The sequence below is a fragment of the Rhizobium sp. WW22 genome (assembly GCF_047041135.1).
Classification (GTDB): Bacteria; Pseudomonadota; Alphaproteobacteria; order Rhizobiales; family Rhizobiaceae; genus Rhizobium.
Genome location: NZ_CP178198.1, coordinates 222,175 through 279,546, shown reverse-complemented (window position 1 = coordinate 279,546; position 57,372 = coordinate 222,175). Strand labels below are relative to the sequence as shown.

The following is a 57,372-nucleotide window of genomic DNA, read 5'->3' as shown; positions in this document are numbered from 1 at the left end:
TGCTGCTCGGTGTTGTAGAGCCAGTTCTCACCGGAGAAGGATGCTGATTGGGCAACGGATTGCAGCTGGCTCTTGAGCTGCTGAATATCGGCGTTGATCGCATTCTTGTTTGTGCCCGATTCCTTGGCCGAAACCAGTTTGGACTGGATCTGGGTCAGCAGGCTGACGACCGTATCCATGGCGGTGGATGCGGTATCGACCTTCGAGGCGCCGAGACCAAGCGCGTCCGTGATCGTGGAAAGGCTGCTTCGGTCCGAGCGCATGGTGGTCGCCATCGACCAATAGGTGGGATCGTCGCTCGCCGTTTGAATGCGGTAACCGGACGAGACCTGCTGCTGCACGACATCGAGATCTTTGTTGATACCGCGCAGCACGGTCAGCGCCGCCGACGTGGAAGGATTCGTCGTCACATTGCTCATCTGAAAATCCGTAATTCCATTGGAACTGGCAAGCCGGACCGATCCGGCAGCAACGATTGGCCTCATGCCCACCAGCGGGAAACATCCCAGCACGGCCCGTCGCTGAAGCGCGGCCCGGCAACCGCTTGGTAGGAGAACGAACGCCGGACCTGCGCATAAACTGCAAATCAATTAGCGGCAACGTTAACAAAAGCTTATACGCGGCGACAAGAGGGAAATGCCACCGCGCGATCGCAACGCAAGCTCCGGTCAAGGCTCACTTGAAGAGAGCGAGAACGTTTTGTGCGCTCGAATTGGCAATCTGCAACGATTGGATTGCCAGTTGTTGCTGGGTCTGCAACGCGGAGAGCTTGCTCGACTCCTCTTCCATGTTCGCATCGACGAGCTTGCCGACACCGGAATCAATGGTGTCGTGCAGGGTGGAAACGAAGCTCGTCTGCAGGTCGATGCGCGTCGAAAGCGAACCGAGTTGCGAGGCCGTGCTCGTCATAGCATCGAGAGCGCCCTGAATGAGATTCATGGCCTTGCCGATGTCCCCGCCCGTCATGTTGGTGATATCGAGACTGAAGACGGAATAGGATGTACCGCTGATATTCTGCTGAGTGCCCAGAATACCGGAACTGGTATCGATCGTACCGCCGCTTGCGCCGAACAGCACGTTGCCTTGCGAACCGGTGTCGAAGGCGTAACTGGTGCTGTTGACGGAAACCGTGCCGTTATTATTGCGCACGAAGGAGGAAACGACGGAAGCCGAGGCGCCATTCGCCGCATACATCCAGTTTTGCCCGGAGAAGGATGCGGACTGTGCAATGCTTTCCAGCTGCTGCTGGAGCTGAGTAACCTCCTCCTGGATATCAGCCTTCGAAACACTGCTTTCGGTTGCCGCGACCAGTTTGTCCTTGATCTGTTGAACAACTGTGATGGCGTTGTCCATTGCGGCATATGCCGTATCGACCTTGGCCGCACCCAGGCCCAATGCATCGGACACGGCGGAAAGCGCACCATTGTCGGAACGCATGGTTGTCGCGATTGACCAATAAGCGGCATTGTCGGCTGCCTTCGCAACCTTGTAGCCCGAGGAAACGCGGCTCTGCGTATCCTGCAGATTCGTGTTGATGCCGCGCAGAGTCTGGAGAGCGGACATCGCCGCGTCGTTGGTGAGGATGCTGGTCATCGAAAAGTGCCCCTTATGGCTGACTTTGGAAGGGACATTCCGGTCTGCGGCCGGGAACGGCAATCAGCCTCATGCTTGTTAACCGGCTCTTAGGAGAGGTTAACCAACCGTTGCGTTAGCTGCAACTGACAGCAATAGAGTTAATAAAAGGTTAATGCCGCCCGCAAAAGTTAACGGAAGTAGCTATTCCGCCGATGACCATCCGGCAGTGCTTGCTTTGCCATTCCTTGAACAGGAAAGGAGCTGATCCGCCCGGCAGGCGCCGACAGCCATTTCCATCCGTATGGCCGTCTGAAGGAGCATAGGAAGCCACACGTCAGCCTCGCGCCATCTTCGGCGTCGTAGATAGGCCAGCTCGGTGCCGGGCAAAGAGGCCGGCATTTTATCGGTAGCGCTCCGATGACGGTGGCGATACCGGCGGCCGCATGCGAGGTTCAGATGTTCAGTTTGCAAGAGACCGGAGGGGCGGCGGTCGATCGCCACGAGCGAACAAGTCTCGACCCCGACGACTGGCAGGCCCTGCGCAAGCAAGGCCACCAGATGCTCGACGACATGTTCGATCATCTCCAGACACTCGCAACGAAGCCAGTCTGGCAGCGCGCTCCCTCTCCCGCTCGCGCCAAATTCAATGGACCACTGCCCATAGAAGGCAGCGATCTGGCTGACGTCCACGCCATTTTTCGGGACCACATCCTCCCCTATGGCAGCGGCAACATTCACCCGGGCTTCATGGGCTGGGTCCAGGGCGGTGGCACCGTTACCGGCATGCTCGCCGAAATGCTCGCCGGCGGGCTGAATGCCAATCTCGGCGGACGCGACCATATGCCGATCGAGGTCGAGCGCCAGATCGTCCGCTGGACGCGCGAGATCTTCTCGTTTCCGGAAACGGCAGGCGGTATATTCCTGACCGGTGCGTCGCAGGCCAATTTCGTCGCGGTGCAGATCGCCAGATGCCGCAAGCTCGGCCGCGATGTTCGTGCAACCGGTCTGTCCGACGAATCCCGGCTCGTCGCCTATGCCTCGAGCGAAGTACATGGCTGCGTTCCCCGGGCCTTCGAAATGTCCGGCATCGGCAGCAATCAGCTCCGGCGCATTGCCGTCAACGAACTCGGCCAGATCGATATCGATGCGGTGGAACAAGCAATCCTCCGCGACCAACAGGAAGGCTTCACGCCGTTCCTCCTCATCGGCAGTGCTGGAACGGTCAACACCGGCGCGGTCGATGACCTCGTGGCCCTGCGCGGCATCGCCGACGCCCATGATCTTCATTTTCATGTCGACGGCGCACTCGGCGCTCTTGGCGTTCTCAGCCAGGAGCTCGCGCCTTTGTTTGCGGGGATCGAAGCCTGCGATTCGCTCGCTTTCGATTTTCACAAGTGGGGTCAGGTACCCTATGATGCCGGCTTCCTCTTGGTGCGGGATAGCGAGTGGCAACGGCAAACCTTTGCTTCGGATGCCGCCTATCTGAGCCGCGCAGCGACCGGACTTGCCGGTGGGGACTGGTGGCCCTGCGACTACGGTCCGGATCTTTCCCGTGGCTTCAGGGCGCTGAAAACCTGGTTCACGCTGAAAACCTATGGCGTTAAAGCCTTGGGGCAGACAATGAACGCCAATTGCCTGCTGGCACGCGAGCTTGCACGGCGGATCGAACAGGAACCTACCCTGAAACTACTCGCGCCCGTCGCCCTCAACATCGTCTGCTTCGCCTATGTTGGTGCCGACGGATCGATGCCGGCATCGGTCAATTCCCACATTGTCGAGCGTCTCCACGCCGAAGGCCGCGTCGCCCCGTCCCTGACCCATCTGGACGGTCAGCCCGCAATTCGCGCGGCGATCGTAAACCACCGTACCCGACAGACTGACATCGACGCGCTCGTTCGGAGCGTTTTGACAATCGGCTCCCAACAGGATCTTCCGCAATGCTGATGACCAAAGCCCCCATCGCCCATCCGGCACTATTGAACATACCGGTTGGCGCCCGAATTCTCGGCATGCGGAGAATAGTCTCCCTCGTCTACGCCGGTCACGACGTGACCCCGCTCTGGAACGAACTCATGCAGCGCGTAACGGCGGATCCGACCGCCGCCGCTGCATTTCTGGACATGGCCATCATCCTGCAGACGCTCGGCCGCAGTAATGAGGCTCGCCAGATTTTAAAGAATGCCGTGCAGATGCGCCGCGACTATTGCGTCGTCCATGGCAACGGGACTGGTCCGCGGATACTCGCTTTCGTGACCGAAGGCGATTTCATGGCCAATACGCCTATCGATTTTCTGCTGGCCGGCAGCGACTGCGTGCTGTGGCTGCATTACGTTGACCTGCAAACCTTGGCGCTCGTCGATCTGCCGGAGCACGACATCGCTTTCATGGCGATCGGGGAATCGACCGAAAACGCCCCTCTTCTCGCCCATATGCAGACATTGCTTGCCAAATTCGACGGTCCGGTGATGAACCGCAATCCGGGACTGATCGCGAGACTGACGCGCGACGGCGTCAGCGCCATGCTGGCGAATGAGCTCACCATTCTTTCGCCCTTTACTTACCGCGTATCGCACGCCGATCTTATGGCCGTCGCCATGGGCGTGAAACGACTGGACGATTGCGCTCCGGGCCTTGACTACCCTTTGGTCGTGCGCCCGATCAGCACGCATGCCGGCAACGGCATGGAACGCATCACCGACTCCGTCGAGCTTGTCACCTTTCTGAAGGCTCAGCCCGCTCCGGAACTTTACGTCGCACCCTTCATCGATTTTCGCGGTTCCGACGGCTTCTATAACAAGCAGCGCATCGTGTTCATCAACGGCAAGGCGTTCGCGAGCCACATGGCGCTCTCGGACCATTGGATCGTGCATTATCTAAGTGCCGGCATGGAGCAGAGCGCGGCAAAACGTGCCGCCGAACAGGCATGGATGGAAAATTTCGATCAGGATTTCGCCCTGCGCCACAAGGAAAGCTTCCTCGCCCTTTGCCGTCATATCCCGCTCGATTATTTCGGCATCGATTGCGCCGAACTTCCCGACGGACGCCTGCTGGTGTTCGAGCTCGATGTCGCCATGGTGGTCCACGACATGGATGATCCGAGCGTCTATCCCTACAAGCAGGCGGCCATGCAGAAACTGTTCGATGGCTTCGTCAATGCCGCTAGGCAAAAGGCTGCCGTGGCCCTCGGAAAGGCGTCCTAAGCCGGTCGGCGCCGATGCGCCGAGCCAAAAACGAAAACCGCGCCTTCCGGAGAAGGCGCGGCGAAGGCTTGTCTGCTACCATCGACCAACGCGCTGCGTTGGTTCTTCCTATTAACGGAAGAGCGACAGGATCGACTGGCTCGAAGAGTTGGCGATCGACAGAGACTGGACGGCCAGCTGCTGCTGCGTCTGCAGAGCGGACAGCTTGCTCGATTCCTGTTCCATGTTGGCGTCAACCAGCTTGCCGACGCCCGACTGGATCGAGTCGGAGAGCGAGGAAGCGAAGCTCGACTGCAGATCGATGCGAGCGGAGACAGAGCCCAGCTTGGAGCCGAGGCTGGTCATGGAGTTCATAGCGGTCTGAACCATGTTCAGGGCGCTGGAGATCTGGCCGCCCGTCATGTTGGTGATGTCGAGGCTGAAGACCGAAGCGCCAACCGACGCATCCGACGTACCGAGGATGCCCGAAGTCGTGTCGATCGTGCCACCGCTCGAGCCGAACAGAACGTTGCCGGTTGCGCTGGCGTCGAAGGCGTAGGAGGTCGTGCTGATCGAAACGGTGCCGTTGGTGCCGCGGATAAAGGACGAGACGACCGAAGCGGAGCCGCCGCTCGAAGCCATGACCCAGTTTTCGCCGTTGAACGAAGCCGACTGGGCAACGCTCTGCAGCTGCTGCTGCAGCTGGCCGATTTCTTCCTGGATGGACTTCTTGTCGACCGAAGCTTCCATGGCGGTGGCAAGCTTGTTCTTGATCTGGCCGACGATGTCGATGGCGCTGGTGACGGCGGTGGTTGCAGTGTCAACCTTTGCGGCGCCGAGGCCGAGAGCGTCGGAAACCGCGCCGATGGCACCGTTGTCGGACTTCATGCTGGTGGCGATCGACCAGTAAGCGGCGTTGTCGGAAGCCTTGGAGATACGCAGGCCCGAAGAAACGGCGCTCTGCGTCTGCTGCAGGTTGGAGCCGATGCTGCGCAGCGTCTGGAGAGCGGCCATTGCGGCGTTGTTGGTAAGAATGCTCGTCATGATATTTGCCCCTTTGGCAGTGGTTAAATAAGGGACATTCCGGACCTAAACCGGTAACGGCATTCAGCATCATGCCTGTTAACCAAAATCGTTAAGGTTAACTCGCCGCTTCGATGGTCCTAAGAAACAGCAATATAGTTAAGAAAAGCTGAACTGGCTTGAGGCAGAAAATATAAAAAAAACCGCACCTTAGGTAGGTGCGGTTAACTTGTTGTTTAGGATTTTCGACCAACGCGCTGCGTTGGTTCTTCCTATTAACGGAAGAGCGACAAGATCGACTGGTTCGAGGAGTTGGCGATCGACAGAGACTGGATAGCGAGCTGCTGCTGCGTCTGCAGAGCGGACAGCTTGCTCGATTCCTGTTCCATGTTGGCATCAACCAGCTTGCCCACACCCGACTGGATCGAGTCGGAAAGCGAGGAAGCGAAGCTCGTCTGCAGATCGATACGGCTGGAGACGGAGCCCAGCTTGGAGCCGAGGCTGGTCATGGAGTTCAGAGCAGTCTGAACCATGTTGAGGGCACTGGAGATCTGGCCGGTCGTCATGCTGGAGATGTCGAGGCTGAAGACCGAAGCGCCAACCGACGCATCCGACGTACCGAGGATGCCCGAAGTCGTGTCGATCGTGCCACCGCTCGAGCCGAACAGAACGTTGCCGGTTGCGCTGGCGTCGAAGGCGTAGGAGGTCGTGCTGACCGAAACGGTGCCGTTGGTGCCGCGGATGAAGGACGAGACGACCGAAGCGGAGCCGCCGCTCGAAGCCATGACCCAGTTTTCGCCGTTGAACGAAGCCGACTGGGCAACGCTCTGCAGCTGCTGCTGCAGCTGGCCGATTTCTTCCTGAACAGCCTTCTTGTCAACCGAACCTTCCATGGCGGTGGCAAGCTTGCTCTTGATCTGGCCGACGATATCGATGGCGCTGCCGACGGCCGTCGAAGCGGTGTCAACCTTTGCGGCGCCGAGGCCGAGAGCGTCGGAAACCGCGCCGATGGCACCGTTGTCGGACTTCATGCTGGTGGCGATCGACCAGTAAGCGGCGTTGTCGGAAGCCTTGGAGATACGCAGGCCCGAAGAAACAGCAGCCTGAGTGTCCTGCAGATTGCTGCTGATGCCGCGCAGCGTCTGGAGAGCGGCCATTGCGGAATTGTTGGTAATAATGCTGGTCATAGGAGTGTCCCCTGGAAACTGGATACAAAAGGAGGACATACCGGACTGGAGATACCGGCGATGACGGAGCAGCTTCATGCCCCTCGATCCGTTTTCCTAGAGGACCAAACCCGTCATGTCGCAAGGAAAGTCGCATCCATTGCTTGCCAATTTCTTAAATTCGATCCGCCGGTAAGCAGCTCTCCGGAACGTAGCTAAAAATGCGTAAAGGCATTTTCGGCCGCTGCTTCGGTTTCAGGCAAGCTACGTGCGCGAAGATCGGGCGGAATCCATGATTCCGGCACTCGGCTGTTGGCGAGTGCCAGTTCAACATTCCGCTTGGAGTTCTCGCTCGTGACTACGAAAAATGCCTTTTCGACAGCGTCCGGTTTCTATCAGAAGGGACAGTATACGCGCGCGCTCGAGACACTGAACGAGCTGCTTAATGTCGACAGATCGCCCAAAACCTATGCGTTGCTGGCAAAAACACTGCTCAAACTTGGGTTCAGATCGGATGCGGCGAGCGCCTATGAGCTGGCGGGCCGGCAAAAGCCGCAGCGCGACGACTATCTTCGCGAGGCGCTGCTGCTTCATAGCGAATGCGGCAATGACGATCAGGCTCTCGCGGTCGGCAACCTGATCCTTCCAATGGCGTTCAAGGACCCGGATCTTGCCTTTATTCTCGCCCGCATTTTCCTGAGCCGAGAGCAGAAAGAACTCCTGAGCGGCTTCAAGACGGTACTGGTCGAGGGACCGAAGGCCGAGCATCGGCTCATGGCATCGAAACTCCTCACCGACGATCTCTACGACGAAAGTAACCGGCACCTGGTTGCGACGCTATTCAAGAAACATCCCGACAGCAGCATCGCTCGCATACTTCATCTGATCTTCGCCCGAGAAATATCCGATCTCGCGGTTGTCGACAGGTACATGCCGCCGATCACAGCGGCACTGGCAGAGGGCAATCTCGCTTACGTGATCCCGGACAACCCCTTCTTCCACCTGCATTGGTGTGGCGATGAAGCAATTAACAAGCATGCTATCCACGACACAAAACCCCTGCCCGCCGGCCTTGCTGAGGCTCGTCGCAAATTGCCACACACGTGGAGCAACAAGATCCGCGTCGGCTATCTCTCGTCCGATTTCTGGCCTGGCCACGCGACGATGAAGCTGATGCAGCGGACCCTGGAGCTGCACGACAGGGATAGGTTCGAGATCACCCTCTTCGACCATTCCGATCTCGCTTCCCAGAAGGAACAAGGGTTCGATGATCAGAAATGGGGGACGATGGTCGACGTTCGCGGTCTGTCCGACCAGGGCGCGGCAGAGGAGATCCGAACTCGAAATATCGACATTCTTGTCGATCTCAAGGGGCACACCAAAGCAAGCCGCGCAGCTATCCTCAACCATATGGCAGCTCCGATCCATGTTTCCTGGCTCGGTTTTCCCGGCTCCGTCGTCAACATCGACCTCGACTACATCATCGGCGATCATTATGTGCTTCCGGATCATTCAAAGCCACATTTCCACGAGAAATTCTGCCGCCTACCCGAATGCTACCAGCCGAACGATCCGCTCAACCGTCCGAAGCCGCGACCGACGACCCGCGCGCAGCACAAGCTTCCCGAAGACGCCTTCGTCTTCGCCTCCTTCAACGGCAATCGCAAGATCACCTCACAGATGGTCGACGTGTGGTGCAACATTCTGAAGCGCAGCAAGAACAGTGTGCTTTGGCTGCTCTGCAACGGTCCCCGCGCAGAGGCCAATCTCTGGGCACGTCTGGAAGCGCGTGGCATCAGCCGCAAGCGGGTCATCTTCACCACTCGCATTCGCTACGAGGATCACATCGACCGCCAGCAGCTGGCCGATCTCGGCCTCGACACCTTCCCCGTCAACGGCCATACGACCACATCGGAGCAGCTGTGGGGCGGTCTGCCGGTCCTCACGGTGAAGGGCACCAACTTCGCCTCACGCGTCAGCGAAAGCCTGCTGAATGCGATCGGCCTGCCCGAATTGGTGGCCGGAGACATCCAGACCTACGAGGACATGGCCGTGCAGCTCGCCGAGCAGCCGGAGCGTATCGCTGAGTTCAAGCAAATTCTGGCCGCCAATCGCTCCATCAAGCCGCTCTTCGATGCTGAACGCTTCACGCACCATCTGGAGACGGCTTTCGAAATGATGGCGACCCGGGCCAAGCAGGGACTGGCACCCGATCACATCGACGTGCCGGCGCTGCCGGAGCGCTCGGAACCTTTCATGGAAGATGACCGGAACTCGGCTGCGATCGCGGCCGAGTAAGCTTCAGCGATCATCGGGGCTGCGGCTCTGATGATCGCCTTGTGCTTTTCATATCAGTGGAAAGAGCGGACCAGGCTGCCAACCAAGAGGTTCCAGCCGTCGATCAGCACGAAGAAGAGAATCTTGAACGGCAGAGAGATCGAGGTGGGTGGCAGCATCATCATGCCCATCGCCATGACGATGGTCGACACGATCAGGTCGATGACGAGAAACGGCAGTACCACCAGGAAGCCGATTTCGAAGCCGCGGCGGATCTCCGAGATCATGAAGGCCGGGATCAGAACGCGGTAATCGATCTTGTTGTCGACGACCGTCGACTGGCCGCGTTCCTTCGCCAGATCGACGAAAAGCTTCAGGTCCTTGTCGCGCGTATTGTTCGACATGAAGGTGCGGAAAGGCTCGGCAATGCGCTGCACCGCGTCGGCTTCCGAAACCTGGTTGGCAAGTAGCGGCTGCACGCCATCCTTCCAGGCCTGATCGAAGGTCGGCGACATGACATAAAACGTCATGAACAGTGAAAGACTCAGCAGGATCATGTTCGACGGCGTCGTTGCGAGGCCCATGCCGGTGCGCAGGATCGAAAAGGCGATGATGAAGCGCGGAAAGCTCGTCACCATGATCAGGATACCCGGCGCGATCGACAGGATCGTCAGCAGCCCGAAGGTACGGATGATCCAGGCAGCAACCGAGCCGTTGACCGGCGCGTTCAGAAGATCGGTGGGAAGCTGCTGCGACAATTGCTGCGCCCCCGCCAGTTCAGGCGACAAGGCAGCAATCACGAATATAAATAGAGCAAGTGCTGGCCGACTCATTCGATCACGAAAGTTCTGAACATAACTTTCGATACTCGTCCTTCCGAGCGCAGGTCAACACGCTCCTGGATGTCATCCCGAAGATATTGCAGGCCACGGGCGCCTTCGATCTGCTGCAGGGAGACCGTGCGGATATAGGCGAGGATGTCCTGATGGATCGCCTGGGCAAGCTGGGCGTCAGGCGGCCCTTTGAAAACGAGCGCAAGCTCCAGCCTGATCCAGTTCTGCGAGGGATAAGCGAGGTTGACGGTGATCGGATCGAGCGCGATGATGCCGTTTGCCTGGGCGGCGGCTGCAGCCTGCTTGCTGTCGCCGCCAGCCTTTGCCGTCGCCTGCACCGCAGCAGTGGCCTGCTTGATCCGCGGCGCCACCATGGTTCCCAGTACCCAGCCTCCGCCGCCGCCGAGTACGGTGAGTACCAGCAGCCCGGCAACCATCATGATCAGCGACGATCCCTTGCCCTTTGCCGATTCGTCTGCGACTGCTGCCATATCCCTATCCGTTCGCTATCAAATCAGAGCGGCGAGAGCAGGTCGACCGCCTGCTGCCCTCTCGGCGGCTGCTGTATTTCCGTCAGGCGGCCGCGGCCGCCATAGGAAATGCGCGCCTCGGCAATCTTGTCGTAGGAAATGGTATTGTCGGACGTCACGTCCTGCGGCCGGACGATGCCGGCGACATTGAGAATGCGGATTTCCTGGTTCATACGCACTTCCTGCGAGCCGCTGATCATCAGGTTGCCGTTTTCGAGAATGCCCGTCACGACAGCTGCGACCAGAAGGTTGATCTGCTCGGAGCGCTGCATCTTGCCCTTGCTGTCGGTGCTGGTGTCGGAGCCCGAGGTGGCGTCGGCGTTGGTGGCAGGCCTCCAGCCAAAAATCTTGGCCGAAATATCCCAATTCATATCGCTCTTGTTCGTGCGATTGCGATTGGTCTCGTTGTCCCAGTTCGCCTTATCGTCGATCTTGATCGTGACCGTCAGGATGTCGCCGACATTGAGCGCGCGCGAATCCTTAAACAAGGCGGCCTGCGAATCGTTCCAGAGCGAATAGCCCTGTGCGACCTGATGAGGCCGCTTTGGATATTGAGACATCTGCGGCGTCTGCGCATATTGCAGGCCGCTGCCGATCGGACTCATGGCAGGCGCCCTGCCGATTTCCCTGAGGGCCTGCGACTGGCAACCGGCGAGAAAGACGACGATTGCGCAGGCGGCCGTAAGACGCGTGTTCATGAGGGGTCCTTCGACTTCGATGTATTCGGGTCGGATGCGCTGGCGATGATGTTGGTGATGACCGCCGCCTTTTTCGCATCCATCTCTGCAAGAATGAGGCTCGACTGGCGCGCGGAGAGCTTCATGATGATTGCAGCCGCCACGACGGTTCTGACATCATTGAGGCTGGCTGCGGCCGCATCCGGCTTCATGTTCTTGTAGATATCGACCAGGCCTAGATCCGCGGTCTTGAGGAAGTCATCGCGCTTTTTCAGCCAGTCTTCGTATTCGGCTTTGCGCTTGTCCATGGTGGCGATACGCTGATCGACGTCCGCCTGGAGTTTTTCCAGTTCCTGCTTCTGCAGCAAATAGCGTTGGTCTCGTGCCGGATCGGCGATATTGGTGCAGAACTGGCGGATCTCATCCTGGCTGGAAGCCGGATCGGCCGCGACCGGCTTCGGCGCTTCCTGCGCCAGAGCCGCACCGAGTGACAAGAGCAGGGCTGCCGTTGCGAGGCTGCAGCCGATCAGCATATTTCTGGCAATGGCGTTCGGGATCATTGCAGCACGAGCTCCGCTTGCAGGGCGCCGGCCGACTTGATGCCTTGCAGGATGGCGATGATACCGTCCGGCTTGACGCCGATATTGTTGAGGCCTGCGACCAGCGTCTTCAGGTCAGGCCCTTCCAGCACCGCCACACGGCCGCCGCTCTTGGTGGCAGTGATATCGGTCTGGTCCTGGATCGCCGTCTGGCCATCGGAGAAGGGTTCTGGCTGGATCACCTGCGGGTTCTCGCTGACCTGCACGGTCAGCGTTCCGTAGCTGACGGCGACCGGCGAGACGCGGACGTCGGCCCCAATGACGATCGTACCCGTGCGCTCATTGATGACGACCTTGGCCGGCGTGTCGGTCTGAACATTGAGATTTTCGATATCGGCCATCAGCCGCGCCAGATCGGCCATCTTCGGCTTGGCAATCGTCACTTCCTGCGAATCCTTGGCTTCTGCGATCGGCGCACCAAACCGCGAGGTCGCCCAGGTGTTGACCGTGTCGGAAATGCGGATCGACGTCGAGAAATCCGGATTGCGCAGCTGCAGGACCAGATTGACGGAATCCTTGAAACGAGACGGCAGCTCACGCTCGATGATGGCACCGCCGGGCACGCGGCCAGCCGTGGTAACACCCTCGGTCACCGTGGCGGCGGCACCCTGCGCCTGGAAGCCGGATACGATGACGGAGCCCTGCGCCACGGCATAGATCTGTCCATCGGCGCCGCTCAGCGAGGTCATGATCAGCGTGCCGCCGCGCAGCGACGTCGCATCGCCGAGCGAGCTGACCGTCACGTCGATGCGGCTGCCCGGGCTTGCAAAGGGCGGCAAGTTCGCCGTCACCATGACGGCTGCCGTATTCTTGGCGGCGGACTGGCCGCCTTGCGTCGAGATGCCGAGGTTCTGCAGCATCGCGCGCATGGACTGCTCGGTGAAAGGCGAGGAACGCAGCCCGTCGCCGGTCCCCTGGAGACCGACGATCAGACCGTAGCCGATCAGCTGGTTGTCACGGCCGGATTGCAGCGATGCGATATCCTTGATGCGCGATTGCATCGCGAGCGCTGGATCGGCGACGATCAGGCTCGGCAATGCGAATAGGACTGCGAGTAATTGACGAAGCCGTTTCATTTCGCGACCACGCGTATCGTGCCGTTTTGGAGGACCGTGCCGTTGACGATGATGCCGGAGTCCATGTTGCGGGCGCGGATATTGTCGCCGACGGCGCCGTCATCCAGCGGCGTGCCCGCGGCGGTGATCGTCATGCTGCCCATGCTCATCACCAGACGAACATTGGAGCCGCGCGTTACCGCATATGGCTGGCGCAGCGCGGAAATGGAAATGGTGCGTCCGGGAAGTAGCGTGCGCTTCGAGACCAAGCCGGTCACTTCGCGGAGCCGCTTGGCATAGTCACCGCTCAGATTGGGGTTGGTAACATCAACCTCTTCGAGCTGACCGCTGGTGATGATATCGCCCGGATAGATCGTCTCGGTCGGCACTACGGCAGTTCCGAAACTTCCTCCATCGGTGCTCTGCGCACCGGCGGGTGTAGGCGACGCAAATACGACGGAGAGGCTCGCTGCGGCGAACCATGCCATTGCCAAGCTTTTCATCCGGCGAAACCTCATGTTTGGCCCGTCCCTCTCGTTACTTCAGGTTCTTGCTGACGACCTGCGCCATTTCGTCGGCCGTGGTAATGACCTTCGAATTCATCTCATAGGCGCGCTGTGCGGTGATCAGATCGGTAATTTCCTTGACCGGATCGACGTTCGACGATTCGAGATAGAATTGCTTCATGTAGCCGAAGCCGTTCTGGTTGGGATCTGAGACAACCGGATCGCCGGAGGCCGGCGTCTGCGTGAAGAGGTTGCTGCCCATCGGCTGCAGGCCGGCTTCGTTGACGAAATTGGCAATCTGCAACTGGCCGAGTACCGTCGGCGTGGTCGCCGTGCCGATGATTGCAGAAACCTGGCCGGACTGGCTGACGGTGAGGCTGGTGGCATTGTTCGGAACGGTAATGCCCGGCGCCAATGTGTTGCCATCGGGCGTGACGATCTGGCCGGTATCACTTCTGTTGAAAGAGCCGGCGCGGGTGTAAGCGATCGTGCGGTCGGGCATCTGGATCTGGAACCAGCCGCGACCGACCAGAGCGATATCGAGATCGTTTTGCGTCTGCGAGAGTTGGCCCTGGACCTGGATGTTGCGTACGGCCACGGTCTGCACGCCGAGGCCGATATTGGCGCCTTCCGGCACCACCGCCTGGTTCGGCCTGTTGGCAATGCCCTTGGCGCGTTCCGTTTGATAAAGAAGGTCGGAAAACTCGGCGCGCGAGCGCTTGTAACCCGTCGTGTTGATATTCGCGATGTTATTCGCGATCACTTCGAGATTGGTCTGCTGGGCGTCCATGCCCGTCGCGGCAATTGCGAGCGCTCTCATGCTTTCGTCCTTCGAGCCAGGGCGGGATCTCCGAAACCGCGAAGCGGCCTGCGAACAACTCACGCCAAATCAAATAATTAGAGCGGAAAACCCCGCACTAGATCTGCATCTTCGTAATATCGAGAAACGCCGAGACCACCTTGTCGCGCAGTGCGATCGCGGTCTGCAGGGTCTGATCGGCCTGCATGACCTTATCGACCACCTCGCGGGTGCTCATCGTGCCCTTGATACCGGCAAAGGAGGCTTTTTCAGCATCCTTGAGCGAATTGATGGAATCCTTCGCGACATTCGACATGACGGACGCAAAGCTCATTCCGGCATCTACGCCCGCGGCAACGGCCGGCGAGGCGTTCAGCGCGCTGGAAGCGGCGGAGGTCATATCCGTGGCGATGCTGCCAAGGCCGCGTGTCGCCGAGAGGGAGGCTACATTCTTAATCGCGTCGATCATTGGTTCTTCAGCAAATCAATGGTGGAGGAGATGAGATCACGGGCCTGTCTGACCGTCTGCAGATTGGCTTCGTATGAACGATTGGCCTCCCGCATGTCGGCCATCTCGACCAGAACGTTGACGTTGGGCATCTTGACGTAGCCCTTCTGGTCGGCGGCAGGATTACTGGGATCGTATTCTTCGACGAACTTGCCCGTGTCCTCGCCGAGCTTCTTGACGCCGACCGTGGTCAGGCCATTGGCACGATCCATCTCGGCACCGAACGTCACGGTCTTGCGCCGATAAGGATCGGCACCCGGCGTGTCGCCCGTCGAGCGGGCATTGGCGATATTTTCGGAGACGATACGCAGGCGAGTCGATTGAGCCTCGAGGCCGGAGCCTGCAATTTTCAATGCGGCTGATAAGGGGTCCATGACATCTTCACTTCATCTATTGTTTTACGGCCATCAACATCATGCGATGAAAGGAGCCGACGAGGGCGGTGTTCAAGCTGTACTGGCGCTTGATGTCACCGGCCTTGGCGAGCTCGTCTTCCAGGCCGACGGTGTTACCCGACTCCTGGACACCAATTTCCTGGTTGAGCGGCGCCTCTTCGACGTTGACGTTGCCGCTCGTGCTGAATTCGTTGCCCGAAAGATGCGCAGGACTGGTCCGGACCATGTTGACGTTCTGGTTGTCCAGAACCGCCTGGAACGGCGTGACATCCTTGGCGTGAAACTTCGGGGTATTGGCATTGGCGATATTGCCGGCAACAACCTGCTGACGCACCTGGAGCCACTCCGCTTGCCGCGAGGCCAGGTCAAAGAGCTGAATGGGTTGCATGGGCTTCTCTCCGTTCTTACACTGTGAATCTAGCGGGATAATCTTGCGTGGGACTTGCGGGAAATGCGTTCCTGTAAAGTCTTCGAGTGCCTGAAATCCAGGCGATTCCGTGCTTGCCTCAATTGCTGCCGTAGACATCGCCCGTCGAGGTGACGATGACCCATTTTCCTTCCCGTTGCTCGATCGAAGCCAGCCGGCTGCTATCAGGCAGAAGCGATCCGACACGGACGACATACATGCCGGTGTCGTCCTCAATCAGAGCGCGGCCATTGGCGACATGCAGCAGCTGGAAGGCAGACTTGCCCGGGAACGGCTGCTGATCGGCCGGCGGCCCTTTGTCATCCTCGCGGCCGGTATTGCTGACCGTTGCCGTCGTCAGCGGATCGGGGATGATATCCTTCGGTTGCGAGGGATTCTTGTTGACCATGGCAAGCGGCGACACGCTGACAACGGCGCGGCCAGGCCAGTTGGGCAGATCGCGGGTGCGATCGCCTTCGGCCACCTGGATGCCGAACTTCTCCGGGTTCAGAAAGACATACCAGGGAAAGAAGGCCGAGGCACTGGCCAGTGCCAGCCCGGTAAAGGCCAGAGCCTTGTCCGCAACAGTCCGCCTTCTCGCCGATTTCGGCGGGGCGACCGGTTCGTCTGCTTCGGATTCTCTCACTTGCGGCCTCTTTCTCAGCATGTCGTTCAGCAATCTTCGACAGGCTTGCGGACAGGAAAAAACGAGATCGTGCGACGGACGGCCATCACTTGGCCCTGGCGGGGACGCCGCCCGAAGCATTCCTGAGCGCCGTCGCGAGATCGGTAAAAGCATCCGCCGACGGCTCTTCGCCCGGCGTCTGCTTCAGTATGTCGTAGATAATCGGGACCTGGCGCACCGCGATATCGAGATCGGCGTCGGCGCCCTGGCGATAACCGCCGATCAGACGCAGATCGCGCGTTTCCTCGTAGCGATGCACCAACGCCTTCAGGCGCGAAACCAGCTTTTCCTGATCCGAAGTCCAGGCCTTGCGCGCCAGACGCGACACGGATGCCAGCGGGTCGATCGGCGGATAGCGTCCTTCTTCGGCCAGGCTACGCTGCAGCACGATGTGACCGTCGAGAATGCCACGGGTGGAATCGGCGATCGGGTCGTTATGATTGTCGCCATCGACCAGGATGGAGATGATGGCGGTGATGGTGCCGGTCCCCTCCGGTCCCGGGCCTGCCCGCTCGAGAAGGCGTGGCAACTCGGTAAAAACGGACGCCGGATATCCGCGTGCGATCGGCGGCTCGCCGGAGGCAGTCGCCACTTCGCGGATGGCATGAGCAAAACGGGTGACGCTGTCGACGATCAGGAGAACGTTATCGCCCCTGTCGCGGAAATGCTCGGCGATGGTGATGGCCGAAAGCGGCGCCATCTTGCGCAGCATCGGGCTCTCGTCGCTGGTCGCAACGACGGCGACCGACTTCTGCATGTGGGAGCCCAGCGTATCCTCGATGAATTCACGCACTTCGCGGCCGCGTTCGCCGACAAGCGCGATCACCACCTTGTCGAAAGCATCGGCCCTCGCCAGCATCGACAGCAGCGTCGACTTGCCGACGCCGGAGCCGGCGAAGATGCCGAGGCGCTGGCCAAGGCAAAGCGGCGAGAAGATATCGATGGCGCGAACGCCGGTTTTGAAGCCGGTTTCGACGCGCTTGCGCATCATCGACGGCGGCGCCGTATTTGCGATCGAGCGCGCTTCCAGACCCGACGTCAGGGGACCAAGGCCATCGATCGGCTCGCCGAGCGAGTTGATCGTGCGGCCGCACCAGCTGTCGTCGGGCGCGATACGGAAAGCACCCTTGCGGATGATGGTGTCCTGGATGCCGATCGGCTCGCCCGGCTCGATCGGACAGACATAGGTGAGTTCGGGTTCGACGCGAACGACTTCGCCGAGATGGACACCGGTCGACGACCGATGCGCGACGAAATCGCCAGGCGCACCTGCCTGGAAAGACCGGCAACCGTATAGTGTCCAGCGGCGATGGTGCGCACATGACCGCCATGGGCCACGGCATTCTCCGCCAGCGCATATTGGCCCGCCAGGACGGCCATATGCGAAAGCTTCGGCGACAGCGCGCCCTCCGGCAACCGATCCTCGACCATGACAAGCCCTCTTTACTGGCTGCCGCCGAGGGTTTTGATGGCGTCGGTAAGCGTGCCTTCGCTGCTGCTGGTGAGCGTGCTGATATTGTCGAAGGCACGGCTGACCTCGATAAGATTGGTCATTTCCCGCATGCCGTTGACGTTGGAGTTTTCGAGGTAGCCCTGTGCAATCCCGATGCTCGAGCGATCGATCACCGGCTGCGGCGTATCGGTCGGCAGGATGCCGCTGTTTTCGTAGCGCAGGAAGCCCTTGCTGACATCGGCGCTATAGAGGCCGATCTGGCCCATGCTCCGGCCATTCTGCGTGATCGTGCCGTTCGACGCGACGCTCGGCGGACCGCCGGCGGGGTCGAGCTGGATCGGCGCACCGCCCGGATCGAGGACTGGGAAGCCGCGCGTGGAAACCAGCGCGCCGCTTTCGGTCATGGTGAAGCGGCCGTCGCGCGTCAGCACCAGGCCGGCCGGCGTATTCATGCCGAAATAGGCATCCCCCTTGACGGCAAAATCGAAGAGATTGCCGGTGTTTTGAAGTTCGCCATTGTCGGTGGAGAGATAGTCATTGCCCTGAGAGACGAAGGCGACCTTGGCGTTGAGCTTGTTTTCCGTATTGCTGAGGACCTGATCGAACTTGACCTCGGTGCCACGGAAGCCCGTTGTGTTCACGTTCGCCAGATTGTCGGCGATCGTCGTCAGACGCCGCTCGAGCGCCATCTGGGATGACAGCGCGACATAAATACCAGACTGCATTTTCAACGCCCTCCGGACATTGGAGAATAACGGGAAAGGAAACGCCGCAGGCGCTCCTACATTTCGTTAGCGGGGCATGGATGCCCTTACCCGCAATCCTGCAGGGCTTGGCTTGTGCGAAGCTGACAAGGCAAAAAGGATGTTCGGAGACCCATCGAACAGCCTCACGCAAGGCAGGTCCCCTAGTTCGTCATATGAAGCAACGTTCAGGTGTGGACCGACGATGAATATTATTATCGGATTTGTAGTGACCTGCGGCTGCATCATAGGCAGCTTCATGGCTATGGGCGGAGATGTAGGCGCGCTGTTCCAGCCTTTCGAATTCGTCATTATCGCAGGCGCCGGTCTCGGCGGCTTCATCATGGCCAATCCGATGAAGGTGGTGAAGGATTCCGGCAAAGCGCTCGGAGAGGCCTTCCGCCACGCGGTTCCCAAGGAGCGTGACTATCTCGACACGCTCGGCGTACTCTATGCCCTGATGCGCGACCTGCGCACCAAGTCGCGCAACGAGATCGAAGCCCATATCGACAACCCAGATGAATCGGCGATCTTCAAGGCTGCTCCGACTGTATTGAAGAACAAGGATCTGACGGCTTTCATCTGCGACTACGTCCGGCTCATCATCATCGGCAATGCCCGCTCGCACGAGATCGAGGCACTGATGGACGAAGAGCTCGAAACGATGCAGCACGACAAGATGAAGCCCTATCATTCGATCACGATCATGGGCGATTCCTTCCCGGCGATCGGTATCGTCGCTGCCGTTCTCGGCGTCATCAAGGCCATGAGCCACATCAACGAATCACCCGAAGTGCTCGGCCATCTCATCGGTTCGGCGCTGGTCGGCACCTTCCTCGGCATTATCCTGTCCTATTCCGTCTGCGCACCGCTGGTTTCCCAGATCAAGGTCGTGCGCAACAAGCAGCATCGCCTCTACGTCATCGTGAAGCAGACGCTGCTTGCCTACATGAACGGATCGGTGCCGCAGGTCGCCCTCGAATACGGCCGCAAGACCATCTCTTCCTACGAACGTCCATCGATCGATGCCGTCGAGCAGGAAATGATGAACCCCGGCGGTGAGAGCAAGGCAGCCTGACGAATATGAGCCAGCAATCCGCGCACAGGGCACAGACGATGGACCGCACCCTTTTTGCCAAGCTTACAGGCAATCTCGGCGATCAGGCGACGCTTGCGAAACTCGGCACCGCCTTCGCCCAGGTCTACGCCGAATTCCTGCCCGACATCATCAAGAGCGAGACGGGCCTGGACATCAACATCGCCTATGCCGACTGTCAGTCCGGCTCGATGAACGAGCTGATTGCCGGGCTCGGTGGCCATCATGCGCTGGTCAACGGTTCGCTGCGCAACTGGGCCCCTAACTTCATCCTCGGCTGCGGCGCCGGCTTTATCATGACGCTGATGGAGCATATGCTTGGCGCACGCGCTGAAGATATGGAAGCGCCGGTCGCGCGGCCACTTTCAGTGATCGAACTCGATCTTTCCGTCATGGTATTCGAAAAGATCGCCAAAGTGCTTCGCTCGGCGGTGAACGCAGCCGGCGGTTTCGAGCCCTATCTTGACCAGCCTTATAATGTCGAAGACCGCCCGGCGGCCATCGGTGACAACGGTAACGATTTTGCCGCTGCGATCACAATGACGATCTCGCTCGGCAAGTCGATTTCGCAGATCGTTATCATCGCACCGCAACGCGACCTGCTGCGCACCGTCGTCAGCACGCCTCGCGCCAAGAACCCGACGGCCGCTTCCCAGACATGGTCGGAACAGCTCGGCGAGCAGGTGCGCCGCTCGCAGGTAACGCTCGAAGCGCGAGTTCGGCTCGAATCGCTGACGCTCGATACCATTTCCAAGCTCGCGGTCGGCGATGTCATTCCCTTCATGGATCATAGCGGCGACGTCCGGGTCGAGGTCAGCGCCAACAGCAAAGACCTCTACATTTGCGAATTCGGCCGCTCTGGCGAAAATTATACCGTGCGCGTCAAGGACAACGTCAACTCCGACGACGAGCTTCTTCGACACTTGATGAATTGATCTGCTGGCGTGTGAGCCCACTCACGGCAGCTTGAGGCAAGTTTCAACTGGAATAGTGATTTCATGGCTACGAAGACGACACAGCAAAGCAGCGAGGAATCGCTCGACATTTCGAACAGCGATGCCGCCTTGGACGAGGCCATCGATGGTCTGCGGGGCGTCCTGAAGAAAGACAATGACGGCAGCCTGCCCGACTTCGAGGCCGACGCATTCGGCGCCGAAACGGGCACGGACCTTTCCACCTTCGGCGATTTCGGCGACGACAATTCCACTCCGACCTTCGATGACGGCGAATTCGGCGTCGCTTCGGCGGTGGCCGCACCGGTTGCTCCCGGCAGCGCGCTGACCGCCAATATGGACCTGATCATGGACATCCCGATCGACGTCCAGATCATGCTCGGCAGCAGCCGCATGCCGGTATCCGGCCTGATGAACCTGACTGAAGGCGCAATCATCGCGCTCGACAAGAAGATCGGCGAGCCGGTCGAGATTACCGTGAACGGTCGCAAAATCGGCCGGGGCGAGATTACCGTTCTGGAACATGACGACACCAGATTCGGCATCAAGCTCACCGAAATTTATAACGCGAAAAAAAGCTGAACCCTGCTCATGACGAGCCCACTCCCCCTTGCGGGACGGAGACGAAGACCATGATGGACTTTGACGATTTCAGCGGCGCGATCGCCGAGAAACCGTTATCTCAGACTGAAAAGGCAGCCGCCGTCCTTCTCGCCATGGGCAAGCAAGTGGCAGGACGGCTGCTGAAATATTTCACGCAGAACGAGCTGCAGATGATCATCGCCTCGGCGCAGTCACTGCGAGTTATTCCGCCGGACGAGCTGGCGCAGCTCGTGGCGGAATTCGAGGACCTCTTCACCGAGGGCGCCGGCCTCATGGACAACGCCAAGGCCATCGAGAGCATCCTCGAAGAGGGCCTGACGCCCGACGAGGTCGACAGTCTGCTCGGCCGCCGTACCGCCTTCCAGGCTTACGAGACCTCCATCTGGGATCGCCTGGGCGAGGCTGATCCTGTCTTCGTTGCCAAGTTCTTCCTGCGCGAGCATCCTCAGACGATTGCCTATGTGCTCTCCATGATGCCTTCGGCCTTCGGCGCCAAGATCCTGCTGCAGCTTCCCGAGGCACAGCGCGCCGACATCATGAACCGCACGGTCAACATCAAGGATGTCAGCCCGAAGGCTGCCCAGATCATCGAAAACCGCGTGGTCGGGCTGATGGCGGAGATCGACACAGAGCGCAACGCCTCCGGCTCCACGAAGGTCGCCGACCTGATGAACGAACTCGACAAGCCTGTGGTCGATACCCTGCTGAGCTCGCTGGAATCGATCAACAAGGAATCGGTCGAGAAGGTTCGCCCGAAGATCTTCCTCTTCGACGATCTCACGCGCATGCCGCAGCCGAGCCGCGTCCTGTTGCTCAACGACATCGCCGCCGACATCCTGACGATGGCGCTGCGGGGATCCGGCAACGAGATCCGGGAGATCGTGCTGTCCTCGATCAGCCCGCGTCAGCGCCGCATGATCGAATCCGACCTGCAGATGGGCAATGCCGGCATCAATCCGCGCGAAATCGCAATTGCCCGGCGTGCCATCGCTCAGGAAGCCATTCGTCTGGCCAACTCCGGCCAGATCGAGCTCAAGGCCAAGGAAAATACGCCTGTGGAAGAAGCCGCATAAGCGCGGCGCGACTCAGCCAAAACATCGTAAACTGATGATCTGAGGGCCGCGTATCATGCGCGGCCTCTTTCCGTTTCGCAAAGGGCGGCTGCTTTGGCTGACGAAGACAAGGACAGTAAAACAGAAAAACCGACGGAGAAAAAACTCCGCGATACGATCGAGAAGGGCAATGTCCCTCACTCCAGGGAAGCGACGCTCTTTGCTTCCATGCTCGCGACGGTCATCTACGTCACCTTCTTTCTGCCAGGGCGCATGGGCCGCATGGGCGAGGTTCTGCGCGACCTCTTCGAAAAGCCGGATCAATGGCAGCTGGAAACAGGCCCGGACGCCATATCGCTGTTTACGCGCATAGGCTGGGAAGTCGGCAATATGGTGCTGCCGGCCGTGGTGCTCTTCTTCGTCTTCGGGATCGGCGCCTCGATCTTCCAGAACCTGCCGACCCCCGTTCTCGAACGAATCAGGCCTCAGTTTTCGCGCATATCGCCGGCGAAAGGGTTCACGCGCATCTTCAGCGCCACCGGCCTGGTGGAATTCGGCAAATCCCTCACAAAAATCGTGCTTGTCAGCATCGTCATGTTTTTTGTGCTGCGCAGCCAGTATTTCCACGCGATCGATTCGATGGTGTCCGACCCGCAGACCATCTTCGTGCGGCTCTCGACGATCGTTCAGCGCATCCTGATCATCGTGCTACTGGCGACCATCGTCGTTGGCATCGCCGACCTGCTGTGGAGCCGACACCACTGGTTCGACCAATTGAAGATGACGAAACAGGAGATCAAGGACGAACACAAGCAATCGCAGGGCGATCCGATCGTCAAGTCGCGCCAGCGCTCGATCGCGCGCGACCGCGCCCGCCGCCGCATGATGAAACAGGTGCCGCGCGCCACGCTCGTCATCGCCAACCCGACCCACTTTGCCGTCGCACTGCGATATGTTCGCGAGGAAAACGACGCGCCCGTCGTCGTTGCCAAGGGCCAGGACCTCATTGCCTTGAAAATCAGGGAGATAGCTGAGGCTAACAATATTCCCGTTTTCGAAGATCCGCCACTCGCACGCTCCATGTTTGCGCAAGTCTCGGTTGATAGCGTCATACCATCAGCATTTTACAAAGCTGTCGCAGAGCTCATCCATCGGGTCTATGCGGCGCAGACGAAAAAACGGGTACGATAAACCAAATGAAAAAATGCCCCTACTCTGCCCAACGCGAACAAATATTAGCCGAAGCCATCAGCCCGGTCGCAAGCGAACTGCGCCTTCTCGATGCCGCCGATCTGATCTCGCTGCTGCGCTTCGAACGATATGGCAATCTCGGTGATCTCGTGGCCTCGGCGGCTGAGCTTTATTTTCTTCCCGGGACGGTCAACTTCGGGCTCGGCGGCGACTACAAGCTCGAGTGGGGCGGGCCGGCGGAAGTGACGCTCGATCTGGAGATCAAGCCGCGGGGCATCACCATCTATGCCAAGCTCGCGCTGACGGAACATCATGCGGGCATCGAAATCAGCCACATCGCCTTCGACAAGGCCTCGTCCGACCCGGACGAAAATACGGCGCTGCTTGCACGCAGCCTGAGAGACGCACGTTATCTCGTCCGCGGCGAAGCGGCACACGCAGTCTGAAAAATCCAGCATTGCAAGACTTGCGAGGATGATCCGTTTCGGTGCAGCGTCAGCTTATGTAGCCGAAGCGGATCGCCTTTGCGATTGCCTGGATGCGGTTGACGCTATCGAGCTTGATCGTCGCCGATCCGAGATAGGCATTGACCGTATGTACCGACAATCCCAGTTTCTCGGCAATCTCCTCGCTGATGCGTCCATCGCCGGCAAGCTGCAGACAGGCGATTTCGCGCTCGCTCAGCGCTTCGGCAGCCTGTGACCGGCGTTCATCCAGTGACAGGAGCTCCATCATGAGTTGGCAGCTGCGGCCGTGCAGCTCGACGATCATATCGCTCGAAAGGTCCATGAACTTGGCCGTGAAGATGGTGTAGCCATTGCCGACGGCACCGAGCCGTACGGGAAAGGCAACGCCGGCGAAGGGCAGGAGATGCGGCTTCAGGCGCTGCGTGAAGGCGGCAAAATCCGGCGTCTCGGCCGTGCTGTCGCTATCGCGCCCGTTCCACATCAGCGGCAGCAGCGATTTGTCGACATGCTCGATCAGCGCTTCGCCATAGGCCTCAACGAAGGATTTGCCGACGACCGAGTTGGCCGAGCCCCAATTATCGAGCTCGCATACCAGGCGCTGCTTATGCGGGAGGCCTGAGCCGTGCAGCCGATAAACGGCAAAATGCTGTGCATCGATTAGCTTCTGCATCGACACGAGCTTCGGGAACAGATCGGACCGGCCGGAAATCCGCCCGGAACGGGTAAGCCGTGATTCGGTCGGCATACCCATTGTCCTGTCTGGCTGATAGCGCATCCGGTCGGCCCTTAAACGAGATTGTTGCGCACGGCGAAGGCGATCGCTTCCGAGCGGGTCTTGGTCGCGGTCTTGCGCATGACACTGGTGATGTAGTTATTGATGGTATTGCGCGAGATCCCGAGAATCATGGCGATCTCGTCGCTTGTCTTGCCTTCGGCGATCCAGAACAGGCATTCCAGTTCGCGCTCGGTCAGCTCGAAATCGCGCTCCAGCTTACCCTCGAAGCAACGCGTCGAGCTGGCGAGATAGCCGGCGAGGAGGCCGACGTCCCTCAGCCGCTCGAGCGACAGTACTGCCGCTTCATTCGCCAGCAGCAGCAACGAGAAGCGTGTTCGGCCAACATTGAACGTCAAGGCGTGATACTGACGGCCTATACCGTCAGGCAGCGCGATATCATCCGGCAGGGCCGCCAGGCTTGGCTGAAACAGCGCCATGCATTTTTCCAGCTCGCCGATGCGACCATAACCGCTCGTCAGTTCCGTCGCCAGACGCCGGACGAGATCGAAGGGCCAATCGGAGGCAATCACGAAGTCGAGACCGCTTTCCTGAATGAGATCGGATCGAACCAGAAGATAATGGGAGGCACCGGCATAGCTCGCCAAGGCATGAAGGCCGGCTTGCAGATAGGCAGGGCCGGAAACGGCACTCAGCTGCAGAACGAGCTGCTCGCGCGAGATGGCTCTGGCGGGCACGCTCGATCGCGCATCCCTATCGCCTTTGCTTACCTGCGATATCTGCATGTCCATACTTGCATTTCCTGCCGCTGTTGGACGATCGGCCGTCAACGAGAGCATTGTTTCGTCAGAACCCAATCCCTTCACCTCAGAGAACCGGCGATGTATCTCGATGAAACATCGAAGCCGGGTCTTTCTCGACCGCGGCACAGATACATCCCGGCGGGTTCGGGAAGGTGAGCATAGCTCGCCTCTGAATTCGACATCCGCAATCGTGTCGGCATACATCGCCGCAAACACAAACCGCGAACCATGGACTAAATCTTTCCGCTTTGAACTCTACGAACTTAGACATGCGAAACGCCGAAAAGCGGGCCGAATCGTTCCGTTTATTCATGTATTACGCAATAAGCACAGTATTTGTAAGTCGATTCTCCATACCCAACAACTGTATGTCCTTTGAATTCCATCTTACGAACACGTCAATTCGGCTTATAGCGACTAATTAATCACAGGTTCAAATCGACGGCGCTGCAGGCTCCAATGCCACCTGCCTAGACAAAAAAAGACCGGGAGATTTCCCGGTCCTTTCATCAGGCTGCCTGGTCGACGGCCCATTTTCTGAGGATCTTTGCTGCGCGCTCTTCGCTGATTTCCACCATGCGGGACAGGCGGCGCTCCGGCCCTTCCTTGACGCGGCGGTTGAAGGTGCCGGCATCGTCGCCCATGGTCAGCAGATCGTCGGTGCTGTCGAAACCGAAGTCCGAGCCGAAGCCGTCCATGAGAGCCGCGCCAGGGCCACCAACAGCCGGTGCGAAGTCTGGCAGCTCGAGGCCAGCCGCTTCCGGCAGCGCTGCGCTGCCATTTGCACCACCAAGCGAGCGGATCAGCGGACGGAAGCCCATCCAGATGATCAGGACAGCGACGGCGACGAAGGCAAGCGAGTTGATGATGCCAGCCATGTTGCGGCTCAGCATGTCGGTGATGCTGAAGCTGGAGGACGTATCTTCAAGCAGCTGACTGTCGAGGAAATTCATGGCATTGACAGTGACGATGTCGCCGCGGGCCGGATCGACGCCCGCTGCCGTTGCGACGATCTTCTGCATCTCGGCGATATAGGCATCGACCTTCGCCTGGTCGGCACCTTCGCCGACCATTTGCGCGATGCGGCCCTTGTTGACCACTACGGCAACGGAGAGCTTTTCGATCTTGTAGCTGTTGCGGGTCGTGGCCGTCGTCTTGCTGTTGATTTCGTAGTTGGTCTGCTCCTCGCGCTTGTCGGACTGGTCGTTCGACGTCGGCGAGTTGCCACCGGATTTCGGAGCCGCCTGCGGGATATTCTGCTCCACGGTGGCTGCGGTGTCCGGCTGGCTTTGCTGCGACTTCTGCGCTTCCTTAACTGTGCGGACGGAGCGCTCGACCTTCGAGTCGGGATCGAAGGTGGTTTCCTGCACCTGCTGACTGTCAGTATTCAACTGCGCCGTCACACTGGAACGGAAATTGTCCATGCCGAGGAAGGGCGCCAAGGCCTTGTCGATGTTGGATTCGACTTCGCTCTGGACGTTCTGCACGATGCCGAGATTGCGGCTCAGCGCTCCGTTGCCAGGATCATCTCCCGATGCGAGGAGCTGGCCGGTGGAATCGAGGATGGTGACGTCGTCGACCTCCAGGCCGGGAACGGCAGAGGCGACAAGATGGCGGATAGCCGAAGCCGATTTGCGGGCAGCCTCCGCACTCGCGCGGATCATGACCGATGCCGTCGGCTTCTGATCCGCCTTCCGGAAGTTGCCGACATCCTGCATGACGATGTGGACGCGGGCAGCGCTGATACCGGCGATAGAAGTGATGGTGCGGCTGATTTCACCCTCGAGAGCACGCACGCGGGTAACTTCCTGCATGAAGGAAGTCAGACCGAGCGAACCGACATTGTCGAAGAGCTCATAGCCGGCCTTGCCGCTCGTCGGCAGGCCGCGCTCGGCGAGAAGCGCGCGGGCCTTGCCGGTCATGCCTGCCGGAACGGTCAGGCTAGAACCGTCCGTGCCGACCTGGAAATTGATCTTGGCTTCAGCGAGCGCGATGCTGATCTGATTGAGATCCGTCGCGTCCAGGCCGACATACAGCGTCTCCTGAGCGGGCTTATTGACGTAGAGGGCCGCCAAAAGGATCAGCAGCACGGAGGCGGCGCCTACGCCTCCCATGATCATCAGCCGCGTTCTCCCGAGATTCTGCAGATTCCGAAACAGGGGAACTAATTGATTTAACAGATTCATTCTGTTCTCGCACGATTCGTCAAAGACCTGATGGCTTTGTAACCTGCTGCGAAAATAGAAATCGAAACTTGTGCGAGCGTTTCGTCCGGCCAGAAGAGCCCAGGAAAAAGCCGGAAAGAATCGGAAGATTATATAAGAAAAACAGTATCTATCGTCGGCGGCAGCTAGAAGAAGTCGAAATCGCCCGCAGCCTTTGCCATGGGTTGGACCAGGGGCTGGGCCATGGACGGGGAATGCGCATGAAAACTGCTGCCGCCAAGCGCCCTTTGCATTTCTGTGAGCTTGACGAGGCTCAGCGCCGTTGCCAGATCCACCGTCCAGGCCTCGGGCATCGCTCCGGCAATGGTATCGATGAATTCGGCGATGCCGCGCGTCTTCTGCACCGCAAGATCGATGCCCTGGACTACCTTCATGGCCTCCGGCGAGGCCAGTATATTGGCATCGCTGATGTCAAGCAGCTGAGGTTCGACGCGTTCGATCAGATAGGCGATGTCATGCAATTCGGAAACGATGCGCAGAAGGATAGCCGGAAGCGTCTCCTCGATGGCAGCCATCTCAACGTGCTGAAAGGGGGTCATGCACTTGCCTCGCTGATCAGAAAAATTCGATCGTGTTGTCGACTGGCTTGGGAGCCACGACCGGACGCTGCTCCAGCGCTACGGTCTTCTGTGTCTCGGCGCCGGTCAGCGGATATTGCCTGGCTCTTCCGGAAATCGGCCAATATTCGATCTTGCGCCCGTGCTCGCCGCCCGTGCTGGAACTGACGACCGGGATACCCTCGTCTTTCAGAAACTGCATGGCAAAGATCGCGTTCTGCTCGCCGACATTGGAGAAGGTCGCGATCGTCTTGGCGCCACCGAAGACTTTCGCCTCCAGCCGGTCGCGCCTTGCGCCCTTCTTCAGCAGACCGTTGATCAGAAGTTCCATCAGGTGCACGCCGTAACGCGTCGCATCGCCACCGCTCACCGGCGAGTTCGCCATTCCAGGGAGAAGGAAATGGTTCATGCCGCCGACGCCGGCGATGGGATCGCGCAGACAGGCCGCCACGCAGGAGCCGAGGATGGTCGTCAGCACCACTTCCGGATCACTGATGACCGTGTACTCGCCCTGAATAATATGCACGCGACGGGCAGCACCCTCGACGATCATTTCAGAGCTCCGAAGACGGCCTCAATGGCAGCTTTCATCTTTTCGATGGTGAAGGGCTTGGCAAGCACGTTGTTGGCCCCGAGCTGCGCCGCCTTCTGCACCAGCGCGCGGTCGCCCTGCGCCGTCAGGATGATGAAGGCCGCCTTCTTCGTCGTCGGATTCGTGCGGACGGCCTGCAGGAGGCCAAGCCCATCCATCTTCGGCATGTTGAAGTCGGAGATGACCAGATGATGGGGCTGCTGCTCCATGATCTTCATTCCCTGCTCGCCATCGCCGGCAGCCGTGATCTGCTTGAAGCCGAGCTGCGTCAGCGCATCGCTGAGCAGAAGACGGCTGGTGACCTGATCGTCAACGATCAGAACTTTGATTTTCTCCGCTAGAGACATTATTCGCTCCCTTCCTTTCGGGCGGCTGTGATTTTCAAAATTTCCTCGCCAATGGCGTTCAGCGGAAACTGCTGTTCGACTGCACCAAGCTCATAGGCGACCCTCGGCATGCCGTAGACCACGCAGGTCTTCTCATTCTGGCCGATGGTGCGCGCCCCAGCGTGGCGCATCTTGAGTAGACCGGCGGCGCCGTCGCGCCCCATCCCGGTCAGGATCACGCCGACGGCATTGCGGCCGGCCAGTTCGGCAACCGAGTCAAAGAGCACGTCGACGGAGGGGCGATGGCCGTTCACCGGCCCGCCGTCTACCAGACGACAATGAGGCGCGGAGGTATTGGCGACCCGCAGGTGCCTTTCGCCGCCCGGCGCCAGATAGATCTTGCCGATTTCCAGCCTTGCGCCATCCGTCGCTTCCTGGACAACAGGGGCGCAGAGACGGTTCAGCCGTTCCGCGAAGCTGCGCGTAAAGGTCGGCGGCATATGCTGCGTGATGACGGTCGGCGGGCAGTTGGCTGGGAATTTCTGCAGTACATTGATCAGGGCCTCGACGCCGCCCGTGGAAGAACCGATGGCGACGATCTTACGCCCCACGCGGAAGTCCGCGACGGCCGGCGGCGGCACGCGCTGAGCGCTGGGCTTCACATACTGACGCTGCGAGCGGGCAGCCGCCTTCACCTTATCCGCCAGATCGCCGAAAGGATGCGGCTCGCCCGGCGAGGGCTTTCCGACGCAGTCGAATGCGCCGATTTCGAGGGCGGCAAGCGTCGCGTCGGCACCACGATGGGTCATGGTGGAGACCATGATGACCGGCATGGGCCTGAGCGTCATGATCTTTTCCAGGAATTCGAGGCCGTTCATGTTCGGCATCTCGATATCGAGGGTGACGACATCCGGATTGAGCGCCTTGATGGCGGCGCGCGCTTCCAAGGCGTCGCCAGCCTGGCCGATGACATCGACCTCTGGATCGGCACGCAGGACGGCGGTGATGAGACCCCGCATGGTTGGGGAATCATCGACGACAAGAACACGAGCGGGAGAATTCATGGTTTCCTTCCCGCGGTCTTGCCGAGATAGCGATAGGTGGTGATGCCGATATTGTCGAAGACGTGCTTGGCCTCCCCGGCTACGCGCTCGGAGTGGCCGATATAGAGATGGCCGGCATCCTGGAGCTGGCCGGCAAAGCGCGTCCAGATTTTCGTCTGGGTCGGCTCGTCGAAATAGATGACGACGTTGCGGCAGAAGATGACGTCGAACAGACCCTTGAAGGGCCACTGCCCGAGCAGGTTCAGTTCGTTGAAGGTGATGAGCCGCTTGACGCGATCGTCGATCTGGAATTTGCGGCGACCCTGGACATTGACTTCCTGGAACCACTGCTTGCGCATGGCAGGAGAAACCGTTTCGAGCGAAGATTCATCATAGGCACCGGCGCGGGCAAGCCCGAGGATCTTGGGATCGATATCCGTCGCCAGGATCCTGAAATCGAAATCGGCGACATTCGGCATCAAGGCAAGCACCGTCAGCGCGATCGAGTAAGGCTCCTGCCCGTCGGAGCAGGCGGCAGACCAGATGCGCACCCGGCCGCCGGCCTTGGCGCGCGCCAGGAGACCAGGCAGAACCTCGTCGCGCAAATGATCGAAATGATGGTTCTCGCGGAAGAATCGGGTGAAGTTCGTCGTCAGATGCGACAGCATCTCGCGACGCGCCGCACTTCCCGCCGGCGACGACACCAGCTGGCAGTAGTCGCGGAAGCCGGCGAGGCCCAGCGCGCGGATATGCTTCGACAGCCTGGAATAGACCAGCGACGCCTTGCTCTCGTTGAGAGAAATGCCGGCATCCGCATAGATCATTGCGGCGATTTCCGAGAGGTCGCGGCGCGTCAGCGGGTATTCGCCGCTCGCAAGCACCTCGTCCGGAGACGCCTTGAAATCCATTGCTCCCATCATGCTCATGCAGCCTCGCTTTCGCTTTCAGGGAACAGGGCTTCCAGCTCGATCAGGCAGATCATGCGGCGATCGATCGCCACGATGCCGCGGGCAAACTGCCGCTCGTGATCGGAGGAAACCTCCGGCGTCGGCTGTATGCTGTCGTCGGTAATGGTCAGGATATCCGAAACCGCATCGACCAGAAGACCGACCGCCTTGCGCTTGACCTGGGCCACGATGATCACATGCCGAACTGTCGGTTCCGCCCGCTTCATCCCGAGCCGGGCGGAGAGATCGATGATCGGCAGCACGGCGCCGCGCAGGTTGACGATCCCGAGCACATAGCCCGGCGCATGCGGCATGGCCGTTGCGGGCGTCCAGCCGCGGATTTCCCGAACCGACATGATGTTAACGCAGAATTCCTGGTCGCCGATGCGAAAGGCGATCAGCTCGCGATTGCCCTGGTTCAGGTTCTTGACGGCATAAGACATCAAGTCACCCCGCCGCCGCGTAAGACATTTCGGGCTTCAGCGCCTGGCCGCGCGAGGCGCCGACCACCGCATCGACATCCAGGATCAGCGCCACGCGGCCATCGCCGAGGATGGTCGCTGCAGCAATGCCCGGGACATGCGTATAGTTGGCTTCGAGGCTCTTGATGACGACCTGGCGCTGGCCCTGGATGGCATCGACCATGAGAGCGCGCTGACCACCGCCTTCCGATTCCACCAGCAGCGCGACGCCGTCGACCGGATTGGCCTGTGTGGCGCGGAAGTTCAGGATGCGGCCGACGTCAACCAGCGGGCAGAAGCTGTTGCGGATCGAGATCAGGCGGTGGTTGGCGCCGAAGGAGTGGATCGCGGAAGCCTCGGGCTGCAGCGTCTCGACGATCGCCGTCAGCGGCACGACCAGGGTCTGGCCGGCAACCGTGACCACCATGCCGTCGAGAACGGCCAGCGTCAGCGGCAGGCTCATGGTGAAGACCGAGCCCTGCCCCGGCCTGGAGGTGATGTTGATGCGGCCACCGAGCGCCTGGATAGAGCGCTTGACCACGTCCATGCCGACGCCGCGGCCGGAAATGTCCGAAATCTTGTCGGCGGTCGAGAAGCCCGGCAGGAAGATCAAGTTGTCGATTTCCTCATCCGACAGATTGGCGTCTGCCGCGATCAGGTCGTTGTCGATGGCCTTCTGGCGCACCCTCTCGCGGTTGATGCCGGCGCCGTCGTCGGCAAGCTCGATCAGGATGCGGCCGGAACGATGCTTTGCCGTCAGCCGGACGGTGCCTTCCGGGTTCTTGCCCAGCGTCGAGCGCTTTTCCGGCGTTTCGATGCCATGATCGACGGCATTGCGGATCATGTGCGTCAGCGGTTCGGCAAGCTTGTCGATCACCGTCTTGTCGACCTCGGTGTTTTCGCCCTCGGTGATCAGGCGGATCGACTTGCCGGTCATATCGGCGATTTCGCGGACGATGCGCGACATGCGCTGGAAGACGGGCTTCACCGGCTGTGCGCGGATCGCCATGACGCTGTCCTGGATCTCGCGGGTGAGCTGCTGCAACTCCTCGAGACCCATATTGATCGAGGACGCACCATTGTTGTCATTCTCGATGACACTCTGGGAGAGCATTGCCTGGTTGATGACGAGTTCGCCGACGAGGTTGATCAGGCGATCGACGCGGTCGAGATCGACACGGATGGTCTGGCCGGCGGCTGCGGCGGCATTGTTCTGCGCTGCGGCGGCATTGGAAGCGGCAGCTGCGGCAAGGGCGGCTTCCTTCTTCTCGACGCGTGCAGCGGCCGAGGCGAGCTGCGTAACATTGCTTGCGGTTTCCGCAGCCGCAACGGCGGCGGCGACATCGTTTCCGGGCGCCGGTGTTTCCTTTCCGGCCTCTGCAGCCGCGGCGGCGCCGTCATTGTCAAGGATCGAAAGATCGAAGGGCACCGGTACCATCGGCAACTCTTCGCTGGTCGAAGACCCGCCGCTTGCGGCCGGCTGGACATCGAGATCGCAATCCCATTCGGCAAATTCAAAGACGGTACGAATGGCGTCTTCGCCCTTGTCCGTCTTGATCGAGATTGCCCATTTGAAATAGGCGCCTTCTGGATCGATGTCGGGAAGGCCCGGCAATGCATCCATATCGCAGAAGATGTTCATCTCGCCGAGCCGCGAGAGGTCGCGCAGCAGCAGCGTCGCGTCGTTGCCCTTGGCGTAGAGATCGGACCGCGGCTTGAAGCTGACTTCATATTCCGGCCTGGCATCGACGGCCAGCTCGTCGCTGCCGAAATCATCGTCGAAGCTGAAGGGGATCGGCTGGAAACCACTTTCGTCGGTCGGCGCGGCCGCGACGGACTTCGGAGCAACTTCGGCAACCACCGCTGCCGACGGCGCGGGAACATCGCCATTTGCCAGCGCTTCCAGTTCCTTGACAAGGCCGCGGCTACGCGCCGGATCGACGCTGCCGCCATCGCGAGCGGCGTTGGTGAGATCCGCCAGAACGTCGGCGGCCTTGAGCATGACCTTCAGGACATCCTGGGTCGGCTCCAGCTTGTTGGATCGAACGCAATCGAGCGTCGTCTCGAAGACATGAGCGAAGGCGACAAGATCGTCCAGACCGAAGGCACCCGCCCCACCCTTGATGGAATGAACGGCGCGGAAGACGGCATTGACGGTTTCCGGGTCACGGTCGCCATCATTCATTTTCAGGAGACCGGATTCCAGTTCGGCGAGCTGCTCTTCGCACTCCTGGAAGAAAATCTCTTTGATTTCGTTCATGTCCATGAGGGATGGATCCTGTCTAGGCGGTTACGCGCTCGATGGCATCGATCAGCTTGGCGGGATCGAACGGCTTGACGATCCAGCCGGTCGCACCGGCCTGGCGGGCACGGTTCTTCTTTTCCGCGTCGCTTTCCGTCGTCAGCACGAGGATCGGAACGGCGCGGTATCTGTCGTTGCGGCGAACGCCCTCGATAAAGCCGAAGCCGTCAAGACGCGGCATATTGATATCGGTGACGATGACGTCAGGATTGGCTTCTTCCAGAATTTCCAGGCCCTCGACACCGTCTTCGGCCTGAATGGTCTCGAAGCCTGCATTGTTGAGGGTCACGAGAAGCATGTTTCGGATGGTTCGAGAATCATCCACCGTCAGCACTTTTTTCTTCATTGCCGGATCTCCTTGGCAAGCAGATGGGAGATATCCACCCCGATCACCTGCATCGTTTTTTGAAATGCATCCGACACCTTGGAGAAGGTGAAGGAGAGTTTGTCCTCATCCCAGGTCTTGGCGGCAGCCATGATGACCTGCACGCACAAAGTCCCGATCCTTTCGACACCGGACGCATCGATCGCGACATTGCTGCCGCGCAACCCCATCAGCGTACCGCGAAGGCTCGAGGCCTCGTTGAGATCCAGCACTGCGGCCAGACTGATTGTCTTTTCGCCTTTCCTGCTCGGCATCGCGTCATTCCTCGTTGTCTGAAATCAGGCCCGTCGGCCCGCATGTGCATGAAACTGAAAGATCAATAGGCATTGCGATCGCCTCCTGCTGCGGCCCTGCGAAGCGGGAAGCCGAAATCAGCCATATCCTCTTCGTTCTGCGTGAGGCCGAGCTCCTCGCGGGCTGGGAGCTGCGGTTGCTGCGCGGCCCTGACCGGGACGGCAGGGGCCGCATGCCGCCGCTCGCGCTCGATGCGGAATTCGCGGATGGTCCGGCCGAGTTCGACGACGACGGAATGAAGGTGATCGGCGCCTTCCTCGGAGCGGCTGGCCTCGCTGCCGGCAGCGGCCGCACGCTCGCTATGGCCGCCGATATCTGATGTCAGTGCCTTGAGGCCGGCGACTTGTTCGTCGCTCGCCGCGACAATTCCGGAAATGGCTTCATTGATATCCGTCACCTGGCGGACAATGCTGCCGATCGCTTCCTGGGTGCGGCCGACCATCTGCACGCCGGCATCCACCTGCGCCTTGGTGCCCGTCACCAGAACCTTGATCTCGCGTGCGGCATCGGCGGAACGCTGGGCAAGCGCGCGGACTTCCTGCGCAACGACGGCAAAGCCGCGGCCGCTATCACCGGCGCGGGCGGCCTCGATGCCGGCATTCAGCGCAAGAAGATTGGTCTGGAAAGCAATCTCATCGATGACGCCGATGATCTGGCCGATCTTTTCAGCTGACGTTTCGATATCGGCCATGGCCGATATCGCCTGCCCGACGATCTTGCCGCTGTCTTCGGCCGCCACTCGGGTCGATGCGGTGACGCGCTCGGCCGAGCGGGTATTGGCTGCATTGCCGCGCACCTGTTCGGCCAGTTCCGCTAGCTGCTTTGCAGAGGCAGCAAGTCCTTGCGACTGTTCGAACGATTTTTCCGCCAGGGATTTCGAGGCGCGAGAAATGGCGTCGCTCGTCGCTTCGGCCGCCTGCACACCACCGGACAGCGCCGAAAACTGCTGCTGAATATCAGTAAGCGCCACGTTCAAGGCTTCCGCCACTTCGGTATAGGCCTCGGGACAATCCATCGGCATACGGGTCGTCAGATCGCGACCGGTAAGGCCGTTGGCGAGATCGGCAATCAAGGCCGCTGCCTCGGCGCGGTCGGCAGCCCGCTGTTCGGCCAGCGCCCGCTGGTGACCGACCCGCAATTCGTTGAACCGCAACGATACGGCAATCTCGGCATCGACCATCACCAAGCGCACGACCGATGTCACGAGTTCGCTGAGCTCGCGGGCGCGGCGCTTGGCTCCCGGCAGAATGGCGCGGCCGCCCATATCTTCGAGAAGGCCGGAAAGAAGATGCTCCAGCATCACACCATGGCCCGCAACATGCCAGCGCGGATCGAGCCCCATCTTGCTTTCGCTGTCGGACAGAACCTTGACGCGCTCGGCATAGAGGCTGTCGAAGCGAGCATCCGTCAGCACATCCCAGTGCGAGGAGTGCAGATCCTGGAGCCGTACGAGCTGGCTTTCGCTCGAAAAATTGCGCGCAGCGTCGGGATAGGTCTGGAAACGGAGGAAAAGATCGCGCAGGCCAGCTTTCAGATGCGCCTCGAGCATCGGCCGGTGACGGCGCAGCGTTTCGCATTGTCCCGCATCGAGACCAGCAAAGCGCAAGCGATCGCGAAGGCTGCCAGCCTGCGCCCTGCCTGCCTGATCTGAAGGCGTATCCTGCGCCAAAGTCGCCCCTGCCGAACTGCCGCGCATTGAAGCGCCGGCGAAACCGCTGATGATCCGCGCCAGGCGCAATGAGGAGGCGAGAAAAGGCAGCCGTCGCCGTCGATCGACTGATCGAGGCACCGAAGCTCGCTCGTTCATCAAAGTCTGTTGCGGACCTGTTTGATGACATGGATACCGGATCGGACCCGGTACGACGGGGCGGCTTCATGCCTGGTGAGAACGAGTCACAATTTTCCCATTCCGACGTTCAAGTTCAATATTTATGGTTAATTCCTTGCCCGAAGGTTAATGACGGACGAGACGCGGCTCGTAGTTATCCCTACTAAATTAGCGACTACTTTGTTGCCGGAAAAGAACATCGATCGTAAGTCACGAGCAAGCTTCATCCCTTACTACCCAAGGGATAGACAGTTTCGATGTCGTTACGGAGAGAGCAATGATTGTTCTTGGTTTGACAGCCTCGCTGATGGCCAGCCTGACGCTTACGGCCTTCATGCTTCTATATCGTCTCGAAGAGGCGCGCGGCAAAGCCACTAGCCGCATTCTCTAGACAAAGCTGTAACGGACGTCTCAGATCCAAGATCGGACATATGGCAGCTCGTGGCCAAGACGGCGAGCGCTGCTGTTCTTACGGACGGCAGGGAGCTAGCTTTGGCCTCAATAGTTCCGTATTAAGCCTCACGATCAGGCACCGAGACCCATCTTTTAATGCTCGACACGACCCATTCTCGAACAAACGCCCAGAAACTTTCGCTGGGGCTCGCCCTCGCGATCATCTTCGGAGTGACGCTCTGGCGCGTGCTCATGTTGCTCCTCAACAAGACGGACCTCTTCGTCGATGAGGCGCAATATTGGTTCTGGGGCCAGAATCTGGATTTCGGCTATTATTCCAAGCCGCCGATGATTGCCTGGGTCATCCGCTTCTTCAATGCGATCTCCGGCTCGGATTCGACCTTCTGGATCCGCATATCGGCGCCGCTCTTCCATCTTGCCACAGCCCTGATGCTGATCTGCACCACGCGGCGACTGATCGACGACGAGACCGGACGCGAGATTGCGCCATGGGTCGGCGTCATCTTCATCACCCTGCCGGCTGCCTCGCTTTCCGCCGTGCTGGTATCGACCGATACGATCCAGATCCTGTTCGTGACGATCGCCATCTGGGCCTTTATCGGTCTGACCAGGCGCTCCTCGGTACTGGAAGCCGTCATGCTCGGCGCCAGCCTCGGTTGCGCTTTCCTGACGAAATATTCGGTGCTCTTCCTTCTACCGGGCGTCGGCATTGCCATGCTGACGATGCGTTCGGCGCGAATCGCCTGGCGGGATATGGTGATTGCCGCCATCGTCGGCGCCATCGTCGTTTCCCCTAATCTCTGGTGGAACCTTACCCATGATGCGGCGACCATAAAGCACACGGAAAACATCGCCCAATGGAGCAAGAGCGGCGGCGGCAACACTCTGGCGAAGCACATACTCAACGGGCTCAGCTTCTTCGGCGCGCAGTTCGGCGTGGTCGGCCCGGTCGTCTTCTTTGCGCTCTTGTGGGCGACGTGGCGCCTGATCCGTGGACAGAGCGACGACCGCGAAAAGCTGCTGTTCTGGCTATCGGTACCTGTCGTAGCGCTAATCACGCTGCAGGCACTTCTCGCCAAGGCCTATGCCAACTGGGCAGTCTCGGCCTATGCCGCCGGTACCATTCTTGCCGTATGGCTGCTCTATCGGCTGACGAAAAAGGGGCTGAGCACCTCGCTGATCATAGGGGCCGTCGTCGCCGTCGTGATCCCGGTACTGACGGTCTTCGCCTATGACATCAAACTGCCGAACGGCAATCTCGTTATGAAGCGCTATGTCGGCCGTAGCGTCATCAGTCAAGAAATCGCCGATATCGCCACGCAGGCGAAGATGACCGAAATCGTCGCGCAGGATCGCGATATCCTTGCCGATCTCTACTATACGCTGAAGGGCAAGCCGTTCCGTATCTATGCCCGCCCTTTCGGCGGCTTCCCCCACAACTATTATGAGCAGGATTTTTCCCTGCCGGCCAGTGTGACCGGTCCGGTATTGTTCGTCGACAACGATCCGATCGAGTGCCCGGAAGGCCGGGCCGAGCCCCTGAAGAGCTGGTCGCCGCCCTATGGCGAAATGAAGGGCAAGACGCTCTACGCCTATCGCGTGCCGGCATCCTGTCTGGCGCCCAAACCGTCAGTAACGGGTGCGGCGGAAAATTAAGAAATCGAGCCGGGACTGTTGACCGGCTCGTGCAACTGCATCATGACAGGCCGCTACTAGGAAGACGCTAGGCGTCCTGTTATCATGACCGAACCGCCGGAGTTCGCTCCGGCAAAGGAATGAAGGCATTTTGGACCGTTGAGCCCGCTCGAATTCGGCGCCGCCGACAGCGAAGATAGAGACGAGAGGACGCATCGCGCCGGAGCGCGCGTGATCGCCTCGCTGTTCGTCGCATTTTTCGCCTATATCGGACTGGCGCTCGGCGGCGGCATCAATGTTGCCACGCGCGCCGATGCCGAAGCCCTCTCCTCGGGCAAGGACAGCCAACCCCTCTACCTTTCGCTGCGCGATCCGGTGCGCGGCATTGTCGTCGCCGACCGGCTGGTGACGCCGAAGGCCGCATGGCAAGACATCGGGCCTGCAACGCTTGCTGCCCTCCCTACCCTCGGATATCCGGCAACCTCCTGGCTGCTGAGCCGCCCGAAAGATGCCGCACGGCTCGAATCCCTGGCGTTTCGCGCCTATCTAGCGCGCGCGCCTCCAGGCGCGCTCACCTAAGCGTTGGCGCCTACGCGCCGCATTTCCGATAAGACCTCAAGTCCGCCTGCGGCCAGGCCGTCGGCATAAGCCTATTTTCAAGGATAATACCCATGCGTACCTCACCATGGCTCGTGGCACTCTATACAGTGGTCATCGTCATCGGCTTTCTGATTGCAATGCCGAACGTGCTGCCGCAGTCTGTTCTCAGCAAGATCCCATCCTGGCTGCCTCATAGCCAGGTTTCGCTCGGCCTCGACCTTCGCGGCGGTTCCTATCTCGTTCTTGAAGTCGACGAGAAGGATCTGACGAACGGCCGGCTGCAATCGCTGCAGCAGGACGCCCGGCGCGTGCTGCGCGACAAGAACATCCAGACCCGCTCGATCATCCGCAACGGCGATCAGATCGTCGTGACGCTCACCGATCCCTCGCAGAGCAGCGATGCAGTGACGCAACTGCGCACGCTTGCCAATACGATCACATCCGGCCTCTCAGCCGGTCAGTCCGATCTCAACATCACGCCGAATGGCGCGACGGTCGCGATGTCCTTCTCGCAAGCCGGCATTTCCGCTAATGTGGATTCAGCCGTTCAGCAGAGCCTTGAAGTCATCCGCAAGCGCGTCGACCAGGTGGGCGTCGCCGAGCCGACCATTCAGCGCGTCGGACCGAACCGCGTTCTCGTCCAGCTTCCGGGTGCGCAGGATCCCTCGCATCTGCGCGAGCTTCTCGGCTCGACCGCGAAAATGTCCTTCCATCTGCTCGCCGACAATGCCGATCCAAACAATCCGCCTCCCGGCGTCACCATCATGAAGGACGAGCGGGGCACCAGCTATCCGGTTCTCGACCGCATCGAACTGTCCGGCGACCGTCTGACGGACGCCCGCGTCAGCTTCGATCCGAACACGCACGAGCCGCTCGTCACCTTCCGCTTCGACAGCGCCGGCGCCAACCGTTTTGCCGAAATCACCCGCGAAAATGTCGGCAAGCCCTTCGCAATCGTTCTCGACAACAAGGTGCTGAGCGCACCGAATATCCGCGAGCCGATCACCGGCGGTTCAGGCCAGATCTCCGGCAACTTCACCGCAGACAGCGCCACCACGCTTGCAGCCCTGCTGCGCGCCGGCGCTCTGCCCGCCAAGCTCACCGTCATCGAAGAACGCACCGTCGGCGCCGATCTCGGTAGCGACGCGATCCAGAAGGGCATCTATAGCGGCCTCGTCGGCTTCGTCCTGGTTGCCGCCTTCATCTTCGTGCTCTATGGCGCCTGGGGCATTCTCGCCAATGTCGCGCTGCTCATCCACACGGTCCTGACCTTCTCAGCCCTGACGCTTGTCGGCGCCACGCTGACGCTGCCCGGCATCGCCGGTATCGTCCTTGGCATCGGCCTTGCGGTTGATGCCAACGTTCTCATCAACGAGCGCATCCGCGAAGAAACCCGCAAGGGCCGCGGCGCCTTCGCCGCCATCGATAACGGCTTCAAGAAGGCCTATTCGACGATCATCGACGGCAACATGACAGCCCTCATCGCCGCCGCGATCCTGTTCTACTTCGGCTCCGGCCCCGTTCGCGGCTTTGCCGTGACCATGGGTCTCGGTCTCATTATCTCGATGTTCACCTCCGTCGCCTTCGTGCGCGTCGTGATGATCGCCATCACCCGTCGCCGCAAGCTGAAGGTGATCAACATCAGACCGCTGATCCCTTTCAGCCCCTATGACAAGCACATCCAGTTCATGAAGGCCCGCTTCTTCGGCGTCACCGTCTCGGCGATCCTGTCGATCGCCTCGGTGGTTCTGTTCATCCATCCGGGCCTCAACTACGGCGTTGATTTCCGCGGCGGCATCCAGATGTCGGTCAAGACCAAGGACGCAGCCGATCTGTCTACGTTCCGCGAGGGCTTGAACACGCTCGGCCTCGGCGAAATCGCACTGCAGTCCTTCGGCGACAACAACAGCCTTCTTGTCCGCGCCCAGCGCCAGGACGGCGGCGAAGAGGCGCAGACGGCGGCCGTGACCAAGCTCAAGGCCGAAATCGTCAAGATCGACCCAAGCGCGACCATCGAAGGCACCGATGTCATCGGTCCGAAGGTCTCGGGCGAGCTTGCCTGGGCCGGCATCCTGTCAGTCGTAATCGCCAGCCTGGCGATGCTCGTCTATATCTGGGTGCGGTTCGAATGGCCGTTCGCGGTCGGCGCCATCGTCACGCTGGTGCTCGATGTGACCAAGGCGATCGGCTTCTTCGCGATCACCGGCCTCGATTTCAACCTGACGGCCATCGCCGCGATCCTGACGCTTGTGGGATATTCGGTGAACGACAAGGTCGTGGTCTATGACCGCATGCGTGAAAACATGCGGCTCTACAAGTCGATGCCGCTGCGCGACATCATCGACAAGTCGATCAACGAGACCCTGGCGCGAAGCCTCTATACCAATGCCACGGCTTTCTTGGCGCTGGTGCCGATGGCGATCTGGGGCGGCAGCGCCGTCTCCAGCTTCGCGATCCCCATGGTGTTCGGCATCCTCGTCGCCGGCGCCTCATCGGTCTTCATCGCCGCGCCGATCCTGCTGTTCCTCGGCGACTGGCGTCGCCGTCATGCCAAGCCGGTCGCCAATGACACGGGATCGGCAGACGGCAAGTCCAGTAAGGACAACAAGCAGATTCCTGCTGCTTAACACATGAAAAGAGGACATGCCCGGCTTCCGGGCATGTCCTCCAGCCGCTTACGAAATCGGCGGCATATGCAAAGGCAAACCAGGACGCGGGGCCGTAATCTTTTCTACAACTCCGTTTTCCTGCTCGCTGACGAGCAGATGCTTGCCGTCCACGGTGAAGGCGATATTGGCCGGCCTTGTGCCGTCGGTGCGGATATGGCCGGCCATTTTTCCCTCGGTGTCCACCATGGAAATTTCACCTAGGCCGTACATGGCACAATACAGCATGCCACTGCGATCAAAAGCGAGGCCTGCCGGTCCGCGCAGCGCATTGACGGCAGGGGATGTCATCGACTGGACAAACATTTCCTGCCTGCCGCCCACGACTTGCCGATAGATTTTTCCGGTCAGCGTTTCGCTATAGTAGAGCAATCCGTCGGCACCGAAGGCAATACCGCTCGCAAAGAGCAAGCCTGCTGCCAGGACCCGGATGACCCGGCCCTCCGAAGGATCGATCTGATAGACGCAGCCATTATAAGCCGCCTTGAAGAAATCGGGATGGATGTGGCCGCCTTCGAGAAGATTGGCAAGGCGGATACCGGAATCGATCATATAAAGCAGGCCGTCAGGTCCGAAAGCGAGTGCATTCGGATGGAGAAACGGACCATCGGCGCTGCCTTCAATGACCTGCAGGACGCGGCCTTGCGCCGACAATCTGACAAGGGAATTCTCCGGGCCGTTGGCAACCCAGAAACATCCGTCACCATCCGCCGCAATCCCCATCGGCCAGCCGCCGACCCGGCAAAGTTCCTGCGGTACGCCGCTTGCGTCGAAAAGTTTCAGACAGCGGCGACTGGCATCCATTTCTACGACCGCGAGGCGACCGTCCGGCAAGGCCAGGAGGCCGCTAGGCAGACGCAGCCCGGTGGCAATCGTTTCGTTCATGTTTTGAAACCTTCATTCTACGCATTACGAAGCCCCAAAAACTCAAAATGCTGCGCCGAAATGATACATAAGCACGAAGAAGATCCTTTTCGAGCCGGGCGAATGCAAATCCCGATAAGATTCTTGCGCCAGAGGTCACATCCGCGTGCGAGCCCTGTTAATCTTGACAGGCTTTAGCGATTCGGAACATCCATAGAACGTTCCTATATCTTCGCGTTTGCGATTCGCCGCATATCGCGCTCCGCGCCGGCCGCCGGAGGTAGTCAGGAGAGTTGATGACCGCCGCCTATCTGGAAAAGCTGAACCCGGAGCAACGGCTGGCGGTGGAACACGGCACGACTGTAGGCGACGGTCATATTGCCGGGCCTCTGCTGGTCATCGCCGGAGCCGGCTCCGGCAAGACGAATACGCTTGCGCATCGCGTCGCGCATCTGATCGTCAAAGGCGCAGACCCGCGCCGCATCCTGCTGATGACCTTTTCGCGCCGCGCCGCCGCCGAAATGGGCCGCCGCGTCGAGCGCATCTGCCGCGAGGTGCTGGGTGCGAATTCCGGCATCACCGCCGATGCACTTGCCTGGACAGGTACGTTCCACGGCATCGGCGCGCGCCTGCTGCGGGATTATGCAGAACAGATCGGCATCGACCCGGCCTTCACGATCCACGACCGCGAAGACAGTGCCGACCTGATGAATCTGGCGCGCCACGACCTCGGCTTTTCGAAGACGGAGAACCGCTTCCCGACCAAGGCGACCTGCCTTGCCATCTATTCGCGCTCCGTCAACGCCGAAGCGCCGCTCGACGGCGTGCTGCGCGACTTCTTCCCTTGGTGCGCCATGTGGGAGCAGCAGCTGCGCGATCTTTTCGCCTGTTATGTCGAGGCAAAGCAGGTGCAGAACGTGCTCGATTACGACGACCTGCTGCTCTATTGGGCGCATATGCTGCAGGAGCCTCTGATCGCCGAGGATATCGGCAGCCGCTTCGACCATGTACTCGTCGACGAATATCAGGACACCAACCGGCTGCAATCCTCCATCCTGCTCGCCCTGAAGCCGGATGGCCGGGGATTGACCGTCGTCGGCGACGACGCGCAATCGATCTATTCCTTCCGTGCCGCCACCGTACGCAACATTCTCGATTTCCCCAAGGCTTTTACGCCATCGGCCGATATTGTCACGCTCGACCGCAACTATCGCTCGACACAGCCGATCCTAGCTGCAGCTAACGCCGTGATCGATCTTGCGTCCGAGCGCTTCACCAAGAACCTGCGCACGGAGCGGCAAAGCGTAGAGCGGCCGCGGCTGGTGACCGTGCGCGACGAGGCCGATCAGGCGCGCTACATCGCCGATCAGGTGCTGGAAAATCGCGAGGGTGGCGCAAGGCTCAAGCAGCAGGCGGTGCTTTTTCGCACTTCGAGCCATAGCGGCCCGCTGGAAGTGGAGCTCACCCGCCGCAACATCCCTTTCGTCAAATTCGGCGGGCTGAAATTCCTTGACAGCGCCCATGTCAAGGACATGCTGGCGGCGCTGCGTTTCGCCCAGAATCCGCGCGACCGCGTGGCCGGCTTCCGCCTGATGCAGCTCCTGCCCGGCGTCGGCCCTGCGACAGCACAGCGCGTACTCGACCAGATCGGCGAAGATGCAAGCCCGATCACGGCACTCACAGAACTCCCGCCGCCACCGCGCACGGGAGACGATTGGACCGCCTTTGTCGAGACGATGCGGGAGGTCAAAAGCGGGAAGGCCGGCTGGCCATCGGAAATCGGCCTCGTTCGCCAATGGTACGAACCGCATCTGGAACGCGTATATGAGGATGCATCGACCCGCCAGGCGGATCTCGTCCAGCTCGAACAGATTGCCGCGGGCTACGGCTCGCGTGAGCGCTTCCTCACCGAGCTGACGCTCGATCCGCCCGACGCCACCAGCGACCAGGCGGGTGTGCCGCTACTCGATGAGGACTATCTGATCCTCTCCACTATCCATTCCGCCAAGGGCCAGGAGTGGACGAAGGTCTTCATCCTCAACGCCGTCGATGGCTGCATCCCCGCCGATCTCGCCGTCGGATCATCCGCCGAAATCGAGGAGGAACGACGGCTGCTCTATGTCGCGATGACGCGGGCTAAGGACAATCTCGATCTCGTCATTCCGCAGCGGTTCTTCGTGCACGGCCAGCATGCGCAGGGCGACAAGCATGTCTTCGCCTCGCGCACCCGCTTCATTCCGGCAACATTGCTGCAATTTTTCGAGGTCTGCGGCTGGCCGCAGGCACGGGCTGAAAGCGCTGCCGCCATTCGGGCGCGCGAGGTGCGCGTCGATGTGGGTGCGCGCATGCGGGGCATGTGGCGGTGAGTTGGGGTTATTGAGGCGGCAGGTCAGGCATGTTTATTGGTGCCGCATCATCGTGCGTGGCCCCTCAACCTAGCCCTCTCCCCGCGAGCGGGGAGAGGGGACGACCTCACAAGGCAGCAGGCCTCCTCTTGAACGGAACTTGTTTGGGGCACAATTCCCCCTCTCCCCGCGAGCGGGGAGAGGGTTGGGGTGAGGGGCAATCCGAGCTTTCAATTCACTCGATCGCCGCGCGTTATACCCGCTTCGCCTCGCGAAACATCTCGATGATCGCCGAAAAATCGCGGCCGCCGTTGCCGAGCTTTTCGAAGAGCGCGTAAAGCTGCGCGGCTTCAGCACCCAGAGGCGTCGACGCGCCGCTGGAGAGCGCCGCTTCCTGTGACAGGCGCAGATCCTTCAGCATCAAGGCGGCGGCAAAACCGGGCTTGTAGTCGTTGTTGGCGGGCGACGTCGGCACAGGGCCGGGCACCGGGCAATAGGTATTGATCGACCAGCATTGGCCGGAGGAGGTCGAAGCGACGTCAAAGAGAGCCTGGTGCGAAAGGCCAAGCTTTTCGCCGAGCACGAAGGCCTCGCAGACGCCGATCATCGAGATACCGAGGATCATGTTGTTGCAGATCTTCGCGGCCTGGCCGGCGCCGGGATCGCCGCAATGGACGATCTTCTTGCCCATCACCTCGAGCAGCGGTTTGGCAGCGGCGAAGCTTTCCGCCGAGCCGCCGGCCATGAAGGTCAGCGTCCCGGCCGCGGCCCCTCCGGTGCCGCCGGACACCGGCGCGTCGAGTGAGAGGCAGCCGGCATCGCCTGCCATGGCATGCGCCTTGCGGGCGCTGTCGACGTCGATGGTCGAGCTGTCGATCAGTAAGGTTCCCTTGGGCACGGAGCGTAGCACGTCGGTCCAGACGGTCAGGACATGCTGGCCCTTCGGCAGCATGGTCACGACCACTTCTGCATCGGCCAGGGCCTCGGTCAGCACGCTGGCGGCTTTCACGCCCGCCGCCTCGGCCGCCTTCAGCACATCATGCGAGAGGTCGAATCCTGTGACGGCGTGGCCGGCCTTGACGAGATTGGCGGCCATCGGGCCTCCCATATTGCCGAGGCCGATGAATGCGATCCGCGTCATGATGTTTTCCTCCCATGATCGGTTATCTTGCGAAAAGCGGCGGCTGCGCCGGTATGAAGAAACGGTCGATGGCATCCGCCGTCACTTCGGAAAGGCTCGCCGGAGACCATTTCGGATTGCGGTCCTTGTCGATGACGGCGGCGCGCACGCCCTCGTAGAAATCGTGATTATACAATATGCCCTTACAGGCGCCGAGTTCACGATCAAGGCATTCGGCCAGATTAGCGCTCGTTCGCCCTGCCCTGAGCAGCCGCAAGGTCAGCTTCAGGCTCGTCGGCGAGCGGCTGGCGATCACGCTTGCAGCTTCTGCGGCAAACTCTCCCGGTTCTCCGGCCAAGGACTTCAGAATTTCCTCCACCGTGTCTGCCGAAAACGTCCGATCGATCACATCGCGGTTTGCCGCAAGCCGGCTTTCGCCGGCATCTACAGCCATCGTCCTTATGAGAGCGTGCACGTCTGCGGTAGAGGCCGCAGCGGGCAGCGCGGCTATCGCATCGATGAGGGCTGGCAATGCGGAAGACGCGACACAATGATCGGCAAAACCGGCGTGGATAACATCGGCTGCACCGACGGTCTGCCCGGTCAGACCCATCCAAGTGCCGGCTTCGCCCGGCGCGCGCGGCAGCAGCCAAGTGGCACCGACATCCGGGAAGTAGCCAATGCCGGTTTCGGGCATGGCAAGGCACGTGCGTTCGGTGACGACGCGATGGCTGCCGTGGGCCGAGAGGCCGACGCCGCCGCCCATGGTGATGCCGTCCATCAACACGACATAGGGTTTGGGATAGCGCGAGATGGCATGGTTGAGCAGAAACTCCTCGCGCCAGAAGGTTTCCGCTTCATCAGTGCCCTCCTTGCCGCTCCGATGCAGCACGCGGATATCACCGCCTGCGCAGAAGCCACGTCCCCCCTCGCCCAGGACGATGACGCTGGCGATCGCGGGATCTGCGGCGAAACCCTCCAGGGCCGGCGCAATGACCCGCACCATCGACAATGTCAGGCTATTCAGCGCCTTCGGGCGGTTAAGCTTGATAATGCCGGCCGATCCGCGCCGCTCAATGATGACTTCGTCCGCGCTATCCATGCAAATCTCCTATCCCTGCTGTCATCCATGAATAGGGCTTCATCTGTTGTCGGCAAGGATCATTTCGGCTGCCTTCTCGGCGATCATGATGGTTGGCGAATTGGTGTTTCCCGAGGTGATCGATGGCATGACGGAAGCATCTGCGATGCGCAGCCCTGTCAGCGCCCGCAGTCGCAGGCGGGGATCGACGACGCTTTGCGCGTCACCGCCCATGCGGCACGTGCCGACCGGATGGAAAATCGTCGTGCCGATATCGCCGGCGGCGCGCTCCAGATCGGCATCCGTCTCATAGGCCGGCCCCGGCTTAAATTCCTCCGGCCGGAACCGGGAAAAGGAGGGCTGGGCGACGATGCGCCGCGTCAGGCGAATGGAACGCACGGCAATTTCCCGGTCGCGTGCGGCAGAGAGATAGTTCGGACTGATGGCCGGCTGCATCGCGAAATCGGGGCTGCGCACATGCACATAGCCGCGGCTTTCAGGGCGGAGATTGCAGACACTTGCGGTGATCGCCGGAAAGGGATGAACGGGATCACCGAACCTGTCGAGCGAGACCGGCTGCACATGATATTGCAGGTCCGGCGTTTCCTTGTCCGGTCCGGAGCGGGTGAAGATGCCGAGCTGGCTCGGCGCCATCGCCATGGGGCCTGAACGGCGCACCAGATATTCGAGGCCAATCGCCGCCTTTCCGATCAGTTTCGTCGCCTTCTCGTTCAGCGTGGGCACGCCGGTCACCTTGTAGGCGAGGCGAAGCTGCAGATGATCCTGCAGGTTCTCGCCGACGGACCGAACCTCGCGCACGACGTCGATGCCGGCTTTGCTCAACAGCTCGCCATGGCCAATGCCCGAAAGTTCCAGAATATGCGGTGAGCCGATGGAGCCGGCTGAGAGTACAGTCTCCTTAGTCGCATAAGCGCGCTTCGCCACACCATCGTGCTGGAATTCGACGCCGGTCACGGCATCCCCCTCGACGATCAGCCGGCGGACGTGCGCCTTGGTATAGACGGTGAGATTGCCGCGCTTCATGGCCGGGCGCAAAAAGGCTTTCGTCGTGTTCCAGCGGATGCCGGAGCGCTGGTTGACGTCGAAATAGCCGGAACCTTCGTTGTTGCCGCGATTGAAATCCGCTGTCTCCGGGATGCCGGCCTCCTTGGCCGCGGCCTGGAAGGCATCGAGCACTGCCCAGCGCACGCGCGCCTTCTCGACGCGCCATTCGCCGCCGGCGCCATGCATCTCGTCCTTGCCGCGATAATGATCCTCGGACTTGATGAAGTAGGGAAGCACATCGTCCCAGCCCCAGCCGGCGCAGCCGAGCTGACGCCAGAGATCATAGTCGCGCGCCTGGCCGCGCATGTAGATCATGCCGTTGATGGAGGAGCAGCCGCCAAGCACCTTTCCGCGCGGATAGTTCAGCGACCGGCCGTTTAGGCCTGCCTCCGGCGATGTGGTGAAGCACCAGTCCGTGCGCGGGTTGTTGATGCAATAAAGGTAGCCGACCGGGATATGGATCCAGTGGTAATTATCGTTGCCGCCCGCTTCCAGCAGCAGCACCCTGTTGTTGCGGTCGGCCGAGAGCCTGTTGGCCAGCACGCATCCGGCACTGCCGGCACCGATGATGATGTAGTCGAAGCGATCCATGTTCAAACTCAGTGATCCCCTCTCCCCGCCAGCGGGGAGAGGGTTAGGGTGAGGGGCCGGAAGGTTCGGCAGAACTCGGTTTTCAAACTACCCTCGGAATAGCCCCTCATCCCCCCTCCGGGCACCTTCTCCCCGTCAAAACGGGGAGAAGGAAATCAAGCAGTCAGCGCCGATACTCAAAGCCCAGCTTCCGTCCCAGCCGCGAGGCATAGAACTCGCCGACCACACCGCGGCGGAAGAGCAGGACGCAAACCATGAAGACGATGCCGGTGATGATGGTGACGGGGAATTCCGAAGTCGCCAGATAGTTTTCCAGCGTCGCCACGAATCCCGCGCCGAAAATCGGGCCGATCAGCGTGCCGATGCCGCCGAGAAGCGTCATGAGAATGACTTCGCCGGACATCTGCCAGGCGACATCGGTGAGCGTCGCGAACTGGAAGACCAGCGCCTTGACCGCACCGGCAAGCCCCGCCAGCGCCGCCGACATGACGAATGCGCCGAGCTTGTAGTGAGCGACGGAATAGCCGAGCGAGATCGCCCGCTGCTCGTTCTCGCGGATCGACTTCAGGATCATGCCGAAGGGCGAATTGATGAAGCGCCAGATGATCAGCACGCCGATCAGAAAAACCGCAAGGACGAAATAATACATGTTGAAAGAGTTGCTGAGATCGAGGACGCCGAAGAGATAGCCGCGCGGAACCGACTGAATGCCGTCCTCGCCATGGGTAAATGCCGCCTGCAGGCAGAAGAAATAGAACATGTAGGACAGCGCCAGCGTGATCATCGCGAAATAGATGCCCTGCCGGCGGATCGCGACGAAGCCCATGATGAGACCGAGGAGCGAGGCACCTGCGACGCCGATCAGGATGCCGAGCTCGGGCGGGAGCCCCCACTCCTTCACGGCGTGAGCCGCGAAATAGGCGGCACCGCCGAAAAAAGTGGCATGACCGAAGGAGAGCAGGCCGGCATAGCCGAGCAGCAAATTGAAGGCGCAGGCGAACAGCGCGAAGCACAGCACCTTCATGACGAAGATCGGGTAGATGAAGAACGGCGCCCAGATCAATCCGACGAGGCCGACGACCAGAAGCAGCTTTTGTACGGAAAGCTTCGGACGCTCCTTGGAGTTCAAGCTGATCAACCCAGCCATATCACGCCTCCCGACCGAAGAGGCCGGCAGGCCTCAGAAGCAGCACGATCGCCATGATCACGAAGATGACGATATTCGAGGCTTCGGGATAGAAAACCTTGGTGAGGCCCTCGGCAATCCCCAGCATATAGCCTGTGACGATCGCGCCCATGATCGAGCCCATGCCGCCGACGACCACAACGGCGAAGACGATGATGATCATGTTCGATCCCATCAGCGGAGAGACCTGATAGATCGGCGCGGCCAGCACGCCGGCAAAGGCGGCAAGCGCGACGCCGAAGCCGTAGGTGAGCGTCAGAAGCACCGGCACGTTGACGCCGAAAACCTGCACAAGGGTGGAATTCTCGGTCGCGGCACGCAGATAGGCGCCGAGCTTGGTCTTTTCGATCAGCAGCCAGGTGCCGATGCAGACGATCAGCGACGCAATGACCACCCAGCGCGATAGACGGGCAGGAACATGAAGCCGATATTTTTCGCACCCGCCAGTTCCGTCGGGACGGCGTAGGGCTGACCGGAGGAACCGTAGAGATAGCGAAAGGTCCCCTCAATGGTCAGCGCCATGCCGAAGGTGAAGAGCAATCCGTAGAGCGAATCGATCCTGTAAAGCCGGCGCAGGCAGAGCCGCTCGACCAGCGCACCGAACAGGCCGACGATCAGCGGTGCCAGAACGAGGGCCGGCCAATAGCCGATGCCGGCATAGGCGAGCAGCAGATAGGCGGTGAAGGCGCCGAGCATATAGAGGGCGCCATGGGCGAAATTGATGACCCGCAGCATGCCGAAGATGATCGCGAGCCCAAGGCTCAAGAGCGCGTAGAAGGAACCGTTGATGAGCCCGATCAGCAATTGACCGAGAAGGGCCTGCGCGGGAATGCCGAATATCGTCGTCATGGCTCAGACCCCCAGGACCTTGTGGAGCATACCCATGCGTTCGGAGAGTTCGCCAACCGGAAATTCCGAGACCATCTGGCCGTGATCCATCACATAGAAGCGATCGGCGATGCGGCTCGCAAAGCGGAAATTCTGCTCGACGAGCAATATGGTCATGCCGCGACCTTTGAGCTTCTGCAGGACTTCGCCGATACGCTGGACGATGACGGGCGCAAGGCCCTCGGTGGGTTCGTCGAGCAGCAGCATACGGACGCCAGTGCGCAGGATGCGAGCCATGGCGAGCATCTGCTGCTCGCCGCCCGAAAGCCTGGTGCCGACGCTGTTGCGCCGCTCATGCAGATTGGGAAACAGCTCGAAGATCTCGTCGAGCGTCATGCCGCCCGCTGCGACGACTGGCGGCAGTATCAGGTTTTCATAGACGCTGAGCGTCGAGAAGATGCCGCGCTCCTCCGGCACGAAGCCGATGCCCTGATGCGCCGTCTTGTGCAGCGGCACCTGCATCATGTCCTTGCCGGCGAATGTAATTCTGCCCTTGCGGGCGCGGACGATGCCGACGATCGTGCGCAGCGTCGTCGTCTTGCCGACGCCGTTGCGGCCGAGGATGGTGATGGTCTCCCCCTCGCCTACACGCATATCGACACCGTGCAGAATATGGCTTTCGCCATACCAGGCATTGAGACCCTGAACGTCGAGAAGCGTCGCCATCGTCAAGCCTCCTCCGTGCCCATATAGGCTTCGCGGACGCGCGGATCGCGGCTGACTGTCGCGTAATCGCCCTGGGCCAGGATCTCGCCGCGCTGCAGCACCGTGACATGATGGCAGATATCGGCAACGACCGAGAGATTGTGCTCCACCATGAGCACGGCCCTGTCGCGCGCGACATCGCGGATGATCGCGGAGACCGTGTTTACGTCCTCCAGCCCCATGCCGGCCATCGGCTCATCGAGCAGCAGCACCTTCGGATCGAGCGCAAGCGTGGTGGCAATCTCCAGCACGCGCTTGCGACCATAGGAAAGATCTGCGGCGACGGCATTGCGCTCTTTCGAAAGGCCGACGGAGGCAATGAGCTGTTCGGCGCGGGCATTGAGGCTGTCGAGGGCCGATAGCGGCCGCCAGAACTGGTGGGCGAGATTGCTTGGCCGCTGTAAGGCGACCCGCACATTGTCCAGCACCGTCAGATGCGGGAAAACGGCGGAAATCTGGAAGGAGCGCACCAGGCCCATGCGCGCGACCTTGTCAGGTCTCGTCTTGGTAATATCGGTGCCGAGCAGTGTGATGGTCCCATGCGTCGGCTGCAGGAACTTGGTGAGCAGGTTGAACACCGTCGTCTTGCCGGCGCCATTCGGGCCGATCAGCGCGTGGACCTGGGCATGATGTACGTCGAGATCGACATTCTTGACGGCGGTGAAGCCGCCGAAATCGCGGCGCAGTCCCCGGGCGGACAAAACCACCCGGGGCTCTTCATGCGGATATGTCGCGGACATCGCCATGAGCTGGTCCAGGCCCTATTGCTTGACGAGGTCGCAGCCGCTCTTGGCGGGATCGATATAGGCTTCCTTGCCAGGGATCGTCGCCAACACGTTGAAGTAATCCCACGGCTCCTTGCTGTCAGCGGGCTTCTTCACCTGAAGCAGATACATGTCGTGGATCATTCGGCCGTTGGCGCCGACCGTGCCGCCGCGGCCGAAGAAATCATCAACAGGCATCTCATGCAGCTGCTTGGCAACGGCGTCGGTATCGTCAGTGCCGGCCTTCTGCACGGCCTTCAGATACTGCATCACGGCGGAATAAGTGCCGGCATGGATCATGTTCGGCATTTTGCCGGTGCGGGCAAAGAAGCGCTTACCGAACTCGCGGCTCTTGTCGTCGAGGTTCCAGTAATAGCCTTCCGTCAGCGTCAGGCCCTGCGCTGCCTGCAGGCCGAGGCCGTGCACTTCGGCGAGCGTGAAGAGCAATGCCGCCAGGTGCTGGCCACCCTGGGTGATGCCGAATTCGGAGGCCTGCTTGATGGCGTTGGAGGTATCGAGGCCGGCATTGGCCAGACCGATGACCTTGGCGCCAGACGACTGGGCCTGCAGCAGGAAGGATGAGAAATCATTCGTTGACAGTGGATGACGGACGGAGCCAAGCACCTTGCCGCCGCTGGCCTTGACGAAATCGCTGGTTTGCTGCTCGAGCGAATAGCCAAAGGCATAGTCCGCAGTCAGGAAGAACCAGGTGTCGCCGCCCTGCTTGACGAGCGCGCCGCCGGTGCCGACGGCGAGAGCATGCGTGTCATAGGCCCAATGGAAGCCATAGGGCGAGCATTGCTTGCCGGTGAGATCGGTCGTGGCAGCGCCAGTGACGATGTCGATCTTCTTCTTTTCCTTGCCGACCGCCTGAACGGCGAGCGCGACCGAGGAGGTCGTCAGTTCCATGATGGCATCGACCTTGTCCTGGTCGTACCATTGCCGGGCGATGTTGGAGGCGATATCAGGCTTGTTCTGGTGGTCGGCATCGACGATTTCGATCGGCACGCCGAGAACCTTGCCGCCGAAATCCTCGGCGGCCATCTTGGCGGCCGCTACCGATGATTTCCCGCCAAAATCCGCATAGACGCCGGATTGGTCGTTGAGGATGCCGATCTTGACGACACCATCGGACGGGCCGGCGGCGAACGCCGCAGTGCTGGCTGCAAGCAGAAATGCAAGGGACGCAATAAGACTCTTTCGCATATCCTCTCCTCCCAGAGATTTGGCAAAAATGAATCTGTTCAAAATTGGCTAGCCGCTTTCCTCAAAACGGCTTTTCCCGACCGCCAAGATCACGGAATTCGCGCGTTGACGCAAGTCGCGATTGCAATTAATTCCAAACAAGGTCTGTTCATTTTTGAACAGAGGAGGATGCATGAAGCGTACGCCGCACTTTACCTGGGACGATTTGCAATTTTTCCTCGCCGTTGCGCGAACAGGGCAGCTTTCTACCGCGGCGCGACAATTGCGCAGCAGCCATGCCACGGTCTCGCGGCGCATCGACCGGCTGGAATTCGCCTTGAAAGTCAAGCTCTTCGAACGCAATCCACGCGGTTACATGCTGACCAGCATGGGGCAGCGCTTCGTCGATACGGCCGAGCACATGGAGCAGGAGACGGAACGTCTTCGCGCCGATCTATCTGCGGGACCGGCAGCACAACGGGGTGTCGTGCGCATCAGTGCGCCAGAAGGGTTTTCCAACTTCTTCTTCACCGGCGTCCTGCCGGAATTCACTGCGAAGCACCCAAACATTTCACTGGAGCTGATCACCATCCAGCAGATCATGTCGCTCTCGCGCAAGGAGGCCGATATCGTCGTGGTGCTCGACCCGCCGAAGGCCGGACCCTACTTCACCGAGAAGCTTACCGACTATCATCTCCAGGTCTACGGATCGCGCGACTACCTCGCCCGCCATCCACCGATCGAAAGCCGCGATGACCTGCCTGACTTCGCCTTTATCGGCTATATCGAGGATATGATTTTTGCGCCAGGCCTGGATTATCTCGATGACGTCCATCCGCGCATCAGGCCGCAATTCCAGAGCTCAAGCATCTTTGCGCAGCTGACAGCGACGAAGAACGGCCAGGGGCTGTGCGTGCTGCCGTTCTTCATCGCCGGCAAGCACCCCGATCTGCAGGTGGTCCTGCCGCATGAGGTGGATCTCAGGCGCCACTACTGGATCACATGCCATCGCGACCTGCGCCAATCGCCGCGCGTGCGCACCGTCATCGATTTTCTCGCCGACGCCGTACGCAAGAATGCGCCGGCCTTTCTCGGTCCCTGGAGACGTCCGGAAAGCTGAGATCGTCAGTCGCGTTACAGCATGCTTGGAGCGGCGTAGACCCTGCTGACGCCGGCGGCATCAAAGCCCGCGCGTTCGGCAAGGCGGAGCTCCCAATCCAGCGACGAGCGCACGATCATTTCCAGATCGTTGTATTTCGGCGTCCATCCCAATTCGCGACGAGCAAGCGTCGCATCGGCGACGATACTGGCCATATCGCCGGCGCGCCGGGGAGCGATGTGGATGCGGAAGGCGCGGCCATAGACGCGCATGACCATGTTGAGCACGTCCAGAACCGAATAGCCCTGGCCGTAGCCGCAATTGGCAACCAGTGAGCGGCCGTCTTCGCGCAGATGCCGCAATGCCATCAGATGCGCCTCGACGAGATCGCTGACGTGGATATAGTCGCGAACGCCGGTGCCGTCATGCGTCGCATAATCGGTGCCGTAGATATCGACCTGACCGCGGCGGCCGAGGGCCGCCTCGCAGGCGACCTTGATGAGGTGGGTGGCGCCATCGGTCGATTGCCCAGCCCGTCCCTCGGGATCGGCGCCGGCCACGTTGAAATAACGCAGCGCCACATAGCGGAAGTCATAAGCAACAGCGGCATCGCGCAGCATCAGCTCGGACATCAGCTTGGATTGACCATAGGGGGATTCAGGCCGCAGCGGCGCATCTTCGCCGACCGGCCTGTCCGCCGGCTGCTGGCCATAAACAGCGGCGGTGGACGAAAAGACGAAATGACGGATGCCAGCCCTGATGGCGGCACTCATGAGGATGCGGGTCTTGCCGGTGTTGTTCTCATAATAGGCAAGTGGATCCTCGATCGACACCGGGACGACCGCCGAACCGGCAAAATGAATGATAGCCTCTATATGGTTTTCAGCGAAAATCTGATGCAGGAGCGCTTCATCGGCGATATCGCCGAGATAGAAGCGGGCAGCCGGCGGAACGGCCCAGCGAAAGCCCGTGGAGAGACGATCGAGGACAACCACGTCCTCTCCCGCGTCCAGCAATCTCCAGACCATGTGGCTGCCGATATAACCGGCCCCGCCCGTCACCAAGACAGTCATTCTTCGCGTCCCCGCCAAGTCTACCGGCTCCATATGAGGCCGCTTCCCCTGCGAAATTGATTAAAAGCGGGCGGCGTGGCGGGAAAGATTGCGGGGATGGTTAGGGTGGGCTTTCGAGGATCGATTGGATTTTATGGATTGGGTGCACGACGGCAATTTGTGTGAGCTCGGAGAGTGTTCGCCCCTCTCTGTCGCTGTCGCGGCAGAGAGGGGTATCAGGCCCAGCCAGGTCAAACGCTGCCAACCACAGCGCACATGCCGGCCCTCACAGACCCAAAATATACTGGCCCAACCGCTCCGCAGCATCCGCCACCTGCACCGGATCGCGCAGGAAGCAGGCGCGCATGAACAGCTCGCCGCCTAGCCCGAAAGCCGTCCCAGGCGCGAGGCCGACACCGGTCTTGTCGACGATGTCGATGGCGGCCTTGCGGCTGTCGGTGACGCCATCGATCTTCAGGAAGGAATAGAGCGCGCCATCCGGCTTCAGCGTCTGCACGCGATTGGTAGCAATCAGCGCGTCGCAGAGGATATCGCGCGAGCGAGTGGCCTTCTCGATATTGGAGCGGACGAAATCATCGCCCTCGTTCAAGGCCGCAACCGCGCCTCTCTGCATGAACTGCGCGACGCCCGAGGTCGAATATTGCACGAGGTTTTCGATCACCTGCCCGAGCTCTGCAGGTGCGACGATCCAGCCGACGCGCCAACCGGTCATCGACCAGTTCTTCGAGAAGGAATTGACGAAGAGGATCTTGTCGTCCGCTTCCTTGACGTCGAGGAAGCTCGGCGCGCGGCCGCCGGCATAGTAGTAGAGCGCATAGATTTCGTCGGCCATGATCCAGAGATCGTGCTTGCGCGCTAAGGCGAGAATATCGCTGAGATCCTGATGGGTCGCCGTCCAGCCCGTCGGGTTGGACGGGGTATTGATGAACAGGCCCTTTGTCTTGGGTGTAATCGCCGCTTCCAACCGATCGAGATCGAGCGACCATTTACCGTGCTCGAATTGTAAGGGTACGGCGACGGAGCGGGCGCCTGCGATCTCGAGCGCGGCAGCGATGTTCGGCCAGGCGGGGGAAAGATAAACCATCTCGTCGCCGGGAGCGGTGATGGCCTGCACGGACAGCTGAATCGCCTGCATGCCGGAGCCGACGACATAGAAGTTCTCCATCGGCAGCGAGGTGCCGAAATGCCGGCCATAATAATCGGCAAGCGCCTGGCGCAGTTCCGGAATGCCGCGCTGCCAAGTGTAGAAGGTCTCGCCGGCGTTGAGCGAGGCCATGGCGGCGCGATTGATGAAATCCGGCGTCGGCAGATCGCCCTCGCCGACCCAGAGCGGCAGCAGGCCCTCACGGCCACGGGCATAATTGACCACTTCGACGATCCCGCTTTCAGGTGCTGCAAGCGCGCGCGGGCTGAGGCTATCTAGTATCGACATGCAAAGTCTCCGGTTTCCGCCTTCATAAAGCAGAGCGGCGGACAAATCCCATGACTTTGCCTTAGTGACCAATCGATTTTGGTGATGAATAAAGCCCCAGTCCTCGCATGGACCGGGGCTTGCAAAAAGAGTCGAGCAAAGCGAGTCAGCGCTTGGCGAGAAGGTCGCGGATTTCCGTCAGCAACTGGACATCAGCCGGCGGCGGTGCCGCTTCGGCGACCTTGTCATCCTTACGCTCGACTTGCGCGCGCAGCGCGTTCACGCCCTTGACCATCAGGAAGATGATCCAGGCGAGAATGAGGAAATTGATGAGGACAGTGATGAAGCTGCCGTAGGCAAGAACCGCGCCCTGGGCACGGGCCGCAGCGAGCGTCGGTGCGTTGACACCCGAG

The 57,372-nt window shown here is 60.4% G+C and carries 54 protein-coding genes and 2 pseudogenes (2 of these 56 cut by a window edge); 14 read left to right on the top strand and 42 right to left on the bottom strand.

Features of this window, described 5'->3' with window-relative positions:
• A protein-coding gene (locus ACK83U_RS01480; protein WP_112610982.1) for a flagellin crosses the window boundary here: on the bottom strand, positions 1-419 show its 5' end (the start). It extends 562 nt beyond the left edge of the window; the window shows 419 of its 981 coding nt (coding positions 1-419); the start codon lies at positions 417-419; its stop codon lies beyond the left edge, outside the window.
• Positions 420-675: 256 nt separating this feature from the next.
• Positions 676-1,593: a flagellin gene (locus ACK83U_RS01475; RefSeq protein ID WP_112336522.1), complete on the bottom strand. Its 918-nt coding sequence runs from the start codon at positions 1,591-1,593 to the stop codon at positions 676-678.
• Positions 1,594-2,031: 438 nt separating this feature from the next.
• On the opposite strand from ACK83U_RS01475, the gene ACK83U_RS01470 reads away from it, so the two are divergent.
• On the top strand, positions 2,032-3,519 hold the full coding sequence (locus tag ACK83U_RS01470) for a pyridoxal phosphate-dependent decarboxylase family protein (protein WP_112610980.1): 1,488 nt from the start codon (positions 2,032-2,034) through the stop codon (positions 3,517-3,519).
• Complete coding sequence (locus ACK83U_RS01465; protein WP_112610958.1) at positions 3,513-4,775, top strand: ATP-grasp domain-containing protein; 1,263 nt, start codon at positions 3,513-3,515, stop codon at positions 4,773-4,775. Before ACK83U_RS01470 ends, ACK83U_RS01465 begins: the two co-directional genes overlap by 7 nt.
• 111 nt (positions 4,776-4,886) lie before the next feature.
• On the opposite strand, the gene ACK83U_RS01460 is transcribed toward ACK83U_RS01465, so the two are convergent.
• Positions 4,887-5,798: a flagellin gene (locus ACK83U_RS01460; protein ID WP_183713060.1), complete on the bottom strand. Its 912-nt coding sequence runs from the start codon at positions 5,796-5,798 to the stop codon at positions 4,887-4,889.
• A gap of 254 nt (positions 5,799-6,052) precedes the next feature.
• Entirely contained in the window at positions 6,053-6,964 is a 912-nt protein-coding gene (locus tag ACK83U_RS01455; protein WP_183713063.1) for a flagellin, read from the bottom strand.
• Positions 6,965-7,297: 333 nt separating this feature from the next.
• On the opposite strand from ACK83U_RS01455, the gene ACK83U_RS01450 reads away from it, so the two are divergent.
• Positions 7,298-9,241 (top strand): glycosyl transferase, encoded by a 1,944-nt coding sequence (locus ACK83U_RS01450; protein ID WP_112608133.1) that lies wholly within the window; start codon positions 7,298-7,300, stop codon positions 9,239-9,241.
• Positions 9,242-9,294: 53 nt separating this feature from the next.
• On the opposite strand, the gene fliP is transcribed toward ACK83U_RS01450, so the two are convergent.
• The 13 genes and pseudogenes from fliP to flgF form a co-directional block, all read right to left on the bottom strand.
• The gene (gene fliP, locus ACK83U_RS01445) at positions 9,295-10,053 is read right to left on the bottom strand and encodes a flagellar type III secretion system pore protein FliP (protein WP_112608121.1); all 759 of its coding nucleotides are present in this window, start codon (positions 10,051-10,053) and stop codon (positions 9,295-9,297) included.
• A complete protein-coding gene (locus ACK83U_RS01440; RefSeq protein ID WP_112608119.1) occupies positions 10,050-10,544 on the bottom strand; it encodes a flagellar basal body-associated FliL family protein in 495 nt (164 codons plus the stop codon). The genes fliP and ACK83U_RS01440 overlap by 4 nt, the downstream gene beginning before the upstream one ends.
• 23 nt (positions 10,545-10,567) lie before the next feature.
• Positions 10,568-11,281, bottom strand: a complete 714-nt coding sequence (flgH, locus tag ACK83U_RS01435; RefSeq protein WP_112608117.1) for a flagellar basal body L-ring protein FlgH — start codon at positions 11,279-11,281, stop codon at positions 10,568-10,570.
• On the bottom strand, positions 11,278-11,820 hold the full coding sequence (locus tag ACK83U_RS01430) for a MotE family protein (protein ID WP_112336528.1): 543 nt from the start codon (positions 11,818-11,820) through the stop codon (positions 11,278-11,280). The genes flgH and ACK83U_RS01430 overlap by 4 nt, the downstream gene beginning before the upstream one ends.
• Positions 11,817-12,935 carry a flagellar basal body P-ring protein FlgI gene (locus ACK83U_RS01425; protein WP_112397934.1) on the bottom strand — a complete coding sequence of 373 codons (1,119 nt, stop codon included), beginning with the start codon at positions 12,933-12,935 and terminating at the stop codon, positions 11,817-11,819. Before ACK83U_RS01425 ends, ACK83U_RS01430 begins: the two co-directional genes overlap by 4 nt.
• A complete protein-coding gene (flgA, locus tag ACK83U_RS01420) occupies positions 12,932-13,417 on the bottom strand; it encodes a flagellar basal body P-ring formation chaperone FlgA (RefSeq protein WP_376766850.1) in 486 nt (161 codons plus the stop codon). The genes ACK83U_RS01425 and flgA overlap by 4 nt, the downstream gene beginning before the upstream one ends.
• Before the next feature lie 34 nt (positions 13,418-13,451).
• The gene (gene flgG / locus ACK83U_RS01415; protein ID WP_015338801.1) at positions 13,452-14,240 is read right to left on the bottom strand and encodes a flagellar basal-body rod protein FlgG; all 789 of its coding nucleotides are present in this window, start codon (positions 14,238-14,240) and stop codon (positions 13,452-13,454) included.
• A 97-nt stretch (positions 14,241-14,337) separates the two neighbouring features.
• Complete coding sequence (locus ACK83U_RS01410) at positions 14,338-14,688, bottom strand: flagellar hook-basal body complex protein FliE (RefSeq protein ID WP_112608115.1); 351 nt, start codon at positions 14,686-14,688, stop codon at positions 14,338-14,340.
• Positions 14,685-15,101: a flagellar basal body rod protein FlgC gene (gene flgC, locus ACK83U_RS01405; protein WP_112336531.1), complete on the bottom strand. Its 417-nt coding sequence runs from the start codon at positions 15,099-15,101 to the stop codon at positions 14,685-14,687. Before flgC ends, ACK83U_RS01410 begins: the two co-directional genes overlap by 4 nt.
• Before the next feature lie 16 nt (positions 15,102-15,117).
• The gene (gene flgB, locus ACK83U_RS01400; protein WP_112336532.1) at positions 15,118-15,510 is read right to left on the bottom strand and encodes a flagellar basal body rod protein FlgB; all 393 of its coding nucleotides are present in this window, start codon (positions 15,508-15,510) and stop codon (positions 15,118-15,120) included.
• 118 nt (positions 15,511-15,628) lie between these two features.
• Entirely contained in the window at positions 15,629-16,195 is a 567-nt protein-coding gene (locus ACK83U_RS01395) for a flagellar protein (protein WP_210290404.1), read from the bottom strand.
• A 64-nt stretch (positions 16,196-16,259) separates the two neighbouring features.
• Positions 16,260-17,644 (bottom strand): annotated as a pseudogene (fliI, locus tag ACK83U_RS01390) (flagellar protein export ATPase FliI).
• A 12-nt stretch (positions 17,645-17,656) separates the two neighbouring features.
• Positions 17,657-18,391, bottom strand: a complete 735-nt coding sequence (flgF, locus tag ACK83U_RS01385) for a flagellar basal-body rod protein FlgF (RefSeq protein ID WP_015338795.1) — start codon at positions 18,389-18,391, stop codon at positions 17,657-17,659.
• Positions 18,392-18,614: 223 nt separating this feature from the next.
• Between flgF and motA the strand changes: the two genes are divergently transcribed.
• From motA to ACK83U_RS01355, 6 genes are all read left to right on the top strand, one after another.
• A complete protein-coding gene (gene motA, locus ACK83U_RS01380; RefSeq protein WP_015338794.1) occupies positions 18,615-19,487 on the top strand; it encodes a flagellar motor stator protein MotA in 873 nt (290 codons plus the stop codon).
• Positions 19,488-19,492: 5 nt separating this feature from the next.
• The gene (locus ACK83U_RS01375) at positions 19,493-20,440 is read left to right on the top strand and encodes a FliM/FliN family flagellar motor switch protein (RefSeq protein WP_112336535.1); all 948 of its coding nucleotides are present in this window, start codon (positions 19,493-19,495) and stop codon (positions 20,438-20,440) included.
• Between the two features lie 63 nt (positions 20,441-20,503).
• On the top strand, positions 20,504-21,040 hold the full coding sequence (fliN, locus tag ACK83U_RS01370; RefSeq protein ID WP_112608113.1) for a flagellar motor switch protein FliN: 537 nt from the start codon (positions 20,504-20,506) through the stop codon (positions 21,038-21,040).
• Positions 21,041-21,090: 50 nt separating this feature from the next.
• Entirely contained in the window at positions 21,091-22,134 is a 1,044-nt protein-coding gene (gene fliG / locus ACK83U_RS01365; protein ID WP_112336537.1) for a flagellar motor switch protein FliG, read from the top strand.
• Positions 22,135-22,227: 93 nt separating this feature from the next.
• Positions 22,228-23,304, top strand: coding sequence for a flagellar biosynthesis protein FlhB (gene flhB, locus ACK83U_RS01360; RefSeq protein ID WP_112608111.1), 1,077 nt, complete (start codon positions 22,228-22,230; stop codon positions 23,302-23,304).
• Between the two features lie 5 nt (positions 23,305-23,309).
• Positions 23,310-23,750: a hypothetical protein gene (locus ACK83U_RS01355; protein ID WP_112608109.1), complete on the top strand. Its 441-nt coding sequence runs from the start codon at positions 23,310-23,312 to the stop codon at positions 23,748-23,750.
• Between the two features lie 49 nt (positions 23,751-23,799).
• Here ACK83U_RS01355 and visR read toward each other — a convergent pair whose 3' ends face one another.
• The 13 genes from visR to ACK83U_RS01290 all read right to left on the bottom strand — a co-directional run bounded on the left by visR (position 23,800) and on the right by ACK83U_RS01290 (position 36,108).
• On the bottom strand, positions 23,800-24,546 hold the full coding sequence (gene visR / locus ACK83U_RS01350; protein ID WP_112608107.1) for a transcriptional regulator VisR: 747 nt from the start codon (positions 24,544-24,546) through the stop codon (positions 23,800-23,802).
• An 11-nt stretch (positions 24,547-24,557) separates the two neighbouring features.
• Positions 24,558-25,295, bottom strand: coding sequence for a transcriptional regulator VisN (gene visN / locus ACK83U_RS01345; protein ID WP_112608105.1), 738 nt, complete (start codon positions 25,293-25,295; stop codon positions 24,558-24,560).
• A gap of 521 nt (positions 25,296-25,816) precedes the next feature.
• The gene (gene fliF / locus ACK83U_RS01340; RefSeq protein ID WP_112608103.1) at positions 25,817-27,493 is read right to left on the bottom strand and encodes a flagellar basal-body MS-ring/collar protein FliF; all 1,677 of its coding nucleotides are present in this window, start codon (positions 27,491-27,493) and stop codon (positions 25,817-25,819) included.
• A 164-nt stretch (positions 27,494-27,657) separates the two neighbouring features.
• Positions 27,658-28,071, bottom strand: coding sequence for a hypothetical protein (locus ACK83U_RS01335; RefSeq protein WP_112336542.1), 414 nt, complete (start codon positions 28,069-28,071; stop codon positions 27,658-27,660).
• Positions 28,072-28,087: 16 nt separating this feature from the next.
• Positions 28,088-28,642 (bottom strand): chemoreceptor glutamine deamidase CheD, encoded by a 555-nt coding sequence (gene cheD, locus ACK83U_RS01330; RefSeq protein ID WP_112336543.1) that lies wholly within the window; start codon positions 28,640-28,642, stop codon positions 28,088-28,090.
• Positions 28,639-29,028, bottom strand: coding sequence for a response regulator (locus ACK83U_RS01325; RefSeq protein ID WP_004128537.1), 390 nt, complete (start codon positions 29,026-29,028; stop codon positions 28,639-28,641). Before ACK83U_RS01325 ends, cheD begins: the two co-directional genes overlap by 4 nt.
• Complete coding sequence (gene cheB, locus ACK83U_RS01320) at positions 29,028-30,071, bottom strand: protein-glutamate O-methylesterase CheB (RefSeq protein ID WP_112608101.1); 1,044 nt, start codon at positions 30,069-30,071, stop codon at positions 29,028-29,030. The genes ACK83U_RS01325 and cheB overlap by 1 nt, the downstream gene beginning before the upstream one ends.
• A complete protein-coding gene (locus ACK83U_RS01315; protein WP_112608099.1) occupies positions 30,068-30,976 on the bottom strand; it encodes a protein-glutamate O-methyltransferase in 909 nt (302 codons plus the stop codon). The genes cheB and ACK83U_RS01315 overlap by 4 nt, the downstream gene beginning before the upstream one ends.
• Positions 30,973-31,440 (bottom strand): chemotaxis protein CheW, encoded by a 468-nt coding sequence (locus tag ACK83U_RS01310; RefSeq protein WP_112336546.1) that lies wholly within the window; start codon positions 31,438-31,440, stop codon positions 30,973-30,975. Before ACK83U_RS01310 ends, ACK83U_RS01315 begins: the two co-directional genes overlap by 4 nt.
• A gap of 4 nt (positions 31,441-31,444) precedes the next feature.
• Positions 31,445-33,724 (bottom strand): chemotaxis protein CheA, encoded by a 2,280-nt coding sequence (locus tag ACK83U_RS01305; protein ID WP_112608097.1) that lies wholly within the window; start codon positions 33,722-33,724, stop codon positions 31,445-31,447.
• Between the two features lie 16 nt (positions 33,725-33,740).
• The gene (gene cheY1, locus ACK83U_RS01300; RefSeq protein ID WP_004128526.1) at positions 33,741-34,106 is read right to left on the bottom strand and encodes a chemotaxis response regulator CheY1; all 366 of its coding nucleotides are present in this window, start codon (positions 34,104-34,106) and stop codon (positions 33,741-33,743) included.
• Positions 34,103-34,399, bottom strand: a complete 297-nt coding sequence (locus ACK83U_RS01295) for an STAS domain-containing protein (protein ID WP_015338779.1) — start codon at positions 34,397-34,399, stop codon at positions 34,103-34,105. The genes cheY1 and ACK83U_RS01295 overlap by 4 nt, the downstream gene beginning before the upstream one ends.
• A gap of 62 nt (positions 34,400-34,461) precedes the next feature.
• Positions 34,462-36,108: a globin-coupled sensor protein gene (locus ACK83U_RS01290; protein WP_112608129.1), complete on the bottom strand. Its 1,647-nt coding sequence runs from the start codon at positions 36,106-36,108 to the stop codon at positions 34,462-34,464.
• Between the two features lie 708 nt (positions 36,109-36,816).
• Between ACK83U_RS01290 and ACK83U_RS01285 the strand changes: the two genes are divergently transcribed.
• The 3 genes from ACK83U_RS01285 (at position 36,817) to secD (ending at position 41,543) form a co-directional block, all read left to right on the top strand.
• Positions 36,817-38,337 carry a glycosyltransferase family 39 protein gene (locus ACK83U_RS01285; RefSeq protein WP_112608095.1) on the top strand — a complete coding sequence of 507 codons (1,521 nt, stop codon included), beginning with the start codon at positions 36,817-36,819 and terminating at the stop codon, positions 38,335-38,337.
• A 138-nt stretch (positions 38,338-38,475) separates the two neighbouring features.
• On the top strand, positions 38,476-38,895 hold the full coding sequence (locus ACK83U_RS01280) for a hypothetical protein (protein ID WP_112608093.1): 420 nt from the start codon (positions 38,476-38,478) through the stop codon (positions 38,893-38,895).
• Positions 38,896-38,987: 92 nt separating this feature from the next.
• Positions 38,988-41,543, top strand: coding sequence for a protein translocase subunit SecD (gene secD / locus ACK83U_RS01275; RefSeq protein WP_112608091.1), 2,556 nt, complete (start codon positions 38,988-38,990; stop codon positions 41,541-41,543).
• A gap of 48 nt (positions 41,544-41,591) precedes the next feature.
• Here the strand turns inward: secD and ACK83U_RS01270 are convergent, their stop codons facing one another.
• Positions 41,592-42,467: an SMP-30/gluconolactonase/LRE family protein gene (locus ACK83U_RS01270; protein WP_112608089.1), complete on the bottom strand. Its 876-nt coding sequence runs from the start codon at positions 42,465-42,467 to the stop codon at positions 41,592-41,594.
• A gap of 275 nt (positions 42,468-42,742) precedes the next feature.
• Between ACK83U_RS01270 and ACK83U_RS01265 the strand changes: the two genes are divergently transcribed.
• Positions 42,743-44,812 (top strand): ATP-dependent helicase, encoded by a 2,070-nt coding sequence (locus ACK83U_RS01265; protein WP_112608087.1) that lies wholly within the window; start codon positions 42,743-42,745, stop codon positions 44,810-44,812.
• Positions 44,813-45,044: 232 nt separating this feature from the next.
• Here the strand turns inward: ACK83U_RS01265 and mmsB are convergent, their stop codons facing one another.
• The 8 genes and pseudogenes from mmsB to ACK83U_RS01225 all read right to left on the bottom strand — a co-directional run bounded on the left by mmsB (position 45,045) and on the right by ACK83U_RS01225 (position 53,397).
• Positions 45,045-45,932: a 3-hydroxyisobutyrate dehydrogenase gene (gene mmsB, locus ACK83U_RS01260; protein WP_112608085.1), complete on the bottom strand. Its 888-nt coding sequence runs from the start codon at positions 45,930-45,932 to the stop codon at positions 45,045-45,047.
• Positions 45,933-45,954: 22 nt separating this feature from the next.
• Positions 45,955-47,013, bottom strand: coding sequence for an enoyl-CoA hydratase/isomerase family protein (locus ACK83U_RS01255; protein WP_112608083.1), 1,059 nt, complete (start codon positions 47,011-47,013; stop codon positions 45,955-45,957).
• 39 nt (positions 47,014-47,052) lie between these two features.
• Positions 47,053-48,648: a GMC family oxidoreductase N-terminal domain-containing protein gene (locus ACK83U_RS01250; protein ID WP_112608081.1), complete on the bottom strand. Its 1,596-nt coding sequence runs from the start codon at positions 48,646-48,648 to the stop codon at positions 47,053-47,055.
• Positions 48,649-48,811: 163 nt separating this feature from the next.
• A complete protein-coding gene (locus tag ACK83U_RS01245; protein ID WP_112608079.1) occupies positions 48,812-49,795 on the bottom strand; it encodes a branched-chain amino acid ABC transporter permease in 984 nt (327 codons plus the stop codon).
• A gap of 1 nt (position 49,796) precedes the next feature.
• Positions 49,797-50,683 (bottom strand): annotated as a pseudogene (locus ACK83U_RS01240) (branched-chain amino acid ABC transporter permease).
• Positions 50,684-50,686: 3 nt separating this feature from the next.
• Positions 50,687-51,388, bottom strand: coding sequence for an ABC transporter ATP-binding protein (locus tag ACK83U_RS01235; protein ID WP_112608075.1), 702 nt, complete (start codon positions 51,386-51,388; stop codon positions 50,687-50,689).
• A gap of 2 nt (positions 51,389-51,390) precedes the next feature.
• Entirely contained in the window at positions 51,391-52,173 is a 783-nt protein-coding gene (locus ACK83U_RS01230) for an ABC transporter ATP-binding protein (RefSeq protein ID WP_112608073.1), read from the bottom strand.
• A 15-nt stretch (positions 52,174-52,188) separates the two neighbouring features.
• Positions 52,189-53,397 carry an ABC transporter substrate-binding protein gene (locus ACK83U_RS01225; RefSeq protein WP_112336559.1) on the bottom strand — a complete coding sequence of 403 codons (1,209 nt, stop codon included), beginning with the start codon at positions 53,395-53,397 and terminating at the stop codon, positions 52,189-52,191.
• Positions 53,398-53,569: 172 nt separating this feature from the next.
• On the opposite strand from ACK83U_RS01225, the gene ACK83U_RS01220 reads away from it, so the two are divergent.
• Positions 53,570-54,496 carry a LysR family transcriptional regulator gene (locus tag ACK83U_RS01220; protein ID WP_112608071.1) on the top strand — a complete coding sequence of 309 codons (927 nt, stop codon included), beginning with the start codon at positions 53,570-53,572 and terminating at the stop codon, positions 54,494-54,496.
• Positions 54,497-54,510: 14 nt separating this feature from the next.
• On the opposite strand, the gene galE is transcribed toward ACK83U_RS01220, so the two are convergent.
• From galE to mscL, 3 genes are all read right to left on the bottom strand, one after another.
• Positions 54,511-55,548, bottom strand: coding sequence for a UDP-glucose 4-epimerase GalE (gene galE, locus ACK83U_RS01215; protein WP_112608069.1), 1,038 nt, complete (start codon positions 55,546-55,548; stop codon positions 54,511-54,513).
• Positions 55,549-55,813: 265 nt separating this feature from the next.
• Positions 55,814-56,980 carry a pyridoxal phosphate-dependent aminotransferase gene (locus tag ACK83U_RS01210; protein WP_112608067.1) on the bottom strand — a complete coding sequence of 389 codons (1,167 nt, stop codon included), beginning with the start codon at positions 56,978-56,980 and terminating at the stop codon, positions 55,814-55,816.
• A gap of 145 nt (positions 56,981-57,125) precedes the next feature.
• A protein-coding gene (gene mscL, locus ACK83U_RS01205) for a large conductance mechanosensitive channel protein MscL (protein ID WP_112608065.1) crosses the window boundary here: on the bottom strand, positions 57,126-57,372 show its 3' portion. The gene runs 179 nt beyond the window's last position; only the last 247 of its 426 coding nucleotides appear in the window; its start codon lies off the right edge, out of view; its stop codon occupies positions 57,126-57,128.

Coding starts and splice junctions, on each gene's coding strand:
- ACK83U_RS01305 (WP_112608097.1), bottom strand. CDS start 33,724: ATGGACATGAACGAAATCAAAGAGATTTTCTTCCAGGAGTGCGAAGAG.
- ACK83U_RS01440 (WP_112608119.1), bottom strand. CDS start 10,544: ATGGCAGCAGTCGCAGACGAATCGGCAAAGGGCAAGGGATCGTCGCTG.
- ACK83U_RS01325 (WP_004128537.1), bottom strand. CDS start 29,028: ATGTCTCTAGCGGAGAAAATCAAAGTTCTGATCGTTGACGATCAGGTC.
- ACK83U_RS01225 (WP_112336559.1), bottom strand. CDS start 53,397: ATGCGAAAGAGTCTTATTGCGTCCCTTGCATTTCTGCTTGCAGCCAGC.
- ACK83U_RS01310 (WP_112336546.1), bottom strand. CDS start 31,440: ATGTCTTATGCCGTCAAGAACCTGAACCAGGGCAATCGCGAGCTGATC.
- ACK83U_RS01470 (WP_112610980.1), top strand. CDS start 2,032: ATGTTCAGTTTGCAAGAGACCGGAGGGGCGGCGGTCGATCGCCACGAG.
- ACK83U_RS01230 (WP_112608073.1), bottom strand. CDS start 52,173: ATGGCGATGTCCGCGACATATCCGCATGAAGAGCCCCGGGTGGTTTTG.
- ACK83U_RS01235 (WP_112608075.1), bottom strand. CDS start 51,388: ATGGCGACGCTTCTCGACGTTCAGGGTCTCAATGCCTGGTATGGCGAA.
- visN (WP_112608105.1), bottom strand. CDS start 25,295: ATGGACATGCAGATATCGCAGGTAAGCAAAGGCGATAGGGATGCGCGA.
- ACK83U_RS01465 (WP_112610958.1), top strand. CDS start 3,513: ATGCTGATGACCAAAGCCCCCATCGCCCATCCGGCACTATTGAACATA.
- flgF (WP_015338795.1), bottom strand. CDS start 18,391: ATGCAGTCTGGTATTTATGTCGCGCTGTCATCCCAGATGGCGCTCGAG.
- ACK83U_RS01270 (WP_112608089.1), bottom strand. CDS start 42,467: ATGAACGAAACGATTGCCACCGGGCTGCGTCTGCCTAGCGGCCTCCTG.
- ACK83U_RS01430 (WP_112336528.1), bottom strand. CDS start 11,820: ATGATCCCGAACGCCATTGCCAGAAATATGCTGATCGGCTGCAGCCTC.
- ACK83U_RS01265 (WP_112608087.1), top strand. CDS start 42,743: ATGACCGCCGCCTATCTGGAAAAGCTGAACCCGGAGCAACGGCTGGCG.
- ACK83U_RS01335 (WP_112336542.1), bottom strand. CDS start 28,071: ATGACCCCCTTTCAGCACGTTGAGATGGCTGCCATCGAGGAGACGCTT.
- motA (WP_015338794.1), top strand. CDS start 18,615: ATGAATATTATTATCGGATTTGTAGTGACCTGCGGCTGCATCATAGGC.
- ACK83U_RS01245 (WP_112608079.1), bottom strand. CDS start 49,795: ATGGCTGGGTTGATCAGCTTGAACTCCAAGGAGCGTCCGAAGCTTTCC.
- ACK83U_RS01285 (WP_112608095.1), top strand. CDS start 36,817: ATGCTCGACACGACCCATTCTCGAACAAACGCCCAGAAACTTTCGCTG.
- flgG (WP_015338801.1), bottom strand. CDS start 14,240: ATGAGAGCGCTCGCAATTGCCGCGACGGGCATGGACGCCCAGCAGACC.
- ACK83U_RS01455 (WP_183713063.1), bottom strand. CDS start 6,964: ATGACCAGCATTATTACCAACAATTCCGCAATGGCCGCTCTCCAGACG.
- ACK83U_RS01210 (WP_112608067.1), bottom strand. CDS start 56,980: ATGTCGATACTAGATAGCCTCAGCCCGCGCGCGCTTGCAGCACCTGAA.
- fliF (WP_112608103.1), bottom strand. CDS start 27,493: ATGAATCTGTTAAATCAATTAGTTCCCCTGTTTCGGAATCTGCAGAAT.
- ACK83U_RS01315 (WP_112608099.1), bottom strand. CDS start 30,976: ATGAGCATGATGGGAGCAATGGATTTCAAGGCGTCTCCGGACGAGGTG.
- ACK83U_RS01250 (WP_112608081.1), bottom strand. CDS start 48,648: ATGGATCGCTTCGACTACATCATCATCGGTGCCGGCAGTGCCGGATGC.
- cheB (WP_112608101.1), bottom strand. CDS start 30,071: ATGAATTCTCCCGCTCGTGTTCTTGTCGTCGATGATTCCCCAACCATG.
- flgA (WP_376766850.1), bottom strand. CDS start 13,417: ATGAAAAGCTTGGCAATGGCATGGTTCGCCGCAGCGAGCCTCTCCGTC.
- flgB (WP_112336532.1), bottom strand. CDS start 15,510: ATGCAACCCATTCAGCTCTTTGACCTGGCCTCGCGGCAAGCGGAGTGG.
- ACK83U_RS01375 (WP_112336535.1), top strand. CDS start 19,493: ATGAGCCAGCAATCCGCGCACAGGGCACAGACGATGGACCGCACCCTT.
- cheD (WP_112336543.1), bottom strand. CDS start 28,642: ATGATCGTCGAGGGTGCTGCCCGTCGCGTGCATATTATTCAGGGCGAG.
- fliP (WP_112608121.1), bottom strand. CDS start 10,053: ATGAGTCGGCCAGCACTTGCTCTATTTATATTCGTGATTGCTGCCTTG.
- flgC (WP_112336531.1), bottom strand. CDS start 15,101: ATGGACCCCTTATCAGCCGCATTGAAAATTGCAGGCTCCGGCCTCGAG.
- ACK83U_RS01460 (WP_183713060.1), bottom strand. CDS start 5,798: ATGACGAGCATTCTTACCAACAACGCCGCAATGGCCGCTCTCCAGACG.
- mmsB (WP_112608085.1), bottom strand. CDS start 45,932: ATGACGCGGATCGCATTCATCGGCCTCGGCAATATGGGAGGCCCGATG.
- ACK83U_RS01395 (WP_210290404.1), bottom strand. CDS start 16,195: ATGCTGAGAAAGAGGCCGCAAGTGAGAGAATCCGAAGCAGACGAACCG.
- ACK83U_RS01475 (WP_112336522.1), bottom strand. CDS start 1,593: ATGACCAGCATCCTCACCAACGACGCGGCGATGTCCGCTCTCCAGACT.
- ACK83U_RS01220 (WP_112608071.1), top strand. CDS start 53,570: ATGAAGCGTACGCCGCACTTTACCTGGGACGATTTGCAATTTTTCCTC.
- secD (WP_112608091.1), top strand. CDS start 38,988: ATGCGTACCTCACCATGGCTCGTGGCACTCTATACAGTGGTCATCGTC.
- ACK83U_RS01295 (WP_015338779.1), bottom strand. CDS start 34,399: ATGCCGAGCAGGAAAGGCGAAAAGACAATCAGTCTGGCCGCAGTGCTG.
- ACK83U_RS01355 (WP_112608109.1), top strand. CDS start 23,310: ATGAAAAAATGCCCCTACTCTGCCCAACGCGAACAAATATTAGCCGAA.
- ACK83U_RS01425 (WP_112397934.1), bottom strand. CDS start 12,935: ATGAAACGGCTTCGTCAATTACTCGCAGTCCTATTCGCATTGCCGAGC.
- fliN (WP_112608113.1), top strand. CDS start 20,504: ATGGCTACGAAGACGACACAGCAAAGCAGCGAGGAATCGCTCGACATT.
- cheY1 (WP_004128526.1), bottom strand. CDS start 34,106: ATGAAGAAAAAAGTGCTGACGGTGGATGATTCTCGAACCATCCGAAAC.
- ACK83U_RS01410 (WP_112608115.1), bottom strand. CDS start 14,688: ATGATCGACGCGATTAAGAATGTAGCCTCCCTCTCGGCGACACGCGGC.
- visR (WP_112608107.1), bottom strand. CDS start 24,546: ATGCGCTATCAGCCAGACAGGACAATGGGTATGCCGACCGAATCACGG.
- flgH (WP_112608117.1), bottom strand. CDS start 11,281: ATGAACACGCGTCTTACGGCCGCCTGCGCAATCGTCGTCTTTCTCGCC.
- galE (WP_112608069.1), bottom strand. CDS start 55,548: ATGACTGTCTTGGTGACGGGCGGGGCCGGTTATATCGGCAGCCACATG.
- fliG (WP_112336537.1), top strand. CDS start 21,091: ATGATGGACTTTGACGATTTCAGCGGCGCGATCGCCGAGAAACCGTTA.
- ACK83U_RS01255 (WP_112608083.1), bottom strand. CDS start 47,013: ATGGATAGCGCGGACGAAGTCATCATTGAGCGGCGCGGATCGGCCGGC.